At 54.0% G+C, this 57,671-nt stretch carries 53 protein-coding genes and 1 pseudogene (2 of these 54 running past the window's edge); 15 read left to right on the plus strand and 39 right to left on the minus strand.

What is annotated here, in order from left to right; genetic code table 11:
* From PEL01S_RS02380 to PEL01S_RS34330, 3 genes are all read right to left on the minus strand, one after another.
* Positions 1-1,130 carry the 5' portion of a transglutaminase domain-containing protein gene (locus tag PEL01S_RS02380; protein ID WP_127459109.1) on the minus strand. Its footprint begins 31 nt before the window's first position, so 1,130 of the gene's 1,161 nt are visible here — the first part of the coding sequence; it begins with the start codon at positions 1,128-1,130; the stop codon falls past the left edge of the window.
* A 41-nt stretch (positions 1,131-1,171) separates the two neighbouring features.
* Positions 1,172-1,606, minus strand: coding sequence for a hypothetical protein (locus PEL01S_RS02385; RefSeq protein WP_063178084.1), 435 nt, complete (start codon positions 1,604-1,606; stop codon positions 1,172-1,174).
* A gap of 86 nt (positions 1,607-1,692) precedes the next feature.
* Complete coding sequence (locus tag PEL01S_RS34330) at positions 1,693-1,848, minus strand: hypothetical protein (protein WP_163768538.1); 156 nt, start codon at positions 1,846-1,848, stop codon at positions 1,693-1,695.
* A 154-nt stretch (positions 1,849-2,002) separates the two neighbouring features.
* On the opposite strand from PEL01S_RS34330, the gene PEL01S_RS02390 reads away from it, so the two are divergent.
* The 4 genes from PEL01S_RS02390 (at position 2,003) to PEL01S_RS02405 (ending at position 6,352) form a co-directional block, all read left to right on the plus strand.
* Positions 2,003-3,166 carry an MFS transporter gene (locus tag PEL01S_RS02390; protein ID WP_063178082.1) on the plus strand — a complete coding sequence of 388 codons (1,164 nt, stop codon included), beginning with the start codon at positions 2,003-2,005 and terminating at the stop codon, positions 3,164-3,166.
* Positions 3,167-3,546: 380 nt separating this feature from the next.
* Complete coding sequence (locus tag PEL01S_RS02395) at positions 3,547-5,169, plus strand: S-layer homology domain-containing protein (RefSeq protein ID WP_127459110.1); 1,623 nt, start codon at positions 3,547-3,549, stop codon at positions 5,167-5,169.
* A 116-nt stretch (positions 5,170-5,285) separates the two neighbouring features.
* On the plus strand, positions 5,286-5,729 hold the full coding sequence (locus tag PEL01S_RS02400) for an SMI1/KNR4 family protein (protein WP_127459111.1): 444 nt from the start codon (positions 5,286-5,288) through the stop codon (positions 5,727-5,729).
* 263 nt (positions 5,730-5,992) lie between these two features.
* On the plus strand, positions 5,993-6,352 hold the full coding sequence (locus PEL01S_RS02405) for a ribonuclease M5 (RefSeq protein WP_010493757.1): 360 nt from the start codon (positions 5,993-5,995) through the stop codon (positions 6,350-6,352).
* Here PEL01S_RS02405 and PEL01S_RS02410 read toward each other — a convergent pair.
* The 6 genes from PEL01S_RS02410 to PEL01S_RS02435 form a co-directional block, all read right to left on the minus strand.
* Complete coding sequence (locus PEL01S_RS02410; RefSeq protein ID WP_127459112.1) at positions 6,349-7,275, minus strand: AEC family transporter; 927 nt, start codon at positions 7,273-7,275, stop codon at positions 6,349-6,351. The two genes, PEL01S_RS02405 and PEL01S_RS02410, sit on opposite strands and share 4 nt — an antisense overlap.
* Positions 7,276-7,301: 26 nt before the next feature.
* Positions 7,302-7,910, minus strand: a complete 609-nt coding sequence (locus PEL01S_RS02415; RefSeq protein WP_127459113.1) for an SCO family protein — start codon at positions 7,908-7,910, stop codon at positions 7,302-7,304.
* Between the two features lie 92 nt (positions 7,911-8,002).
* A complete protein-coding gene (gene cyoE, locus PEL01S_RS02420; protein WP_063178074.1) occupies positions 8,003-8,941 on the minus strand; it encodes a heme o synthase in 939 nt (312 codons plus the stop codon).
* 339 nt (positions 8,942-9,280) lie between these two features.
* On the minus strand, positions 9,281-10,495 hold the full coding sequence (locus tag PEL01S_RS02425) for a cytochrome P450 (RefSeq protein ID WP_127459114.1): 1,215 nt from the start codon (positions 10,493-10,495) through the stop codon (positions 9,281-9,283).
* Positions 10,496-10,657: 162 nt separating this feature from the next.
* Complete coding sequence (locus tag PEL01S_RS02430) at positions 10,658-11,488, minus strand: LytR/AlgR family response regulator transcription factor (RefSeq protein ID WP_127459115.1); 831 nt, start codon at positions 11,486-11,488, stop codon at positions 10,658-10,660.
* A gap of 39 nt (positions 11,489-11,527) precedes the next feature.
* On the minus strand, positions 11,528-13,231 hold the full coding sequence (locus PEL01S_RS02435) for a sensor histidine kinase (RefSeq protein ID WP_127459116.1): 1,704 nt from the start codon (positions 13,229-13,231) through the stop codon (positions 11,528-11,530).
* 238 nt (positions 13,232-13,469) lie between these two features.
* Here PEL01S_RS02435 and PEL01S_RS02440 point away from each other — a divergent pair, with 238 nt between their 5' ends.
* The 3 genes from PEL01S_RS02440 (at position 13,470) to gerQ (ending at position 15,851) form a co-directional block, all read left to right on the plus strand.
* Entirely contained in the window at positions 13,470-14,303 is an 834-nt protein-coding gene (locus PEL01S_RS02440; RefSeq protein ID WP_127459117.1) for an aldo/keto reductase, read from the plus strand.
* A gap of 67 nt (positions 14,304-14,370) precedes the next feature.
* Complete coding sequence (locus PEL01S_RS02445) at positions 14,371-15,240, plus strand: GNAT family N-acetyltransferase (RefSeq protein WP_127459118.1); 870 nt, start codon at positions 14,371-14,373, stop codon at positions 15,238-15,240.
* A 146-nt stretch (positions 15,241-15,386) separates the two neighbouring features.
* Positions 15,387-15,851 (plus strand): spore coat protein GerQ, encoded by a 465-nt coding sequence (gene gerQ / locus PEL01S_RS02450; RefSeq protein WP_127459119.1) that lies wholly within the window; start codon positions 15,387-15,389, stop codon positions 15,849-15,851.
* A 68-nt stretch (positions 15,852-15,919) separates the two neighbouring features.
* On the opposite strand, the gene lplT is transcribed toward gerQ, so the two are convergent.
* The 17 genes from lplT to PEL01S_RS02540 form a co-directional block, all read right to left on the minus strand.
* Complete coding sequence (gene lplT, locus PEL01S_RS02455; RefSeq protein WP_127459120.1) at positions 15,920-17,155, minus strand: lysophospholipid transporter LplT; 1,236 nt, start codon at positions 17,153-17,155, stop codon at positions 15,920-15,922.
* Positions 17,152-19,281: an AMP-binding protein gene (locus tag PEL01S_RS02460; RefSeq protein WP_127459121.1), complete on the minus strand. Its 2,130-nt coding sequence runs from the start codon at positions 19,279-19,281 to the stop codon at positions 17,152-17,154. Before PEL01S_RS02460 ends, lplT begins: the two co-directional genes overlap by 4 nt.
* 213 nt (positions 19,282-19,494) lie before the next feature.
* Positions 19,495-20,349: a metallophosphoesterase gene (locus PEL01S_RS02465; RefSeq protein WP_127459122.1), complete on the minus strand. Its 855-nt coding sequence runs from the start codon at positions 20,347-20,349 to the stop codon at positions 19,495-19,497.
* Between the two features lie 100 nt (positions 20,350-20,449).
* Positions 20,450-21,433 carry an ABC transporter ATP-binding protein gene (locus tag PEL01S_RS02470; protein WP_127459123.1) on the minus strand — a complete coding sequence of 328 codons (984 nt, stop codon included), beginning with the start codon at positions 21,431-21,433 and terminating at the stop codon, positions 20,450-20,452.
* Complete coding sequence (locus PEL01S_RS02475; protein WP_127459124.1) at positions 21,414-22,427, minus strand: ABC transporter ATP-binding protein; 1,014 nt, start codon at positions 22,425-22,427, stop codon at positions 21,414-21,416. The genes PEL01S_RS02470 and PEL01S_RS02475 overlap by 20 nt, the downstream gene beginning before the upstream one ends.
* 14 nt (positions 22,428-22,441) lie before the next feature.
* Positions 22,442-23,251: an ABC transporter permease gene (locus tag PEL01S_RS02480; protein ID WP_127459125.1), complete on the minus strand. Its 810-nt coding sequence runs from the start codon at positions 23,249-23,251 to the stop codon at positions 22,442-22,444.
* 12 nt (positions 23,252-23,263) lie between these two features.
* Complete coding sequence (locus tag PEL01S_RS02485) at positions 23,264-24,205, minus strand: ABC transporter permease (protein WP_082866813.1); 942 nt, start codon at positions 24,203-24,205, stop codon at positions 23,264-23,266.
* Between the two features lie 114 nt (positions 24,206-24,319).
* On the minus strand, positions 24,320-25,873 hold the full coding sequence (locus PEL01S_RS02490) for an ABC transporter substrate-binding protein (RefSeq protein ID WP_127459126.1): 1,554 nt from the start codon (positions 25,871-25,873) through the stop codon (positions 24,320-24,322).
* Positions 25,874-26,155: 282 nt separating this feature from the next.
* Positions 26,156-26,890 (minus strand): MBL fold metallo-hydrolase, encoded by a 735-nt coding sequence (locus tag PEL01S_RS02495; protein WP_127459127.1) that lies wholly within the window; start codon positions 26,888-26,890, stop codon positions 26,156-26,158.
* Positions 26,887-27,756, minus strand: a complete 870-nt coding sequence (locus tag PEL01S_RS02500; RefSeq protein ID WP_163768540.1) for a MurR/RpiR family transcriptional regulator — start codon at positions 27,754-27,756, stop codon at positions 26,887-26,889. The genes PEL01S_RS02495 and PEL01S_RS02500 overlap by 4 nt, the downstream gene beginning before the upstream one ends.
* Positions 27,753-28,466: an HAD family hydrolase gene (locus tag PEL01S_RS02505; protein ID WP_127459129.1), complete on the minus strand. Its 714-nt coding sequence runs from the start codon at positions 28,464-28,466 to the stop codon at positions 27,753-27,755. Before PEL01S_RS02505 ends, PEL01S_RS02500 begins: the two co-directional genes overlap by 4 nt.
* A 544-nt stretch (positions 28,467-29,010) precedes the next feature.
* Positions 29,011-30,126, minus strand: a complete 1,116-nt coding sequence (locus tag PEL01S_RS02515) for a Ger(x)C family spore germination protein (protein WP_163768543.1) — start codon at positions 30,124-30,126, stop codon at positions 29,011-29,013.
* Positions 30,123-31,226 carry a GerAB/ArcD/ProY family transporter gene (locus tag PEL01S_RS02520; protein WP_127459132.1) on the minus strand — a complete coding sequence of 368 codons (1,104 nt, stop codon included), beginning with the start codon at positions 31,224-31,226 and terminating at the stop codon, positions 30,123-30,125. Before PEL01S_RS02520 ends, PEL01S_RS02515 begins: the two co-directional genes overlap by 4 nt.
* A 42-nt stretch (positions 31,227-31,268) precedes the next feature.
* Complete coding sequence (locus PEL01S_RS02525; RefSeq protein ID WP_127459133.1) at positions 31,269-32,378, minus strand: Ger(x)C family spore germination protein; 1,110 nt, start codon at positions 32,376-32,378, stop codon at positions 31,269-31,271.
* Positions 32,375-33,478 (minus strand): GerAB/ArcD/ProY family transporter, encoded by a 1,104-nt coding sequence (locus tag PEL01S_RS02530; RefSeq protein ID WP_127459134.1) that lies wholly within the window; start codon positions 33,476-33,478, stop codon positions 32,375-32,377. The genes PEL01S_RS02525 and PEL01S_RS02530 overlap by 4 nt, the downstream gene beginning before the upstream one ends.
* On the minus strand, positions 33,479-35,017 hold the full coding sequence (locus PEL01S_RS02535; RefSeq protein WP_127459135.1) for a spore germination protein: 1,539 nt from the start codon (positions 35,015-35,017) through the stop codon (positions 33,479-33,481).
* A gap of 122 nt (positions 35,018-35,139) precedes the next feature.
* The gene (locus PEL01S_RS02540) at positions 35,140-35,697 is read right to left on the minus strand and encodes a Chromate resistance protein ChrB (RefSeq protein WP_127459136.1); all 558 of its coding nucleotides are present in this window, start codon (positions 35,695-35,697) and stop codon (positions 35,140-35,142) included.
* A 125-nt stretch (positions 35,698-35,822) separates the two neighbouring features.
* Here PEL01S_RS02540 and PEL01S_RS02545 point away from each other — a divergent pair, with 125 nt between their 5' ends.
* Positions 35,823-36,386, plus strand: a complete 564-nt coding sequence (locus tag PEL01S_RS02545) for a manganese efflux pump MntP (RefSeq protein ID WP_255320060.1) — start codon at positions 35,823-35,825, stop codon at positions 36,384-36,386.
* 196 nt (positions 36,387-36,582) lie between these two features.
* Positions 36,583-36,681: a dihydroorotate dehydrogenase gene (locus PEL01S_RS35065; RefSeq protein ID WP_082866810.1), complete on the plus strand. Its 99-nt coding sequence runs from the start codon at positions 36,583-36,585 to the stop codon at positions 36,679-36,681.
* 412 nt (positions 36,682-37,093) lie between these two features.
* On the opposite strand, the gene PEL01S_RS02555 is transcribed toward PEL01S_RS35065, so the two are convergent.
* The 7 genes from PEL01S_RS02555 to PEL01S_RS02585 form a co-directional block, all read right to left on the minus strand.
* On the minus strand, positions 37,094-37,636 hold the full coding sequence (locus tag PEL01S_RS02555) for a TetR/AcrR family transcriptional regulator (RefSeq protein ID WP_063178031.1): 543 nt from the start codon (positions 37,634-37,636) through the stop codon (positions 37,094-37,096).
* A gap of 94 nt (positions 37,637-37,730) precedes the next feature.
* Positions 37,731-38,480, minus strand: a complete 750-nt coding sequence (locus tag PEL01S_RS02560) for an alpha/beta hydrolase (protein WP_127459138.1) — start codon at positions 38,478-38,480, stop codon at positions 37,731-37,733.
* A gap of 32 nt (positions 38,481-38,512) precedes the next feature.
* Positions 38,513-39,508 (minus strand): FecCD family ABC transporter permease, encoded by a 996-nt coding sequence (locus PEL01S_RS02565; protein ID WP_164824233.1) that lies wholly within the window; start codon positions 39,506-39,508, stop codon positions 38,513-38,515.
* A 19-nt stretch (positions 39,509-39,527) separates the two neighbouring features.
* Positions 39,528-40,538, minus strand: a complete 1,011-nt coding sequence (locus tag PEL01S_RS02570; protein ID WP_127459140.1) for a FecCD family ABC transporter permease — start codon at positions 40,536-40,538, stop codon at positions 39,528-39,530.
* A 25-nt stretch (positions 40,539-40,563) separates the two neighbouring features.
* On the minus strand, positions 40,564-41,556 hold the full coding sequence (locus PEL01S_RS02575) for an iron-hydroxamate ABC transporter substrate-binding protein (RefSeq protein WP_127459193.1): 993 nt from the start codon (positions 41,554-41,556) through the stop codon (positions 40,564-40,566).
* A gap of 89 nt (positions 41,557-41,645) precedes the next feature.
* Entirely contained in the window at positions 41,646-43,298 is a 1,653-nt protein-coding gene (locus PEL01S_RS02580; protein WP_127459141.1) for an ABC transporter substrate-binding protein, read from the minus strand.
* Positions 43,299-43,478: 180 nt separating this feature from the next.
* Positions 43,479-44,756 carry a hypothetical protein gene (locus PEL01S_RS02585; RefSeq protein WP_127459142.1) on the minus strand — a complete coding sequence of 426 codons (1,278 nt, stop codon included), beginning with the start codon at positions 44,754-44,756 and terminating at the stop codon, positions 43,479-43,481.
* Positions 44,757-44,995: 239 nt separating this feature from the next.
* On the opposite strand from PEL01S_RS02585, the gene PEL01S_RS02590 reads away from it, so the two are divergent.
* The 5 genes from PEL01S_RS02590 to PEL01S_RS02610 are packed head-to-tail and all read left to right on the plus strand — an operon-like array spanning position 44,996 to position 48,863.
* Positions 44,996-45,379, plus strand: coding sequence for a hypothetical protein (locus PEL01S_RS02590; RefSeq protein ID WP_063178021.1), 384 nt, complete (start codon positions 44,996-44,998; stop codon positions 45,377-45,379).
* A complete protein-coding gene (locus PEL01S_RS02595; RefSeq protein ID WP_127459143.1) occupies positions 45,376-46,749 on the plus strand; it encodes a right-handed parallel beta-helix repeat-containing protein in 1,374 nt (457 codons plus the stop codon). Before PEL01S_RS02590 ends, PEL01S_RS02595 begins: the two co-directional genes overlap by 4 nt.
* The gene (locus PEL01S_RS02600) at positions 46,746-47,336 is read left to right on the plus strand and encodes a nitrous oxide reductase accessory protein NosL (RefSeq protein WP_127459144.1); all 591 of its coding nucleotides are present in this window, start codon (positions 46,746-46,748) and stop codon (positions 47,334-47,336) included. The genes PEL01S_RS02595 and PEL01S_RS02600 overlap by 4 nt, the downstream gene beginning before the upstream one ends.
* A complete protein-coding gene (locus PEL01S_RS02605; RefSeq protein WP_127459145.1) occupies positions 47,336-48,157 on the plus strand; it encodes an ABC transporter permease in 822 nt (273 codons plus the stop codon). Before PEL01S_RS02600 ends, PEL01S_RS02605 begins: the two co-directional genes overlap by 1 nt.
* Positions 48,150-48,863, plus strand: coding sequence for an ABC transporter ATP-binding protein (locus PEL01S_RS02610; protein WP_127459146.1), 714 nt, complete (start codon positions 48,150-48,152; stop codon positions 48,861-48,863). The genes PEL01S_RS02605 and PEL01S_RS02610 overlap by 8 nt, the downstream gene beginning before the upstream one ends.
* A 69-nt stretch (positions 48,864-48,932) precedes the next feature.
* Here the strand turns inward: PEL01S_RS02610 and PEL01S_RS02615 are convergent, their stop codons facing one another.
* Both PEL01S_RS02615 and PEL01S_RS02620 read right to left on the minus strand, forming a co-directional pair.
* A complete protein-coding gene (locus tag PEL01S_RS02615; RefSeq protein ID WP_127459147.1) occupies positions 48,933-49,835 on the minus strand; it encodes a TetR/AcrR family transcriptional regulator in 903 nt (300 codons plus the stop codon).
* 87 nt (positions 49,836-49,922) lie between these two features.
* A complete protein-coding gene (locus tag PEL01S_RS02620; RefSeq protein WP_127459148.1) occupies positions 49,923-51,155 on the minus strand; it encodes an MFS transporter in 1,233 nt (410 codons plus the stop codon).
* Positions 51,156-51,551: 396 nt separating this feature from the next.
* Here PEL01S_RS02620 and PEL01S_RS02625 point away from each other — a divergent pair, with 396 nt between their 5' ends.
* Positions 51,552-53,030 carry an Lsa family ABC-F type ribosomal protection protein gene (locus PEL01S_RS02625; RefSeq protein WP_127459149.1) on the plus strand — a complete coding sequence of 493 codons (1,479 nt, stop codon included), beginning with the start codon at positions 51,552-51,554 and terminating at the stop codon, positions 53,028-53,030.
* Positions 53,031-53,100: 70 nt separating this feature from the next.
* Here the strand turns inward: PEL01S_RS02625 and PEL01S_RS02630 are convergent, their stop codons facing one another.
* From PEL01S_RS02630 to PEL01S_RS02645, 4 genes and pseudogenes are all read right to left on the minus strand, one after another.
* On the minus strand, positions 53,101-54,486 hold the full coding sequence (locus tag PEL01S_RS02630; protein ID WP_127459150.1) for a HAMP domain-containing sensor histidine kinase: 1,386 nt from the start codon (positions 54,484-54,486) through the stop codon (positions 53,101-53,103).
* A complete protein-coding gene (locus PEL01S_RS02635) occupies positions 54,470-55,165 on the minus strand; it encodes a response regulator transcription factor (protein ID WP_127459151.1) in 696 nt (231 codons plus the stop codon). The genes PEL01S_RS02630 and PEL01S_RS02635 overlap by 17 nt, the downstream gene beginning before the upstream one ends.
* 57 nt (positions 55,166-55,222) lie before the next feature.
* Positions 55,223-57,214, minus strand: a complete 1,992-nt coding sequence (locus tag PEL01S_RS02640) for a serine hydrolase domain-containing protein (RefSeq protein WP_371860669.1) — start codon at positions 57,212-57,214, stop codon at positions 55,223-55,225.
* Between the two features lie 226 nt (positions 57,215-57,440).
* Positions 57,441-57,671, minus strand: a pseudogene (locus tag PEL01S_RS02645) (dihydrolipoamide acetyltransferase family protein); its annotated part runs 459 nt beyond the window's last position; the annotation flags it as partial.

Genomic DNA, 57,671 nt, shown 5'->3' on the forward strand with positions numbered 1-57,671 from the left:
CGTGGCGGATTGAACCAATTGCCTCCGCTGGCCACCCAGGTGGAATCGAGCGGCACCCATTCGCTTTTTTCCTTCAGGTACACTTCGTTCCAAGCGTGGGGGCCGTAACCGCCCCGCCCGTCGTAACCGAGCCCGGTCACAACCTTGACGTCCAGGCCCACCGACCTCGCCATGACTGCGTACAGCCTGGAAAAGTCGATGCACACGCCCTTCTTGGTGTTAAACGTATCCTCCGGCGTCTGCTCTCTCCAAATGCGCTGCTCCTCGTACGCCTTCACTTTGTCCCAGTCGTACTTGATACGCGTACCGACCCAGCGGTACAGCAGTTTGGCTTTCTCTTCGTCGGTCTGCCCTTTGGCCGTCACCTGCTTGGCAGCTTCCGCAACATCCTGAGGAATGCGGGCATCCACGACCTCGTATTTCCGCTGTAAAATGTTGCCGAACTCCTGTTCCACGGCCCGCGTGAAAACCGGGAGCTGGTTAGCGAAAAAGTCGCCCGTCATCGGTCGGATCACTTCCGTCGCCCCTTTTTGAAAAAGGGACGAATCTTGAATATAAGCGGCCACCGGCGTCTGCGGGAACAGCGTCGTAACGATAAACAGCACGGCAATCATAATCATCCCCCGGCCAAATCCGGTCACCGAGCCGATGATACCGCCAATCAGACTGCTGAGCAGGGAGGGAGAAGCGACTCGTCCCCCGTTGGCGGGGTCCGCATTCGTCCGTTCCGCCAGCCAATCGTCCACCAGCGGATCGATAATACGGTAAACCAGCTGCTTAATCAAGCCGTATCCCAGAACAAACAGGACGCTGAACCGAAGCAGGGAAAAATCGCGCAGAGCCGTTGCGGCGGTATAATACAGCTGCTTCCAAAAGCCGAGCTCCTCGGACGGTATCGTCAGCCCAAGCCCTACAAGCCATACCTGCAGCTTGGGCGACAGCCATGAAGTCAGCTCCCAAGCGAGAAACAGGCTAAGCAGCGTAACCGCCCCTTCCGTTACCATGAGCGCGAGATGCTTCGCGGAGGAGGACGCCCCGCGAAGCAACCCCTGTACAATTGATACTACAAACAATACCGCGATGAGTACGGTAATCAAATTGATTTGCGCCAGCTTTGGCAGCTCGTTCACCAGCGTCCCCCTCCTTTCCTATCGAGATGCGTTCCAATGGCTTATTGGCCCGCGTTTTTCTTCGCTTGTTCAATGAATCCTTTCAGGGCGTCGTCCAGCTTCATCGTGAATGTTTGGTTCATAAAGGTAACTTGCACATCGCTCGAACCGGGTTTGCCTTCCAGCTTCACACTTTTGGTGCTAACGGTATACGAGCCGTCGGCGTTCTGGCTGTATTTCGCTTCTTTCACTTCGTCGGTAATCGCTTTGACCGCTTGATTCTTGGCTTCGGCGGCGACTTTCGCTCCTACCGTCGTACCGAGCTCTAAGAGCTGATCCTTGTAGCTGGCGCCATACCAGATAAGACCTGCCAGTATCGCGAGCACGAAAACCCATTTAATGACCGTTTTCACCACTTTGATGACAAGAAACAGCACAATCAGCGCCCCGACGAGCACATACCACCGCTCGGATAAAAAAGCCGTTATGAAATCCACTTTCCATCGCTCCCTAAAAATCCGTCTTCCATCCTATGTAAATCCCTTACAGCGGTTCTCCGCCCTTATCATACACCAGTTCTGCGTCACTCTTCATCTCTTTTTTTGCGGAGCTCGGCGAGCTTACGCTGGATTTCCGCCCCTTTGTCCTCTCTTCGCTTTGTTCGGCGCAGTGATCCTAACAGCCTCCACAGCGCCAGCACCAGAACGGCCACCAGCACGATTCGAATAAACATGTCCATCCGGCATCCCTCCTTTTGTCCGCCGGAACCCACGTTTCTTATACGCTAAACGATCCGGCACGTTGCAAAAACTTGTACTATCCCTTTGCCGGCAGACGTAAACGTATAGAGTAGCGGTAGACGGACGAACCCCATTATGGAAAGAGGTGATTTCATGAAAACCGCCGTATGGCTCTATCTGTTCATGTTCGTCGCCATTTTCGACCTGCATGCCCAGTACCCGATTCTTACTCCGTTTGCCGTGTCGCTGGGTGCGACGCCTTCGTTCATCGGGCTTATTCTCGGGGTCTACTCGATCACCCATTTGCCCGGAAACCTGATCGCCGGCTACGGCGTCGACCGCTATGGAAGCAAGGGCTTCATTGTGTTCAGCCTGATTGTAGCAGGAATCGTGCTCTTAATTCAATCCCGCGTCAGCGATCCGTGGGGGTTGCTCGTCATCCGTTCGATCAGCGGCTTCGTCCTGGCATTTCTATCGCCGGCCTGCTTGTCCCTGCTCGCCAAAATCGCCAAAAACCAGATTCAACAAAGCAAGCTGATGGCCGGCAACGGCATGGTGCATACCATCGCTTCCGTGCTCAGTCCGGCGGCCGGCGCATATCTGGTCTCGCAGCTTGGCTTTGCCAAATCGTTTACGTTTCTCGGATGGGGCCTCATCCTTACCGGCTTGCTGGCTTGGATCGGGGTAAAGGAACAGCGAAGCGAAAGCCCCGCCAATGCGGCGATTGCCGGTGAACACGCCCTTCCTTCTGCTTCTCAGGAGAATTTACCGGTCCCCGGCCAGGAAAATGTTCCTTGGCTTTTCTTCGTTGTTCCACTCGCGCTTTCTTGCTCCCAAGGCATTTTGTTTTTCGAGCTTCCGTTGATGAAAGAGGCGAGCAGCTCCATCATGACCTCCGGCGTGTTCTTTTCCGTCATTTCCATGGGGTCGCTGGTGACGCTTAGTTTACTGTTTTTGAACCGGATTTTCCCTTTTTACCGGATGTTGTTCGGCTGTCTTGCGCTGGCGTTCATTTTTTTCGGGATGTCCGTTCATTGGCCGCTGCCGCTCTACGCTTCGCTGTTTCTGATCGGGATGACCAAAGGTGTCATTTTTCCAGCCATCGCATCGCTGCTTGCAGCCCTTACTCCCGCAGACCGTTACGGGCGCGTCTTCTCGATTCTGTCGGTTTCGTACTCGATCGGTGCCTTTATCGGCCCGATTGTGGCCGGGCATACACGGACACAAGTATCCCCGTATTTCCTTGCTTTTCTCTGCCTTATGCTTGCGCTATCCTTGCTGCCTTCCCGTTCGTTCGCCGCTCCCGTGCGAGTTTGAGGGCCGCGGTTTTTCCGCTTTTCCAGATGAAATGAGAATCGTCTCGATATTCCCAATTCGGTATTTTATAGGAATTTAGTCACGAATTAATAGTCCAAAAGTAGCGATAACCCATTCGGAACGCAACTTTACTTCGCTCTCTGCCGTTTAAGATGCCGAGATGTTTCACTGCGGGCAGATTTGGGTAATGTTCAAAGTGCTGCCGTAATGGATCATTCTGCCATTGGCGCGACGGACATAAATGGCTCTGTCCGATTCGAAAACATCTAAATGATATCAAGTTCCGAACGAAGGAGGTGAAAATGCATTTGTCCAGGAAACCTGTTCAACGCAATAGTAATAACTCATTATTCGTCAAGGAAGATAGGAGTGAACCCTGCATGAAACCTGCTGTTCTTAAAAAGACAGCACAAGTGACCGTACTGATGCTCATCATCTCTGTTTTGGTTCCTGTGCTGGCGTTTGCCGCTTCAGGATTCAAAAACTTGAATTTTGATAGCAACGGCACGGTAACCGGTACGGTGTATTCCGATGTGTACAGCGTGAATGCTACCGTATACGCGTTTGATCCGAACGGAAATCGCATTGCCGTTTCCGACGCCACTTATGTTGACTACGATGTTACAAACAATGTGTATAACTACAAATTTACGGTAGCGGGCAGCACTTATGATTATGTCCGTCTGCAAGGTCCTTTCGGTACGTCGGTTGACGGAAAAACAACGATTACCGACTCCGTTTACCAATCCGTATACCGTAACAACGGCAGTAACCCTGGCGGCGGTTCTACTTGCTGCTCCGGCGGCGGAGGCGGCGGTGGAATCTGGGGTTCGGAAACGATCAACGTGAACTCTGACGGTTCCGTCGATGCCGACCAACTGAAAAATTCGCTCAAGAACTACGACAAAGTGACGCTGAAGCTGAACGGCGACATCGCCCTGATTCCGGCTAAAGCGCTTGTCGATTATGTAACGGATTCCAAGAAAGTACTGGTTATCGTTAACGACAAAGGTTCGTACATCATTCCGCTCAACGCGCTGAAGCTGCAAGACTTAGCTAGCAAGCTGTCGGTAACGACGGATGAGCTGAAGCTGAAAGTAACGATCGCCAAAGCAAGCGATACAACGAAGGACGGCGTTGACAAGGCTGCTAAAGCGCTTGGCGGTACGGTAGCCAGCAATGCTGTCGATTTCGATATCGTCGGCCTTGGCAAAGATCAGCAAACTGCTGCTCTGGACCTCGGCAACAACTACATCAGCCGGATTCTTCCGCTGAGCAAAGCTGTCGATTCGTCCAAAGCAACGGGTGTTCTTTACAACCCGACAACGGGTAAACTGAGCTTTGTGCCTGCTGTCTTCTCTTCGACGGACAGTAAAAACGAAGCGACGTTGAAACGTAACGGCAGCAGCATTTATGCCGTAATCGAGTTGGATAAAACCTTCTCCGACATCAACGGCCACTGGGCTGAAAGCTACATCAAACTGCTGGCTAACAAGCTTGTCGTTGACGGGGTAACCGACACGACATTCCAGCCGGAGCGTAATATTACTCGTGCGGAATTCGCAGCACTGGTAGTTCGTGCGCTGGGTCTGGATACGAACAGTGGCAGCAGCACGTTCAAAGACGTTGCAGCTAGCGACTGGTACGCAAGCGTTGTAGCGGCAGCGGCCAATGCGAAGCTGGTTGACGGCTACGAAGACGGTACGTTCCGTCCGAACGCTACGATCAACCGCGAAGAGCTGGCGGCTATGGTCGTGCGCGCTCTGAACTATGCTGGTGCGAAACCGGACGTCTCGGCTGATAAACAAACTCAGCTGTTGGCGAAATTCAAAGACGCAAGCAAAATCGTATGGGCGAAGAACGAAATCGCCGCTGCGATTGATGCCGGCATCATCGACGGCATGACGGACGACACGTTGGGTGCCCGCGATACGGCGACTCGTGCACAATCCGCAACCATGCTGAAACGTCTGCTCTCTAAAGCAAGCTTTATCAACAACTAATTGTATAACGCATCATGAACCACTCTCCATGAAAAAGGGCCGTTTCTTTTGTCTCTCGCAGACAAGGGCAACGGCCCTTTGTTAACGAAGATATCTTCCTCAGCAAAGGGGACAATATGGATTTTAATGAATATATGGCATTTGTCAGAAAATGCAGTCAAGAGCCCATCCAAGAACTTACTGAATTAGACTTTTATGAATTAGAGAAAACTTTAGATACAAAATTGCCAGTGGAATTTAAGTCCTATTATTTGGAGCATAATGGTAATCACTCTGTTCCGGATGAATGTTATTTGTTTTTTCCGATAAAATACGGATTTTCTATCGAACGGCGATTAGAAGTTTATGCAAAACAAGGTATTCACTTTGAAAAAAAGATACCGTTTGCTGGGGATGGATACGGACATACGTATTTTTTGTCATTGGAAGATAACAGCTTTGGAAAAGTACTATTTTTTCAGCATGAAACCGAAGATCATCAGGAATATAAGGTCGTTGCAAATAGCTTTTCAGAATTTTTGATTTCTTTTGTATCCAAAGGAAAGACATTTGTGAGGTAAACTGATTGGCCTTGGTTCCCTAAGATTGCCCCGTCGTCCATTACAGACGGCGGGGTTTTCTGTATCCGTCTTACGCCTCGTCCTCAAGCTCATCAGCCTGCTTTTCCTCTACTATTCCGAACGACGCTCCTGTCGATTCTTCTGCCGTATCTCCGGCCAGCTTCCGACATTTCCTGGGAAATGTAAACACGAAGGGATTGGATCGGACAGCGAAAGGGGATATACTACAAGAAAGAAATTCATTGCAGGAACGGAGGCAATCGATGTCTATCGCGATTATAGTGGAAGGAAAAAATGACAAAAGCAGGCTTCGCCGCCTGCTGACAGAGGACATCATCATCGTTTGTACCTTCGGATCGCTGAATACGGATCGTTTGGAAGAGTTGAAGAAAAAAATCGGAACGTGCGATGTGTACCTGTTTACGGATAATGACCCTTCGGGCAAAAAGATACGCGCCATTCTCCGGGATACGTTTCCAGATGCCGAACAAATTTATACGCGGCGCGGCTATGCCGGCGTCGAAGGCACACCGGACGAGTATCTTATTCAACAATTGGAAAAGGCCGGGCTGGAGGAGTTTATTATCTATCCCCCGATGATCCCGACCTTTGAGAAGTTCTAATTTATAAATTTTATCAAATAAATAACCAGCGTCACCGTAAAAATGCTGAAGATCGTTGAAGAAAACACAGCTTGCGACGAAAATTCCGGCTCATTGTCATATTCGACGGCAATGAGCACGCTGCTCAGCGATGTCGGCACCGCGCAGGACAGCACAAGCGCCTGCGCCATGACCCCTTCGATCCCCATGAGCACGACGATCAGAAAACCGACGGCCGGGCCCACACAGAGCCTCAGCACATTCGACAGCATGACATCCGTCAGCTTGAACGTCCATTTCATGCTTCCCAATTGTACCCCGAGCGTCAAGAGAGCGGTTGCGATAAACGCGTCCGATACATAATTGATCGGCGCATACACCGGTCCCGGAATAGGAATGTGCAGCCCCTTCATCAAAAACGCAATCGGAATGATATAAATAACCGGCAGCGTTAGTATCGTGCGGAGCGTCTGCCTCGGGTCGTTGCGCTTCGAAGCATTAACGGCATAAATGCCATATGTATTCGGCAGCAGGCTCTGCATCATCATAATGATGATCTGAATCGACAAGGTGAATGCGTCTCCGACAAACACAAGCTGATTGAGCGGAATCGCATAGTTCGCGCTGTTGTAAAAAATAACGCTGTTGCGCATCGCCGGGATCATCCCGTCCTTATATCCCCGCAGACGGATGACGACTTCCATCAAAAGAAACATCGCGGCAAAGAACAGGACGAAAAACAGCAGCGTTTGTCCGAGAACAGCCAGCGACAGCGACGATTCGTATAACATTTTGAATACGAGCGCCGGGGAGAACAAGTAAAAATTTAATTTGGAAAGCGTCTTGATATCGAGCTTGAATGCCCGGTACAAAATGACGCCTATCGCAATCATGATGGTCAGCGGAATAACATTATTGAGCAGGATGTGCGTAAAATAAGCCATGTCAAATCGATGCCCCTGACGCTTGCTTAGGATTCCTTGCTAACCTGAATTAAATCGTTTGCGATTCCTTCGATATCGATGTTTTCGTCGTTGCCCGAATAATAGGTGCGCACGTCGCCTTTACCGTCGACCAGCAGAAACAAGTTCGTATGCGTAAAATTGCCGGTTTTCGGGTCTTTAGCTACAAGGACGTCAAACTTCTTGGCAAGGTCCGCCGTATAAGCCTCGTCGCCGCGCAGGAAATACCAGCCCTTATAATCCGGATGAAAGCGGCTGGAAAATTCCTTGAGCCGTTCAGGCGTATCTCTCGTCGGATCGAAGGTGATGGATAAAAGCGCCGTCTTTGTGCCGAACACACCTTTTTTCACCAATGCGTCCTGAATTTTGGACAGGTTGTAAGTCGTCGGCGGGCAGACGTCAGGACAATACGAAAAATAAAAATAAACCAGCTTCGCTTTTCCTGCCGTATCGGCTAACGTTACCGTCTTGCCGTCCAAGTTTTCCAGCGTGAAGTCCGGCGCCTTCTTAAGCACCCCGATTTTTTTCTCCGGACCTTTCACCAGCATATAAGCCAATGTTGCGATCAAACCAACCAGCAGTACCATGACAACGATTTTAAAACCGGTTTTCTGCATACCCTTGCCCACCTTCCCATTATTCAAAAAATAAATCCCAAGGCCGGGGCCAAGGGATTGTCATCCACCGTTTTGCACCGTCCGCAAATACCCTACGGTAATGGAGTGGTGCTGATAACCATGATGATATACAGCAAGGTCAAATAGTTAATGGAGTAAATAAACATTTTTTTGGCCCATTGCACTTCATCCTTTGCTTTGAACCCTTTAAGGCTCAAGAACGCCCAGTACAAGCCCATAAGCGTTGCCCCATAGAAGTAAAGCTCTCCTACGTAACCGAGCCAGTACAGCAAAAGCGAAACGGGTACGAGCAGCACGATATAGCGGATCATCGCCATTTTGGTAATGTACGTCCCTTTGACTACCGGCAGAAGCGGGAAGCCAGCTGCGCGGTACTCTTCCATCCGACGAATGCCAAGCGCCCAGAAGTGCGGTGGCTGCCACAGGAACATAATGCCGTACAGAATAAGCCCCGCGGCATCGATCTGCCCTTGGACGGCACAATAGCCAAGCAGCGTAGGCATCGCGCCGGAAAAGCTGCCGACGAATGTGCTCCATACGGATGACCGTTTAAACCATGCGGTATAAATCCACACGTAAATAAATAAACCGAGCAAACCAAGCAGAGCGGTAAGTGGATTCGTTAAGAACCACAGCACCGATAGGCCGAGAACGCCGAGCACGATGCCATACCATAATACGGTCTGCGGAGCAATGCTGCCTACTGCGGTAGCACGCTTTTGCGTCCGGGTCATCTTCTTGTCCATGTCCCGGTCCAAATAGTTGTTCAGCACGCAGCCGGACGCCATCACCAACACGGTACCGAGCAGCATATATATCAATTTATCCCACTGGATATGCCAGCCGGAAGCGACCCAAAAGCCGCCAAATGCCGTAATCGCGTTAGAAAATAAAATGCCGGGTTTGGCGAGATTCACAAAATCTCTCCACGTCACAGGCGAGTTGACAGCGGTATCCGCCTCAACATCTGTCGTCTCTACGCCCATCCCCAAGCTTGCCTGTTTTTCCACCTCTATGCAACCCCCTTGTGTGAGGAATTCGAAATTAATTGTGATTTCCTTCACTCTTAAAAAGATCCTCTTTATCATAACAACCTGCGGACCTTTTGACAACAACGGATGGCGTTGTTCAAAATATTGTCGAATCCCCCATCTAGAGACAATAGCTGCTGTGCGCTGGAGACACCGAACATTAAGCGTATATTTTTTTGCATATCATCGGAAAATACAAGGAGCGGTCACGGTCATCCGGAACTACCCGAAAAACACACAAAAAATGCCTCCGGGAAAGACCGGAGACATTGACCGGAATTACTTGGAACCCTCAACGTTTCTTACCAAACACGCACGCTACCGCTCGACGCGGACGGGAAACTTGGCAAGAAATCCTCTCTGCCCGAGGTTTTCACTCAAGCTCCATTGTTCGGGCAAAATCAGCCGGGAATACCGCTTCATAAATTCGGCCAAGCCGATGCTTGCTTCCATCCTCGCGAGAGGCGCGCCCAGACAGAAATGGGTCCCTTTGCCGAACGACAAATGCTGCTGATTATTCGCCCGGTTCAAATCGAACTGCTCCGCTTCAACAAAATGTTCCTCATCGCGGTTGGCCGAGCCGATCCACGCGATAATCGATTCCCCTTCCTTCATTTCCACACCGAACACATTCGTATCCTGCGCAACTCTGCGCATCATGAACTGGGCGGGCGAGCGGTAGCGCAGCACTTCTTCCACCGCCTTCGGAATGAGCGATAACTCCTTCCTGAGCAGCGGGTAAGCGGCAGGCTGGTCAATCAGGAAGCAATAGAACGCATTGGAGATCAGCCTCGTCGTCGTCTCGTTCCCGGCAAAAAGCAACCCAATACCAAAATGAATAATTTCTTCGTCGCTCAAACGCTCCCCTTCGAGCTCGGCGATCGTCAAATCCGAGATGATGTCATCCGTCGGACGGCTTCTTTTTTTCCCGATGATAGGCAGCAAGTAGTCTGCCATTTCCTTCAGCGCCCGCGACCTTTCCTTCACGCTTTCGGCATAGGTGTCGCGGCTGCCCGGTGAGATAATGGCATCCGACCACAGCTTGAATTGCTTCCAATCGCTCGCCGGAACGCCCAGCAGCTCCGCAATGACGGTCACTGGCAGAGGAATGGCCAGATCGTAGACAAGATCGATCGTATCCTGTTCCCGGATTTGATCCAGCCAGTATTGCGCCACCGTAACAATTCGCGGTTCCCATGTCTTAAGCGACTTTGGGGTGAACGCTTTGGCAACCAGCCCCCGTCTTTTGGAATGCAGGGGAGGGTCCATTGAGGTCAGGCTTCTCTCTTCCTTTCCTATAACCGGGAACGACGACAGCTTCCGGTCGTTTTTGCTGGAAAACAATTGATAATCGGATAATACCCGCTCCACGTCCCGGTATAAAAAGACATTCCAGACTTTCTGCTTCGGATCGAAATAAACCGGATGGCTCGTTCTCATCTCCCGATACCACGAATACGGCTCAAACCGATGCTCCTCCGTGCTGAACCCGGTAATCTCATCGGGGTAAACGATCTTTTCCACGACCTCCACACTTACCACTCCCTTCGTTTTTTACAAACAAAAACAACGACGGACGAATGACGGGCCTGCCATGATGAAAGATGGTTTAAAACAAAATTATTAAGTAATGAAAGTTTATTCATGACTAATTATATTAAATTAGGTTATATTTGTAAATATCAGAACTTCTTACTACCTTAACACCGCGTCGTGTATGCCTTTTTCTTCCGCCATCAACTTACGGGCCTGCTCAAAATGGCCAAAGCAACTGCGGCTTAGCGTCAAGGATTCAGGTACGCCATGCAGCAGGATTTCGTAATTGCCCGGCGTAATCAGATCGGCGCAAATTTTTTGAATATATCTTACGTTGACCAGCTGGCTTTTGTTGCACTGGAAGAGAAGCGGCGAAGTCGCCGCATTCAGCTCTTTCAGGGTGGAGGAGGTATGAATCGTCTGCACCGAATTCGAATCCGTCCATTTGATCGAAATCTGCTTGTAGTCCTTGGAGATGTAAACAATTTTCTCCTCCTTGACGTAAAGCTCCCGCTGGATGTTTCGCCCATCCAAATCGCATATTTTTTGCTTGCAGCGGATCAAGCGTTCGTCGTTCGATCCGGCAGCGGGCGACTGCTTTCTTTTCTGCATCAGATGCTTCTTGGCCTTCTCCAAGCTTTTCTTAAACCGTTCGGAGGTTACGGGCTTCAGCATCAGGGAGAGCGAGTCGATTTCAAAGCTTTCCTCCGCATACTTCATGTCCGTGAGCGCCGTGACCACAATAATGCAAGGATCGTACCCCTTCGCCTTAATCAGTCGGCAAGCCATCAGACCGGAAATATCGTCCAGGTTAATATCCGTAAGGATGAGGTCCGGCTGCAGCTCGACATACTTGTCCACCAGCTTGCTGCCCGATGACACCGTATCGAGGACGATGAGATGATGTTCTTCGGCGAATCGAATTAAAAGCTGCTTTTGTGCAAAATCGTCTTCCGCAATTAAAGCGGTCAGTTGTTCCCCTTGATTCAACGTCCGGCTCACCACCTTATGGATCGTTCATTGGATTGTCTAAATGTGGATTTTGAACATAAACGTAGCGCCTGCGCTTTCAAAATCTTCTACCCACAGCTGCCCCTTATATTTTTGCACCAGCTCCTTGACCACTTGCAAGCCTAGGCCCTCGTGCTTAAGCTTTGTGGAATAGCCCGCGCTTAGAAGCTGGGGCAGCTCCTCATCGCCGATCTGCCTCCCGCGATTGGATACTTTGAAGTACAGCAAACGGCCCGCAGTCCAAGCGGCAACTTGCACCAGACGTTCCTCCACCGGCAGCTTCATAGTCTCGTCAAACGCATTGGATATTAAATTGGTTGCGATGCGGATCAAATCGAGCGATTTCTCTCCGTTCAGCTTCAGATCGTCCGTGACGGCGATGTCATGCTCCAGCTTCACCTTTTGCTTGATCGCGCCGCTGACTGCGAATTGTACGATGGCCGATAGCGTCGGATGCCGGATCACAACGACATCTTGAATTTCAACGACTTCCTTCACCCACGCTTGCGTTACTTTTTCCAGCTCGTCGTATTCCTTCTTTTGCACATGTGCGTGAATGGCATTAACAATATTGCCGACATCGTGATTTAACCCGCGGATGGCGGTAAACAAGCTGTTCATATTTTCAAGATAAATTTTCTCGGCGGAAATGACAGCCGCTGCAAGCTTGCTTCTCCGGATCAAGACCAGCACGAACGCCCCAAGCATCAGGAAGGAGACGGCACTGATCGTAAGTAGCCGCTCCGATTGCCGGTCAAGCTCGCTCTGAATATAGCTGTAATCCGAGACAAGGCCGATCACCAGCGGTAGCCCGGTTTCGATAGGCACAAAGCTTTTGATCACGTCCCTTCCTTGAACGTTTGCCTGATAGCTGATCGTCTTTTTATCCTGGTATGCCTGTCCGATCAGCTCCACATCATCGTCTGAGTGCATGGTATACTGACCAAAAAAGATCTGACGTTTCGGATAAGGAATAATCAACCGGTTATTTTGCTTGACTTCATAAATTCCTTTTCCGACACGCTCGGCATTGAAGCCTGTGATTTCGATCAGGAATGGTTTTTCTTTCTGCAGACGTTCGATCATGTCCATGTAAGAAGCCAACGACACATATTCCTCCATATCCTCCTGCCTGTAGTACGGGTTGATCATATAGTCAGTCTGGCCGTCATGATAGTAACCGAATTTATGGAGCGCGGTCGGGTCCGAGGATGAAAAGTCCACAGGCCCCGACCAATAATGGGGAAGCGCGTAGCCTTCGGAAACTGAGACGTTTTTCTCGTCCAACAGTTGGTTGAAGGCGAGAAACCAAAAATCGGCAAATTGTTTGGAAGATATGTTCCGTTGAGCGGGATTGGAGGAGCGCAGAGCTACGATATCGTCTCCCCTGCGCTGAAATAGCGTAATATCCGACACACCCAGTTCCTTGCTTAGTTCCGACAGCTCCTTATTGCTCACCTGATCCAAACGCGGAGGCAGCTTGCTTTGTGCAAGTATGGCCGCCAGACGCAAATTTTGCGCCAGCAGCTTTTCGGCGTAGTCGACGGACCGCAGGGAATGCTCGAAATAAACTTTGATATTGCTCGAGAAGCTTTCCACTTCATTATAGTGATTATTCATTAGCATTTGTTTCGTCGTATAATAGTAAATGACGTTGCTCAAAGCGAGCAGACACGTTACAGGTACGACAAACCACAAGATAAAGGACGTCCGAAGCTTCATGTTTATTTCTCTCCCTGCCGATGCAGTGCGGCCAACGTTCTAACAGAAACAAGAAGGCAATACACATGATTACCGTATCATTCTAATATTTTCCTTAACTTACATAATAAACTCTTTATTACCGCCGTTCAATAACGAAGTTTTTCAATCGGCGGACGGCTCGGGCGAATTTTTCGTTCCGCATTTGATTGTGTTATCATGAAATAGATTGAAAGTTGTCCAAGGAGGGAATTTGAATATGACCGCGATTCAGCGAAACAGCGACACTACGGTGTTGAACAACGGCGTCCGCATGCCATGGCTCGGACTGGGAGTCTGGAAAACCAAGGAAGGCGACGAGGTCGTCCATGCCGTACAGCATGCGCTGGAAGCCGGTTACCGCTCCATCGATACGGCTGCCGTCTACGGCAACGAAGCCGGGGTAGGCCAAGCAATTCAAGCCAGCAGCATTCCGCGCGACCAACTGTTCGTCACGACGAAAGTATGGAACGCGGATCAAGGCTATGACAGCACGCTTCGGGCTTTCGAGGAAAGCCGGCGGAAGCTGCAGCTCGAGGTCATCGACCTGTACCTCATCCACTGGCCGGGGAAGGACAAATATAAGGAAACTTGGAAGGCGCTCGAAAAGCTGTATAAGGACGGACTCGTTCGGGCGATCGGCGTCAGCAATTTCAAAGTGCATCATCTGGAGGATTTGCTGCAGGATAGCGAAATCGTTCCTGCGGTGAACCAAGTGGAGTTCCATCCGCTTCTGATTCAGCAGGAGCTGCGGACGTTCTGCAAGGAGCACAAGATCCAGCTCGAAGCTTGGAGTCCGCTGATGCAGGGCAATCTCGATCTGCCGCTGCTGAGCGAGCTTGCGGGCAACTACGGCAAAACGCCGGCGCAGATCATTCTCCGCTGGGATTTGCAGCACGGGGTGGTCACCATTCCGAAATCCATTCGCGAAAGCCGCATCCGCGAGAATATCGATGTCTTCGACTTCACTTTGTCCGACGAGGATATGGCTCGTCTGGACGGCCTGAACCAAGACCATCGCTTCGGTCCGGACCCGGATCATATTGATTTTTAGTTCGGGAAGAGCCCTTGTGAATCGAGGGCTCTTTTTGCATCTGCGTAGGAAAGGAAGATGTTTGGTAATGACGTCGATTTCCCCGACACGGGACATACTCAAGCTATCCGAAACGGATATTTCCGGTCTTATTGCGCTATCCGAATCGGTCGGGTGGGATTATGCCGAGCCCGAGCTGCGAACAGTGCTGGCTTCGGGCACAATCTACGGGATCAAAAATAATCGCGGGCAAATCGTCGCGAGTGCGGCCATTATCCCTTACGGACGGCAGCTTGCTTCTATCGGCCTAGTTATCGTACATCCGGAATATAGACGGCTCGGCTTGGGGCAAGCGTTGATTCAAACGTGCATAACTACCGTAAGTCCGGATACGATCATCCAACTGATCGCGACAAAAGAGGGCGAGCCTCTGTATGAAAAGCTCGGCTTTCAAAAAGCAGCCCGCGTCTGCAAGCTGCTATGCGAGCGGTATCGGCCGCCCTCTTGGAGCTCGGTGCGCGAGGCTGTCCGCTTTATCCCCATGACACATGAACATATTCCGGAGGTGATCGAGCTGGACCGCCGCTCCATCGGGGCCGACCGTTCCCGATTCCTGCAAACCCGGATTAAGCAAGCAGAGCATTCTTTCGTCGCCCAAGCCCCGGACGGCACGATCGCAGGATTCGGTTTAAGCATCCAAGGGCCGGTCCATCTAACGTTAGGTCCGATAACGGCACCGAACGACTATACCGCTCTTGCTCTCGTCGATTCTTTGGCAAACGGGCATCCGGGTAAATTAAGGATCGACGTTGCTGCGGAACATCCTACTTTTCCCCCGCTATTGGAAGTGTGCGGCTTCATCAACGTTGCCGAACCGCCTGTCATGGTCCTGCACTCACCGTGTTTGCCGCCCCGGAACGGAAACCTTTACAGCATTGCGGCGCAGATTTTCGGTTAGCCCGCTTTCTTTCGGGCTGCATATCATCGCTCTCCAATTCCAAAAAAAATCCGTCACCAAACATTCGCCCACACCATAGTATGAATGGTGTGCTCCAGCCCAGTCGAGACCCAAATCAAGCGAAGTTTGAAGGAGGATTATGAGCGATGTATAACAATCCGAACAAAGCAGTACCGACTCCATACGGCGCCGGTTACCCAAGCCCCGGCTTTGCCCCCGCCCCGATAGGGGGGCAGCCTACGGCGCAAGCGGTGCCGCCGATGATTCCGGCAGGCTCTTCGATTACCGCAGCAGGACAGCCGATACCGTTGGCAGCCGCGCCGACCACCCCCGGGCAACTGCCGATGGAGCAGTCCTTCATCGAAAATATTTTGCGCCTCAATCTGGGTAAGGTCGCTACGCTGTATATGACGTACGAGAACAACACCCAGTGGAACGCCAAAATTTTCAAAGGACGTCTGGAAGCCGCCGGCCGCGACCATATCATCATCAGCGACCCTAAAACCGGCATGCGCTATTTGCTGCTGATGGTCAATCTCGACTACATCACGTTTGACGAACCGCTTCAGTATACTTACCCGTACGGCGCACATCCGCTGCCGGGACGTTAAGCGCAAGAAAGACCGGGTCCTGCCAGGCAGCGGGGTCCGATCTTTTTTTTCGCGTACGAATGCGGGGATTATGCGCGGGAATCCGCGACTCCGGCGCTTCTCCGCTTCAGCATCACGGCCTGGAACACCAGGTACAGCACGAACAGCGCAAGCACCAGCCCGACGCCGTAGATCGACGTCTCCACACTTGTTCCGGCAGCGGTCGCCTGCGTATACGCCCGCACGCCTGCGAACATCAGGACGTTCTCGAACAAGTTTTGCACGGCAATCGTTTTGCCTGCGCCGATCTTCGGGTTGCCCACCTTCTGCAGCACCGAGTTCAGCGGTACGACGTAGACGCCCCCGGCGAAACCGACCGCCAGCAAAATGAACACCGTCACGTACAAATTGCCCAGCATCGGGAAAACGAGAATGAGCACGACCATCACGACGCCGTACAGATAAGCGTTCAAGTACTTGTGCGCCGGGATCAGCTTGGGAGCGGTCAAGGCTCCGACCATGATGCCGATCGCCGTGACCGCAATCAGCATCGAAATCTGATCGACCCCGTGAATGCCCAGATGCAGCGGAATCCAGGAGATGACCGCCACGCGAATGACCGACGACGTCATCCAGAACGAGCTGGTGCCGATCAGGCAATAGCGGGCCGTCCGGTCCCGGAATAGCCGGGCGATGTCTTTAAAGAACAAGATCGAATCTTTAACGTAATGAATGCTCGGGTTCCCTGCGACCCGCGGAATCGAAAGCGACAAAAGCAGCGCGGTCACGTACAGCAGCAGACAGGCGACGATGCACACTGTCAGCGACTGCTTCGCCAGAATGCCTCCGCCCACCGTACCGGCCAGAATGGCGATGATCGTATAGCCCTCGATCTTGGCATTTGCCTTGAGCAGCTCGGAATCGAGCTGCTTCGCGTCCGTGGCGGAGCGGCTCAAAATTTCGCCGAGGATGCCGTACTTCGCCGGACTGTACACGGCTGCGCCGATTCCGATTACGGCGTAGCTTAAGGCAGGCTCGAGACCGAGCAGCAGCCCGACGATCCCGAGCGCTTTCAGCGCGTTGCCGATCAGCAGCACGACCGACTTCGGATGCTTATCGGCGAAGCTGCCGACGAACGGCGCCAGAACGACGTAAGCGAACAAAAAGGCTTGCTGCACGTTGCCGATATACGATTCGGGATACGCCTTGGCCCGCAGCATCTCAATGATCGCGAACAAAATGGCGTTATCGGCGAACGCGCTCCAAAATTGTGAGACGAGCAGCGCATTGATCGGCTTGAGTCTGAATTTGTTCCACAGGTTCATACGGCGTTCGCTCCTTCGTCTGCCGCCGGCTCTTCAGCCAGCTTCTTGAGTGCCACATAATCCGGCTTGCCGCTGCCCAGAATCGGCAGCTTCTCGACCCGCACCAGCTTGGACGGGGTCATGAGTTGAGAATGCCCGTGATCTTTTACGAATTGCTTGATCGTTTGAATCTGATGCTCTTCCTGGGTCACGAACAGAATGATGCGTTCGCCCTTACGGCTGTCCGGCACGCTGACTGCGGCAACGTTCGCGTCCCGGTAGCAGCTTGCCGCAATCTCTTCCACTTGGTTCAAGGACACCATCTCGCCGCCGATCTTCGCGAACCGCTTCACCCGGCTCACGATCGTCACAAAGCCGTCTTCGTCGAGCTTCACCACGTCTCCGGTATCGTACCATTCAGGGCATGCCTTAAAGCCCTCTTCATGAAGCAGGTAGCCCTTCATTAAGTTCGGGCCCTGAATCAGCAGCTTGCCGCCTTCCAGCCCCGGCACCGGCTCCAGCTTATATGCGATGCCCGGGAGCAGTTGGCCGACCGTGCCTTTGCGGTGCCACATCCGGGTGTTCATCGCCACGACCGGCGACGCTTCCGTCGTGCCGTAGCCTTCCACCGGGCACACATGGAACTTGTCGACCCACAGCTGCCGGACTTCGTCCTTCAGCTTCTCGGCTCCGGCGATCACGCAGCGAAGAGATTGAAAATCGTACGGATGCGCCGCTTTGCCGTACGCCGCCAGAAACGTCGAGGTGCCGAACAGAAACGTCGCATTTCGATCGTAGGCCAGCTCCGGAATGACTTTGTAGTGGAGCGGGCTCGGATACAGGAACACCTTCACGCCGTTCAGCACCGGAAGCACTGTCACCAGCAGCCCAAGGCTGTGGAACATCGGCATTGCGTTGAAAAAAACGTCCCGAGCGTTAATATCCATCACTGTGCGGGTCTGCTGCATGTTCGCGTACAGGTTCGCATGGTCCAGCACGACCCCTTTGGGGACGCTTTCGCTGCCGGAGGTGAAGAGCACGATCTCGGTATTGTTCACCTCCGCCTTCCGCTTGAGCAGATAATCCCCGAAGCCGGACAGCTTATCGCTCATACGGAGCGTATCCTTCATGTCTTCCAAATACAGCACGCGATACCGTTGACCGAGACTTTCGATCACCGGCGTCAGCTTTCCCTTATCGACGAACTGTCTGGAGGTCAGAATCGTGCGGACGGAAGCGGTTTCGCAGGCGATGCGCATGTTCTTTTCCCCGGCCGAAAAGTTGAGGATCGCCGGCCGTTTATCCAGCTTGAACAGCGCGAACAATACAAGCAGATGGGCGGCGGAATTCGGCAGCAGGACGGCGACGCCCGGCTCGTCTTTCAGCTCGGCCTCAAGCTTTCTGGCAAAGACGTAGGAAGCGGTCAGCAGCTTTTTATACGTAAACGTCTGGCTTATATCCTCGCACACCGGGAAATTGTACCCGTGATGCTTGCCGGCGGTCAGCAGTTCGTTGAACAGGTTGATCCCGGTCTTCACCCGGCTGCTCACCAGCTCGGCCTCCAGCTTCTTCTGGATTTGCGCCGCAGCGCGTTCCTTTTGCGATTTCATCGACTGGGTGCGGTCGTAATCCAAGGTAAACGGATCACCGATCTGCACGGTCACCTTGGGGAACCACACCTGCCGGATTTTGTGCTTCAGGTAAGAAAATTTCGACCGTTCCGGGCCGTTCAAGGCAATCGGGTACAGCGTCGCGCCCGTGCGGAGTGCAATGTAGCCGACGCCGCTGTATATTTTCATGAGCGAGCCGCCGCTCGCGGTATTGACGCGCCCTTCCGGGAATACGAGGAGCGGAGCCCCTTTTTGCACCGTCTTGACCATCTGCTTCACGGAGTACGGATTCATCGGATCGACGGCAATATGCTTGCGCAACCGGATCAACGGGGCGAACCTTTTGGCAATGCGCGTATTCACGACGAACGTCACTTCCTCCGGCAGCCGCGTAGCAAGCAGCGCCGCATCGATCAGCGACAGATGATTCGGGATCAGAATGGTCGGTTTGCGGAAATCTAGCTTTTCCAAACCGCTGAATCTCGCTTGAAATAACAGGTTGAGTACGATTCGGGCCAACCATTTTACCAATACCATAGCCATTCCCTCCGTCGGTGCTTTATGTTTTTTGCGATTAGTTCCTAGCACCTGGTCTTAAATCTTATTGTACGCGAATTTGACAAAGCGGGTAGTACTAACTTTGCGTAGTACCTGAAGCGTACTGCATCCTATTCCGGACGAATGAAAAAAGAAGCGCCTCTAACCGCTTTCGCCGCAAGAGGTGCTTCCTCTGTACAATGGACCGATCAATTATGCATTCAACGGACTGCGCTCCTCCAGCGAGGCCAGCTCGATCACGGTCAACGCCTTTGCAACCTCGGCCCGCGCGTCTCCCGGATTCGACCATTCCCGGGTATAGCCGAGACAGCTGCATACGTACAGCGTGCTGCCGAAGGTTTGGCTTTTCCGGTAATGCACATGGCCGCAGACGGCCAGCTTCACGGAGGAAGCGTACGATTCGATCAGCTTCCCGTACTGCTCGCTTCCGAGAAAGGCGTTAAAGTAGCCCCACACCTCGGGCGCGTACGGAACGGTAAAATAACGGTGCGGCAGCACGTGGATCATCACGATGACCTTCTTGTCCCGAAGCGCACTTAGCTGCTTGTCCAGCTTCTGCACGAAATAATCGCAGACCTCCGTCGTCGGCCGGTCCCACAGGGCAAACAGGCTGTCCTGCCACGTCCGCTCGCCGAGCGACATCCGGTCAAATTCCTCCTTCGTGTAGCGGTCTGCGCCGAACGAGTAATCGTACCAGCCGATATCTCCGACGACGGCCCATTCTTCGTTGATCATGTAAGCGCCGTTCGCGAGGTTCCCCTCGAACGCCTGCAGCTCGCGGTACGAATCCCACGCCGTACGTTCCGGGTCGTGGATGTTCCACAGATCATGATTGCCCGGGACGAACAAGCATGGGATGGATAACCGCTCCCGGATGTACCTGAGCGTCTTCAACGTCGTGGCGCTGTTGTTGGAAATGTCTCCGCCGATCAGCAGCAGATCCACCTTCTGCGCAAGCGCCGCTTCACAGAGCGCCTCCTCGACCGGAACGGAGCAGCCGGGGTTGTTGGTATCGATATGCAAATCCGACAAAATGCCGATGTTCAAAAGGGTTCCCTCCTTGTTCACCTGTAGGCTTGGGCGGATCGGATGGTGATGGCGGCTTAGGCAAGCTGCGCCCCTCTGCTCCGCCGCCAACCAATGCTGCTTAAGTCAGCAGGCAGCGAGCGTAATGATCCGGGCCGACGGACTTCCACTCCGGCGGCACGAGGGCGCATTCCGCCACCGCCTGCGGACAACGCGTGTGAAACGGGCAGCCCGCAGGCGGATGAAGCGGGCTCGGCACCTCGCCGCGGAGCACGATGCGCTCGCGCCGCTCCCCGTCACGGACGGACGGAATCGCCGAGATCAGCGCCCGCGTGTACGGATGTACCGCGCTGCGAAACAAGGTTTCGGCCGGCGCAAGCTCGACAAGCGTGCCCAGATACATAACGGCGACCCGGTCGCTCATGTACTGCACGACGTTCAGATCGTGCGAGACGAACAGCGTGGTCAGCGCGAAGCGCCGCTGCAGCTCCTTGAGCAAATTCAAAATTTGCGACTGCACCGACACGTCAAGTGCGGACACCGGCTCGTCCGCCACGACGAAGGATGGGCGCAGCATGAGCGCCCGGGCGATGCCGATGCGCTGCCGCTGGCCGCCGCTCAATTCGTGGGGATACCGGGCGGCATAGCTGCGGTCCAGCCCTACGGTCTCCAGCATGTCGCGGGCTTGCTGCCTGCGCTCGGCGCTTGATCCGGTCCGGTGGACGCGAAGCGGCTCCTCCAGAATCGAGCCGATCGTATGCCGCGGATTGAGCGACGCGTACGGGTCTTGAAAGATGAGCTGAATGTGCTTGCGCATATCACGTATTTCGCGGCCTCGCAGCGTGGCCAGCTCCCGTCCGCGAAAGCGGATGGACCCGGAGGTCGGCTCCAGCAGCCGCGCAAGCAGCTGGCCGGTCGTCGACTTGCCGCAGCCGCTTTCGCCGACGAGGCCGAGCGTCTCGCCGCTGCGGATCTCGAAGGAGACGCCGTTCACGGCGTTCACCCAGGCTTTGGGCTTGCCGAAGCCGGCGGCGGCGGCGGGGTAACGCTTCGTCAGCCGGTCGATCGCCACCAGCGGTTCACGTTCAAGCGAGCTGATACTCACGGACGGACGGCCTCCCTTCCTCGGCAAGCAAGCAGCGGACCTCGTGCTGGTCCGCGATCAAGCGGCTCGCCGGCTTTACGCCGGAGCAGGCCGCAACGGCGCGGTCGCACCGGGCGGCGAACGGGCAGCCTCCGGAGCGCTCCTCCGGCGGAGGCACGCGCCCGGGGATCGCATACAGCGCCTCGCCCCGCTTGTCCGGCGAAGGGATCGATCGCAGCAAGCCGGCGGTGTACGGATGGGCGGGCGAGCGGAACAGCTCCGCTGCCGGAGCCGTCTCCGCCACCTGTCCGGCGTACATGACGGACACACGGCTGCACATTTCCGAGATGACTCCGAGGTCGTGGGAGATCAGCAGCACCGACGTGCCTTCCGTCCGGTTCAAGTCCCGCAGCAGCTCCAAAATTTGCGCCTGCACCGTCACGTCGAGCGCCGTCGTCGGCTCGTCGGCGATCAGCAGCTTCGGTCGGCACGCCAGCGCCATCGCAATCATGACCCGCTGCCGCATCCCGCCGGACAGCCGGTGGGGATATTCGCGCATCAACTGCTCCGCGCGGGGCAGCCCAACTTTTTCCAGCATCCCTACGCTATGATTATACGCGTCTTTGCGGGACATCGCCAAGTGCAATCGCGGCCCTTCCATCAGCTGCTCTCCGACCGTAAATACCGGATTGAGCGAGGTCATCGGGTCTTGGAACACCATGGCGATCTCCCTGCCCCGCAGTCTGCGCATCGCCTCCGGCGACAGCTGTGTCAGCTCGGCGCCGTCATAGTCGATCGTACCGCTCGCGATTCGGGCGCCGGCAGGCAGCAGTCCCATGACGGCTTGGGCCGTCATGCTTTTGCCGCAGCCCGATTCCCCTACGATGCCGACGATTTCGCCACGCCCGACCGACAGCGATACCCCTTCGAGCACGGCGCGCATGCCCTGACGGGTTGGAAGCTCGATATGCAGCTCGTCCAGCCTCAAAAGAGGCGTCTCTTTTCCTCTGGCCATGGTTCGTTCCCCCTTCATCGTTTCGGGTCGTTCCAATCGCGCAGCCCGTCGCCGAGCAGATTGAAGCCGAGCACGGTCATCGTGATCATGAGGCCCGGCGCCAGCGTGTACCACGGCGCTTTCGCAATATAGCTCTGGGCCTCGTTCAGCATGCGTCCCCAGCTCGGGTCGGGAGGCTGAATGCCGAGCCCGAGATAGCTCAGCCCGGCTTCCGCAAGAATCGCCCCCGAGAAGCTCATCGTGGCCGCCACGATGAACGGCGACAGGATGTTCGGGAAAATGTGGCGGAATACGATGGCGAGCGGTCCCGCCCCGATGCCTCGCGCCGCCTTCACAAAATCCATCTCCTTGTACTGCACGAACCCGCTGCGGACGATGCGGGCGAACCCGGGTACGGCCATCAGGCCAATCGCCAGAATGGTGTTGGTCAGGTTCGGCTGAAACACCGCGACCAGCATGAGCGCCAGCAGCAGCCCGGGGAATGCCATCATCGCGTCCATCAGCCGCATCAGCGCTTCGTCCAGCCAGCCGCCGGCATAGCCGGCAGCGGCTCCGACGAGCAGCCCCCCGGCCCCGCCGATCAGAACGGTCAGGAAGCCGACCTGAAAGGCCGTGCGGGAAGCCGTCATCACCCGGCTTAAGATGTCCCGCCCGAAATTGTCCGTTCCGAGCAGGTGCTTCGCCCCGGGAGCGAGAAACCGTTCGGCCGGATTCATGCTATTGACGTCGTAAGGAACATACAACCAGCTAGTCAACATAACGGCCAGCATCGCGCCGACCAACGCGCCGCCTACGATCAAATGAACGTTCCGATTTCGTGTCATGCCGCTCTTCTCCTACTTCAACCGAATTCTCGGGTCCAGCACCCGGTACAGCATATCGACGGCAAAATTGATCGCAATCACCGTTACAGCCGTAAATAAAATCATCCCCTGCACAAGCGGAAAATCGCGGGCGCCGATCGAGGAAACGAGCAGCCTTCCGAGCCCTGGCAACGCGAATACCTGCTCGACCACCAGGCTCCCGCCCAGCACGTCGGCAAAAATCATCCCCATCACCGTAACGACGGGAATGAGCGCGTTTTTCAGCACGTGCTTGTACAGCACCGCCCGTTCTCTCAGTCCCTTGCTGTAGCCGGTCCGGACGTAGTCCTGCTTCAGCTGCTCCAGCATCGTGGTGCGCAGGTAGCGCACCACAACGGCGACCTGCGGAATCGCGACGGCCAGCGCAGGCAGGAACAGGGAGCGCAGCGCCGCCAGCGGCGACTCCGACCAGCGGACGTAGCCTCCGGCCGGAAACCAGCGGAAGGTCAAGGCGAACAGCAGCACGAGCAAAATGCCGAGCCAAAACGACGGAACGGCTAGTCCGAGCTGGCTTAGCAGCGAAATCCACCAGCCGGATGCCCGGCGCTGGGACTTGGCCGCCGCAATGCCTAGCGGCACGGCGATGACGATCGTTATCGCCATGGACAGCACCGCGAGCGACGCTGTCACCGGCAGACGGTCCAGAATGAGCTCCCCGACCGGCCTGGAAAACTTGAGCGATTCACCAAGATCGCCCGAAACGACACCTCCGAGCCAGCTCGCAAATTGCTCCCCGAGCGGACGGTCGGTGCCCAGCTTCGCTTCAAGCGCCGCCACCTGCGCCTCGTCCGCTTCCATCCCGAGAATGGTCAGAGCCGGGTTCCCGGGTATGATCCGAAAGACGGCAAAGGTCATCATCAGGACCAGCAGCACCGTCAGCACGAACGTGAAGGCTCTCCGCCATGCGTACGTCACGTCGTTTTCTCTCCTTCCTAAAAAGTAGGCGGTTCATTTGATTTACCGTGGTGCGAGCGGATCGTTTTTCCCGATTTCTCCGCCCATTTAACTCAACATTAGTCCAGCTTCTTGTTACTTCACACGGTGAATCGTGGACATATCCTGCACGTAAATCGGATAGAGCTTGTAGCCGTCCAGCTCTTTTTTCATCGCTACGGTGAAGTTCGGGTCCATGATATAGACGGCGACGGCGTCTTTGGTCAATAGTTTTTGCGCGTCTTTATAAAGCTGCGCCCGTTTGGCTTCGTCCAGCTCGACCTGAGCCGCCTTGATCAGCTTGTCGTATTCCGGGTTATGGTAGTTGTAGAAATTCGACTTGTAGTCGGACGCGTAGCGTACCAGCACCTCGTGCGGATCAAGCTTGCCCGTCAGCCCGATGATCGTCATATCGTAGTCGCGGCCTTTGTAGATCCGGTCCAGCCAGACGGCCCATTCGACCATTTCGATTTTGGCGGTGATGCCGACCTTTGCGAGCTGCTGCGCAATGACCTGCGCGGTATCGACATGGAACTTGTAGTTGGATGGCACCGAAATCGTCGTGCTGAAGCCATCCTTCAGCCCCGCCTCGGCCAGCAGGCTTTTCGCCTTGTCCACGTTCATGTTGTAGGTCGATTCCAGACCTTCCTGAAAATATTTCTGCATGACCGGGCTCATGTTGGAGCCGAGCTTCGTTCCTTTGCCGTCGGCCACGACTTTAATGATTTCATCCGTGTCCACCGCGTAATTGACCGCCTGACGCACGCGCGGGTCGTCGAACGGCTTGCGGGCGATATTCATTGTCATGAGCTGGACCATGTTTTGCATGCCTTCCACGTAGCGGAACTGATCTCCCAGCTCGGCGATGCGCTCGTTGCCGATTCGCGGATACATGTCGATGTCCCCGGATTTCAAAGCGAGCAACGAAGCTTCGGCATCCGGCATGATGCGGAACTCGACCTTGTCGAGGTAAGGCACGCCTTTGACGTAATAGTCTTTGTTCTTCTCGATGACGAGCTTCTGGTTCGGCTGGAACTCGACGAACTTGAATGGCCCGGTGCCGATCGGCGCTTTATTCTGGTTGTCGTATCCCTTCGGCAAAATAGCGGCCGTGAAGTTGCTCATAAATGAGACGTCGTTCTTTTTCAGCTTGACGGTAACCGTCTTGGCGTCCGGCGTATCGACGGCTTCAACGTTCGCGAAGGCGCTGGAGAGCGGCTTGCCCGTTTCCTTGCCCATCAGCCGTTCGTACGAAAACTTCACGTCCTCCGGCGCCACCGTCTTACCATTGTGGAACTTGACGCCGTCGCGCAGCGTGAACGTATACGTCAGCCCGTCGGGAGAAACCTTGTATTCCTGTGCGACCGCGGGCTGCAGCTCCCCTTTTTCGTTGGGCTTCAGCAGGCCTTCGAACACGTTGAACATCATCTCCTGCGTCCCCGAGGCGACGGCCAGGTGCGGGTCGAGATAGTCCGGGTCCTGCGGAACGGCGACGACGACGCTGCCGCCCTGCATGGGCTCCTTGGAGGCTTCGGCTCCGGTCGCCGGCGTCTTGGCCGGGTCGCCCGAGCCGCAGGCGGACAGGACGGTGACGGACAGCAGCAGAGCAGCAAGCAGCAGGGGGGTCCTTCGCAATCTTTCGGTTAGCATGGTTTCTCCTCTTTTCTATTTTTAATTTCTTCCGGCTGTAGTACAGCCCGGACAAAGTGTTGAGTAAGAGGTTACTGGAGTAGAGAAACATACGGAGGTGGGGTATCTACTGGAGGAGCGGTAGCGTTCGCCTTTGTCTGCGGGAAATACCCGCCGCTAAGCGGCATCCAATAAAAATTTCCTGCAGACAAGAGCGACCGGAAGTAGATACCCCACCCCCTCGTAACCTCTATCACCTCTTTCACCTCTTTCACCTCTTTCTCAACACTCACTCCGGCCGTACTACAGCCGGTATTGATCGCCCGTGCGAGCGAGATCAATCGGTCCTTCATACGTCTCCTGCGCCTCCCGGACAAGCTGGGCGAGATCGCCATACTGGGGAAGGTGCGTCAGCACGAGCCGCTTCGCTCCGCACTGCGAGGCGAGCTTTCCCGCTTCGCCGGCGGTCAGATGTCCGCCAATTTTGCCGAAGTACTCGTTGTACAGATTGCTTTCGCAAAGCAGCAGGTCCGCGTTCCGGCCGATCCGCACCAAATCGTCGTTCCAAGCGGTATCCGCCGTAAACACAAGCACCTGCTCCCCGTGCTCGATGCGCATGGAGAGGCACGGAACGGGATGGGTCGTATGCCCGAAGGTCCACGTCAGATCGCCCAGCGTAAGCGTATCTCCTACCGCAATGACATGCGAGTGCATATACTCTCCGTAAGCGAGCGTTGCGAAGGCTGCAGGGTCCGCGTCGTGGGCGTAGATCTCGATCGGTTTCGTCCTGCGGCCGAGCTGCATCAGAATCATCGCCGCATGCTGAAGGCAATATACGTCGGCGATATGGTCGGTATGGTAATGCGTCAGCACGACCGCATCCAGCTCCTCCAGCGGCAGGTGCCGCTGGAGCTGGGCGAGTGCGCCGGAGCCGCAGTCCAGCAGCACGTTGACCGACTCCGTCTGAATCAAATACGACGCCGATGCGGAATCCGCAGCCGGGTAAGCGCCCCATGGGCCCAAAATCGTCAATTTCATTTCGTTGTCCCCTTTCCGTTCGGTCCGGTCCACCCGGACGATTCCGTCTCAAACATGCGGAACTTCCGTTCCATCTCCACCATATTGCGCTTGACCCGCTCCAAGTCGAGCTGGGCCATCTTCTTGATCAAAGCGTTCGCCAGCGCAAGCGGCGCCACGTACGAATCGAGAAAGCCCCGCGAGCGGGTCGCGGCAAGCAAATACACGTCGGCCAGCTTGGCAAATGGCGATACTGGCGAGTCCGTCAAGGCGACGATGCGCGCGCCCTTCTCTTTGGCCGCTTCCGTCAAGTGCCTCGTCGTCTGGCAGTAGCGGGGAAATCCGGAGACGAGCAGCACGTCCCCCGGCCGGAAATGCGCCGCATATTCTGCCGCCTCGCCTTGCGGCACCAGCCGGGCCTGGCCGAGCATGTAATGCATGATGTAGGCGAGCGGCGCCGTCACCGCAAGGCCCGCACGCCAGCCTGCCGTATACGTGCGCTCCGCGCCCAGCAGCAGCCGGACCGCCTCCTCCACCTTCGCCTCCTGCTTGAGCGCAGCCGTCTCCCGGAGGTTGTCGATGTCCTGCGCGAACAGCTCGTCAAGCCACGTCGCCTGCTCCTCCTGCGCCGTCTCCAGCAGCCGCTGCACGGGACGCGCCTGCAGAAACTGCGATTGCAGCTCGCTCTGCAGCGCGGCGTAGCCCTCGAAGCCGAGCGTCTGCGCGAGCCGGTGCACCGTAGCCTCGCTGACGCCGGCCAGCTCGCCCATCTTTTTGGCCGGCAGCACGGCCGCCTGACGGATGTCCTTGGTCAGAAAGTAGGCGGCTTTCTTTTGACTCGGACTTAGCGAATCGAATACTTGCTCGATCTTGCGCTCCACGCTCATACGCCGTGCTTCCATTCCTTTCTGTGCAAATATGCGGGCAGCTCCTGCACCGACGCAAGGACGGGCTCATGCTGCACCTCTTCGATGCCGACCCGGCCGAACCGGTTGATCAGACAGCAATCCATCCCCACCTCGCGACAGCCGACGACATCGTCGTAATAATTATCTCCGACATAGCAGCATTCCTCCGCCCGTACGCCCGCCTGCCGCAGCGCCAGCTCGAAGATGGCCCGGTCCGGCTTCTCGACGCCGACTTCCGAAGAAACGATCACATGGTCGAAATACGGCAGCAGCCCGGTATCCGCCAGCACCTGCCTGGCGCTGGCATCCCAGTTGGAGATCAGACCGATGCCGTAGGACGCCCGCTTCAGCTCCTCCAGCACTTTGGCCGCATAAGGATAGGCTACCCAAGGCGAACGGCGTTCCGTCCGCAGCTCGTTCAACCGCCCCCACTGCTCGTGCAGATCGAGGCACAGCCCCAGCCGGTAATTCAGCACGCCGAGGTACCACGGGAAGAACGTCGCCGCTTCCCTTCCGAGAACGCCGGGGTATTCTCGCATGAACAGCTTGTCCGCATAATGGTAGGCCAGCTCGATCTCTCGCAGCTTCTTGGCGATCCCCTGCTCGGCCAAATAGGCCGCAAACCATGTTTCCCTTTCCAAATAAACCAACGTATATCCCAAATCGAACCACACAAACGTCGTTTCCATGCCTTGCCTCCGCTCCGTTAACCCGCCAAGAAGGAAATCCTACATCTTCCTTCACTTTGTTGTATTCTCTACATCTTCACTTTATCCTCCGATTGTTTGCGCAATGTTAAATGAATCCAAAGATGGTGTGAAGACAGCGCGTAAATAAAGCAGCAGGCCCATGCCTAAGGACATGGACCTGCCGAATATTCCGATTCTGCACCTATCTTCCTTTTTGCTGCAGCCTGTGGATACGCCTCCGAGATTTCTGAAAACAGAGGAACTGACGTTCGTTATTCAGAGGTTTTGGTCGTCGTTCCATGCAATAGAGGAACCTGTTTCCTCTATTAAGACGGGTGGTGCCTGATAGCCGTGATTTATGCCGTCATGGTGGGGAAATAGATCATCGGAGTTCCTCTATATTTCGGAACGGGGCTGCTGGAGGCGCCATGGCGCATCTGGGTTCCTTTATTGGCTTGGGATATTCGCTGTTCGATCCCTTCCCTCGGGTCTGCCGGTCCGGCAGCTCGGGGGCGCATCTCCTCCTCGCAGAAAGCCGCATGAATCACTTGGTTGCCCCGCTGCTCTTGAGCGTCAGCTTGACCTTGACGTTCACGTCCGCTTTCGCGAACACGTCTCCCCATTGCTCCTGAACCTGCTTATATTCCTTATACTGATGCGCCCGCGCATAGATGCCGAAGCCGACCGGATCGACCTTCAGGCTCTGGAATTTTTTCACCAGCTCCGAGAATTGCTTGTCCAACTGCTTTGCAATCGCGACTTCCAGTTCCCCTCCTTTTTTGGCAAAATCAAAAGGGAACAGTCTCTGCGTCAAAGCTCCCGACAAGTGGATGCCGACATCAAAACGAAACTTCCCTTGATTGTAAGCCGTTTTGATCTTGACTTTCTCCACACCCGCGTTGAAGCTCACAACATCCGAGGCGAAAACGCCGCTTTTCTGTTCGTGCGGGACATGGATATTGAACGGAACCTCGCCTGCCGTGCGCCGCTGCAAAATGAGCAGCGACGAGCTTTCCTGTTGATTCAGGGAGCCCTTGTACTTGCCCTTGTTATCCAGCAGCGCCGTGCCCGTCACCTCGAATTCCTCGCTCAATTTTAGCTCGGATATCGAGATGGTCATGCCTTTCTCATACTTCTGATCGATCAGCTTTTGAATCGTCGTCCGGACAGTGAAGTTTCGCCGGTTATTTTTATCGAGCAGCCTGGTCAGATGAAGGGAAAGCCGAGGCTTGTCCTTGGGATAATGGTGGATCACATCGGATACCGGGCCGTTCACGAGCACGACCTTCGAATTGACGGTTTGCTTCCCGTCCCGGAAAAAGACATCCGTCAAAGGAAACCAATCCGCCTGCTCTACCAAACGCTTGCCGAGAAGCAGCATTTGCGACTTCCCTCCGACGGTAAGGGCTGTCACGACGGAATCGAATTTGTTTCTGGCTACGCGGATCGTCTTGGAGCGGAATTCGTAGACTTCATTTTTTCGCTTCGCTTCTTTACTGAACACGGGAGCAGCCATATAGACCATCAAGTTATCTTTCTCGTCCAAGTCGATGCCTATCGATAACCCGAGCGTCAAATCCTCGATATTCGCCTGATCCCAGCATCCGGTCAACATCGCTACGCATACGGCCAATACTACCGCCCTTACCCATCGCTTCATGTTCCCCTTCGCCTCCGCAGCAGACGATCGTGAAGCCATACGTACAGCCACAAAAGATACGGAAATAAATAGCCGAAGAATACTCCGTTCCAGTTCATGATTTCAATCCATTGATCGGTTTTGTTGAATGTCGGTTTAACAAAGAGCACGCTGCCGACAAGAAGCAGCATGAACCACTGAAGCAGCTTACGGTGATCCGCTTTGCCGAATATCCAGTTTATTGAGAAAACAGACAGGTAAATTCCCGGCAGCCATGTCGTTGAAATGATCATAATAAAGAAAGAGAGAAAAACGATTTCCAGCCGTTCGATAAACCGGAATTCCATCGTTTTGAGCACATTGACCGACGGCTCGTTAAAGTGGGTAATCGTATCCGGGCTGTAAAAGACGTTGCAGGTCACGGTAACATGCAGGTAAACGAGCAGCGTCAGCGCATTGGCGACAATAATGCCCTGGGAGGCGTATTGTTTGGATTTGAGAAACGGATACAGGAGAAACGCCGCTTCAAACCCTAAAAAGGCGAACAGCGTAGGCTTCACCGCCAGCAGAATCGGCTGCAGGCCCTCTTTAAACAAAGGAAGCATGTACAGCCAATTGCTTTCTCTCAGAGAAAGGAGATAGAAAAAAGGCATCCACAAAGTAATATAAAAAACGAGCTCCGCATAGCGGCCCAAAATTCGAATGCCTCCGCGGGCAAGCAAATACGACGGGATGGCCAGCAGAACCAGCATGACGAAATTCGGCGTTTTCGGTAAAATCCACGATCTGACGAACAGCACTGCCCTCAGGATAATGGTATAGGAAAAGAAAGCGAAATACATCGCCGTCAGGACCGCTGCGGCACGTCCCGCCCACTTCCCCGCGTAGCGCTTCAGCAGATCAAAAAGCGTCCCGTCCGGATGCCGTTTCATCACCGCGACAATCGTTAGACTGGAGCAGGTGGCAAGGGCAAAACCGATAAAGAGGGCGATCCAGCCGTCGGTTCCCGCAAGCTCGGCCAGCTCCCGCGGCAGCTGCAGCAAGCCGACGCCCAATTGAATACCGGCGATCAGAAAAATATATTGCATCAATGTGATGTCATTAAACGCATACTTTTTCATTCGTCATCACTCGCTTCACGGATTGAACGGCTCGGGCATCGCTTATTTGACCGGCCCCATATCGGTAATTTCCGTTTTCACGGATAGCTTCACATCAGCCTTGGCGAACGCTTCGCCCCAATGCTCCTGCACCTTCTTGTACGCTTGATACTCATAAGCACGGGCGTGCAGCCCGAAACCGACCGGATCGGTTCCATGCTTTTGAAAACTGTGGATTAGTTGTTCGAATTGCCGCTTCAACTGCTCTCCAATGGCTTTCTGCAGCTTGTCTCCCCCTTTTCTTACGTCATACGGGAATAATTTCTCCGACAAAGCAATAGGCATTTTGATATCGATATCGAATTGAAACCTGTCTTGGACGTACTTGGTTTTAATTTTCGTCTTGACACTTTTGACCCGAAAGGTGATCGCGCTTCGGCGGATCGGTCCCTGCTTGTCCTCTCCCGGAATTTGAACGGAAAGGTTCATTTCCTTCGCGCTCTCCTGCAAAATAAGCAGCAGCGTGCTCTCCTGCAAGTTAAGCAGTTCCGCATACTTCCCGCGTTCGTTCAGCACGGCCGTTCCCGTCACCTCAACGGCTTTGCTCTTTTTTACTTCAGTAATGGAAGGCGTCACCCCTTTCTCATACATTTGCCGGTGCAGCTCCTGCAGCGTCGTTTTCACGGTGATGCTCCTCCGGTTGGCCGTATCGATCAATCTGGTCATATGCAGGGGCAGCCGCGGCTTATCCAACGGGTAGAAGTTAATGATCTCCGAAACCGGACCGTCCACAGCGATGACTCTGGCGTTCACGGAATACTTGGCGTCCCGGTATGCGACATCGAGCAATCGGAACCAATCCGGATGCTGCAGCACGCGCTTCCCTATCAGCATAACCTGCACCTTCCCCCGAATGGTCAGCCCCGTCGTCATGGCGTCGAACCCCGTCATCGATTGGCGAAGCGTTTCCGTCTTGCGGCCGAACTCTTCGTTCTTCTTCTTCGCTTCCTTGTTAAATACAGGGCTGGACAAGTAATACACCATATGGTTATCTTGGTCGAGATCCATGCCAAGCATTAAGCCGAGCGTTAACTCCTCGACATTGATCTTATCGCTGCTGCAGCCGGATACGAACAGAAGAACCAGCAGTCCGAGCGAAAGCCATCGTTTCATGTAAGCTTCCTCCGAGCAGAACGAGTTTTCATCCACAGCAGAAACCATAGAACGAAGGGCAGGGCAAAGCAAAGAAACAGCGCGATGTTGCCGAAAATTTTCTGAGACTTATCGCTCTGGGGAAATGTTGGCACAAAGAAAACGGCATAAGCGACAACAACCGCCGCCACGACCAGAAAGTGTCCCCGAAAAGCCTTCGTGCCGAACAGCCAGTTCGAGCAAAAAATGGTAAAGTACATCATCGGCATCGCAGTGGTCGACAGAATAAACAGGTAAAAAGCCAGGAAAACAATTTCCATCCGCTCGACAAACCGGAGCTCCGTCACCTTCAGTACGCTAAGCGTCGGTTCGTTGTACCGCGTAATTTCGTCCGGACTAAAGAACACGAAGCAGACGAGCGTAACCCCCAGATAAATGATCATAGTGAGGATATTGGCGACGATTATTCCTTTGGAAGCGGACTGTTTCTTTTGCAAGAAGGGATAGAGGAAAAAAGCCGTTTCAAACCCCAGGAAAGACACGATGGTCGTCAGGGACGTCTCAAATATGGTACTCCAGCTTTCCTTCAGTACGGGAAGGAGATGAAGCCAGTGATGGCTGGCCGACAAAGGAATCAGGTAAAAGAACGGAACCCATAATGCCATATAAAAAACCAGCTCCGCATACCTGCCCAAAATGCGCACGCCTCCCGGAACAATGAGGTATTTCGGGATCATAAACAAAAACATGATCATCGCATCCGGGGTCTGCGGCAAAATCCACAGCTTCAAAAAAAGCACGGACCGGACAATGACAATAAAGAAAAAGAAAAAGAAGTATGCACAAAAAACGAGCGCTCCAAGCTTTCCCGCCCAACGACCGAAATAATGGGACAGGAGCTCCAAAATCGTTCCCTCCGGGTAATATTTCATGATCCGGATGATTACCAGACTGACAGCAAGGGCGACCAGCCAGCCGATGACCAAGGATATCCAGCCGTCGGTTCCCGCCTTCTCCGCCAGCAGACGGGGGAGCTGGAGCACACCGATGCCGACCTGCATCCCGTGAATCGCCAAAATATATTGCATCAGCGTGATCTCGTTAAACGCATACTTCTTCATTCAGCCGTCACCTTTCGGATGGTTGTCACCCATTCTTTGCGAATTAACGGCCCGTGAGCTCTTAGGACGCGCCTTCATGCGCCATAAGGGCAGACGAACGAACGTGTCTTTCATATCCGCGAACCGCATCGGGGCAATCGGATTGCCGTAAGGCGTGCCCAGCGATTCCAGTGAAATCAAATGCCCGATCAAGGTCATCATGCCGATCACGATGCCTACAATGCCGAACATCGAGGCGATAATCATCATCGGAAATCGAAGCAGCCGGACGCCCGAAGCCATATCATAATTCGGGATAATAAACGAAGCGATCGCCGTGGAAGCGACCACGATAACCATGATGTTGCTGACGATTCCTGCGGAGACGGCCGCTTGCCCGATCACGATGCCCCCGACGATCCCGACCGTTTGTCCGATCGGCGCCGGGAGCCGTACCCCCGCTTCGCGCATCATTTCCAGCGTAATTTCCATGAGCAACGCTTCGACAAGCGGTGGAAACGGAACGCGAGCCCGGGATTCTCCGATCGACAACAGCAACTGCAGCGGAATGATCTCGTAATTAAAGGAAATGACGGCGATATACAACGCCGGTAAAAAAACGGCTAAGGTAAATCCGCCAAACCTCATCAGACGTATAAAAGACGCGACCATCCAGCGTGTACTGTAATCGTCCACACTTTGAAAAAACGAGGAAAACGTCGCTGGGCCGATCAGTACGCTGGGCGAACGATCGACGACGACGACGATTCTCCCTTGCAGCAATTGGGCGGCAGCCGAATCCGGACGTTCGGTGGCGATAAACTGCGGGAAAGGCGAGTACGGGTTGTCTTCGATCAGCTCGGCCAATTCCCCCGTGTTAATAATGGCATCGATGTCCACCTGGCGAATGCGGTCTTCGATTTCCTTCAACACTTCGGGATGAACGATATCGGCCATATATAAGATGGATACGAGGGCGTTCCCCCGACGGCCAATCGTCAGCTCCTTCATTTTCAGTTCTCGATTCGGGATGTAACGGCGGATCAGTGCGATATTCTGGCTGCCGGTTTCGACAAAGCCTTGATGCGCCCCCTTAAGCGATGCCTCGAGCTGTGGATCTTCGATCGCCCGTTGCGGCCATCCCTGCGTATTGAAAACGGCGGCTTCGCTGCGGCCATCCTCGAATAAGATGCTGACGCCCCGCAGCATCGCCATTTCGAGCTCGGACCACAGACTTAAGGTCCGGACATTCCCGACGTTCACCCGGGGCAAATTGTCCGGCGCGCCCGCATCCGCTTCGAATTGAAGCGGGCGCAGCACGTCGTGGTTGAGGGCGTTTTTGTCCGTGAGCCCGTCCAAATAAGCGATGGCCGCCTGGTTGCCCGTCTGTTTGATCACGAAATGACGAACGACCAAATCGGGCGTCTGACTGAACAGCTCGTGCAAATCGGCTATATTTTGCGCTAATACGGAGCTGATCGGGGTATTCAGCTTATGGTTCGCCTGCGCTTGCGCCGCAAAGCTCTTCTTTCCTCGAATCCAATTATGCAAAAAAGCCATGGCGATCATCCTGTGTGTTAGAGAGAATAAGTTACACGTTAGGATGTGGTTTCCATGGCAAAGTTATACGTCATCATTTCACGATTTCGGCGTAATCATTTTGCGACAAAATCTCATACACTTTACATCAATTCGCCTTCTTTGTTCCCCTCTTCTTCGTATACTTGCTGCGTAAAACGCTTGAGTGAAGCTGCGCACTCATCCAATTTTTTTTGGCTGTCCGCAGTATATTTCGTTTGGAAAAAATCGCGGTTCAATATTTTTCGATGCCATCTTTTGAGTCGAACCAGTTCTGCCTCATTTTCTTCTACTTCATGATAAGAGAAATTCCCTATGCTTGTTTCCTTTTTAATTTCTTCAAGAAAGACATTACAACTCTCGATAAATTCCTTATACTCGACTTCACGTTGTTGATTAAACGAAGCGACCATCTGCTCTTCCGTAATGCCTGAAAACTGCTCAACCTCTAACAAGTTCACCTCGCCATGATTGTCGGCAATGAGGTTTTGAAGTTGAGTGGCTTTCCCTTGAATATCTGACGTAAGAGGGAGCACGCATACGGATTGCTGTAAATAAAAAGCCCCCATGGATTTGAGCGTCCGCCAAACCCGGACACGCAATGTAGATGGCTCTGCAGGTACACGGTACGATAATATAAGCCACTTCCGCTTTTCTCTCAAAATAATTGCCCTCCCAAGCAGTGATTTGAGATTAAAAATGAAACACTTGTTTCATTTTTCGAATTAATATACTATAGAATTAAATGTAACACCTGTTTCATTATTTTACAACGTTGGAGGGAATCGTGTTGGTTGCTTTGAAGATGATTGCTTTGATTTTATCACTTGGATTGGATACGCTTCTGATTTCCATTTCTTTAGGGTTTGTTAAAACAAAAGGAAAAATGAAAATTGCCCTTGCTTTTGCGTGCGCGGAAGCATTAATGCCTTTAATTGGGCTATTTATCGGACAAGGCGTGGGTCAACTCATTGGCCATTGGGCTTCGTTAATTGGCGGAATTGCTCTGTTAGCGGTAGCCGTCTGGTTGATCTTTTTTGAAGACGAGGATGAGGCGGAAGAGAAGCTGGAACGGAATTTGGTTGGATGGACATTGATTGTAACAGCGCTCAGCATCAGTTTGGATGAATTGGCAGTTGGTTTCTCCATCGGTCTTGTTGGAGTCCCTATTGCGTTAACCATTAGTTTAGTTGCGCTTCAAGCATTCGTTTTTACGTTTTTGGGACTTACGTTTAGTTCAAAGTTGAAACGATACCTTGGCGAATGGTCAGAGAAATTAGCCGGCATCGTTCTTGGATTGCTTGGGCTATGGTTACTTATTGATGCCATAATACGTTTATTCCATGACTAGACTTCTTCAAGGAATGAACAGAGCTTTGGCAGCAAGCGGACGAGCCGTTGATCTTCAGCCGATGGGTATGTATAATTTCATGTCACTTGCCGCGTGTCACCTGTCCATACCTTTGCTTTGTATTTGAATATTCTATGATTAAGAGTTACCGGGGAGGTAATAACGGTACTCAATCCAATAAGAGGAGTGTTGACTAATGAGTTGTACTAGAGGTTTCGGCGGCTTTACTTCCACAGGTGTTATTCTGGTTCTTTTCATTTTGCTGGTCATTGTTAGCTGCAGTTTGTGGTTCTGATATTAAAACGAGTTTTTTTGAGAAAGCCGCCGCGTGCGGCTTTTTTTTCTACAGTGGAGTAACCGTACAACGAAAAGAACCCTTGTCCGTCGAAGTAATGAAGTACGATTACTTTAATGAACAAGGGCCTCCTTAATATCCGTTCTCATTTCGCGGCTGTTTCCCCATTCATATCTTCATCCGTTATCGAATATCTAATCAGAAATTCATACCAATATTGATCAAAAGAAATGTTGTTCCGGTCCTTTAAGCTTAAGTATCGATCCCATAATCTCATCCGGAGTTTTTCCAAGTCAGTCGTTGGCTCCATGCAGCATTCTCCTCCCAGAGTGCATGATCAGCTTGATGAGATCAGTCTATGGGGATACATCCAGAGGAAGCACGGTATTTACCTAATAAGAAGAAATAATGATTAGCGATCCGGGTGCTTCGGCTTAAGCTCGGGCATCTCCAGAACGGCTGAAATGTTACACAGCATGCCGTTCGCCATGAATATGCTGACCGCCACCTCCGGCTGTGCGATGCCCGCTTCGCGAAAGCGCGCCTCCACAGAAGCCGTCACCTGATGCATGCCTTCCCGCATCACTTGGCGGATCGGCTCTTCCTTGATGACCATCGCTTGCATTTGCAAAACGATCTCATGATGATGCGTGCGCATCAGCTCTTCGTAAGCTTGAATCATCGCCTGCTCCAGCCGGTCCGAAGACGCATCCACCCCCGAGAACGCACGGACGATGCGCTCGAAGGCCAGCTTGAGCGCGGCGGCGAACAGCTCCGCTTTGCTTTTGAAAAATTTGAACACGTAAGGCTGCGAAATGCCTACCCGCTCCGCAACTTGCGCCGTAGTGGCGCTGTAGTAGCCATGCTCCGCGAACACCGCTACGGCGGCTTCCAATATTTCTTCTCTGCGGTTCGCTGCGGCAGGCTCGCCGGTCTTCGACTTCATCTTGCCCATCGTTCCTCCTGCGAAACCGGAGTGCTCCGGCCGATCTCTTCGATCAGTTAGTTATTAATTACTAACTGTACTATACGCGGACCGGCCGGAAATTTCAAGAACCGGTTTCCGCCGGAAACAGCCAAGTCATCGCTTCCGGAAAACGTTTGACGAAATACTTCGCTTCGTGACCCGCACCGTCTTCGATTTCGAGCCGCAACCAATCCCCGCCGAGCCCGCGCTCCGTCAATATCGCATGCGCTTCGCGGGTGTACGGTACCATCATTTTCTGGGCGCCCGGTTTATGGATGCCTTCGATGCTTCCTACATACATGTAGATTTTGCGTCCCGCTGCGTCCATCGGCTTCGTTCTCACATACTCCATGAAGTCCGGGTACCAGAAGGAAGCGGACAGCAGCCCGAACCGGCCGAACACGTCGGGATGCAAATAAGCGGCATAAAGCGAAACCAAGCCACCGAACGACCCGCCGGCGATGCCCGTCTCCTCCGGCAGGCGGGATGTCCGGTACTTCTCATCGACCCATGGCTTCAACCGGCCGGTAACGAAGGCGAGATAGTCGGCGCTCTTTCCGCCGAAATTCCGGGTCGTGTCCGCCAGCGAGGGGGCAAGCCACGGTGTGTATTCGTCATTCCGCTCGAACGGCGTAATGCCGATGAAGATAAGCTCACGAAGTTCCCCGCTCTCAAACCTGCGTTCCAGCTCCTCCATGGAGGAATCGAACAAATAGCTTCCATCCTGTACATAAACGACCGGGTATGCCGCCCCGCTAGTAAAATACGAGGGCGGGAGATAAACGGCTATCTCCCTGCCATCGAACGATTCGACTATGATTTTTCCCTGCATAACGCCCTCCCGGGTTGGGGCCAGCCCTTGCATCAGGCTCTGGCCTTAAATAACAAATACACAAAATACGGCACGCCGATGATCGATATGACAATACCGACAGGCAGCTCGGCGGGCGAGAATACCGTCTTCGCAATAAAGTCCGATACGACGACCAGCGCCATGCCGATCAGGCCGCAGACAGGGACCATGCGGACGTGCCGGATGCCTACGAGACGTCTGGCGATATGAGGGGCCATCAGGCCGACGAAGCCGATCCCTCCCGACACGCTGACGCAAGCGCTCACCAGCCCGATGCTGCCGAGCAGCAGGATCATCCGTTCCTTTTCCACAGCGACGCCCAAGCTTCTGACGCTGTTCTCCTCCAACTGGAGCAAGTCCAGAGTATACGACCTGCTCACAATGACGGGAATTAGAATGACCAGCCACGGGAGCATGGAGACAATAAACTTCCAGTTGGCGTTGTAGATGCTGCCGGTCATCCAGACCGTGGCCATCTCGAAATCGGACGGGTTCATTTTCAGGCTGATGTACATGGCAACTGCGCCGAGGCCGGAAGCGGTCGCGATGCCCACCAGAAGGACGCGCTGCGGGTCCAGCTTGCCATCCTTCCAGGCGAACAGGTACAGAAACGCGGCCGTGGTTAGACCGCCGGCCCAACCGAACAACGGCATCGCCATCGTAGAGAACCAGCCTGCTCCCTTGATCTGCCCGCTGAAAAAAAACATAAAGATGACGACCGCCGCACCCGCGCCGGCGTTGATGCCCAAAATTCCCGGATCGGCCAGCCCATTGCGCGTGACGCCTTGGATCGCCGCTCCAGCCACGCCCAGCCCTAAGCCGACCAAAGCAGCAATAACGATCCGGGGCAGCCGGAAATCGAAGATGACCAGGTCCTGCTCGGGCTGCGGATCGATCCGAAGCAGCGTTCGAACGATATCGCCCACCGTCATGTCGAAAGACCCGTTCGTCAGAGACAGGTAGGCGGCGGTGACGATCAGCGCGACCGCTCCGAGCAGTACCGCCATGTACTTGCCGGTTGATTGATTATGCACGCTGTTCCCCTCCCTTCTTCCGGATCAGATACAGAAAGAAAGGAACCCCGACCAAGGACGTCACGACGCCGATCGGCATCTCGAACGGGTAGTTCATGAAGCGGCTTGCGACATCGCACAAGGCAAGAAATACCCCGCCCAGCACACCGGCGCACGGCACGATCCACCGGTAATCGAGGCCGATGAGAAAACGGGTAATATGCGGGACGATCAAGCCGACGAAGGCGATCTTGCCGGCCAGCGCCACGGAAATGCCCGTAAGTAGAATGACGGCAAGCATCGCGACCACTTTAACGAGCAGCGTGCGCTGTCCGAGGCTGACCGCCACTTCCTCGCCCAAGGAAAGAATCGACACGGATTTCGAGATGAGCAGCGCAAGCACAACCCCGACCACGGCAAAAGGAATCGCCAGCTTGATCAGATTCGGGTCCATCTGATGCAGACGGGCGTTATACCAAAAGCCGATTTTTTGCGAAACCTGAAAATACGTCGAGAACGCGGTCGCCATGCTGCCGAGAAACGTGCCGATCACGGTGCCCGTCACCGCCAGCCGGACCGGAGACATCCCGCCCGGCAGCAGTGACGCCAGTCCGAAGACAAGCCCTACGCCGAACGCCGAGCCGATGAACGAATACACGATCATTTCGATCGAAGAAGAGCCGGGCAGCGCGATCATGCAGACCGTAATGGCGAATACCGAGCCGTCGGTCACCCCCATGATCGAAGGGGATGCAAGGTAGTTCCTTGTCATCCCCTGCATGAGCGCTCCCGACATCGCCAGGAAAGCGCCGATGAGCAGCGCGCCGACCGCGCGCGGGACGCGGGAGTGCATCACGATTTGATGATTGACGTTGCCCGGGTCGAAATTGGCGAACGCCTGCCAGAGCGTGCCTGCATCGATCGTTTTGGAGCCGAAACGGACGGATAAAATGATCGAGAGGACGATCGCAACCGGCGAAAGCCATAAGATCCACGCCGGGTGAAGCTTGTATGCTTGTCTCATGTTTTGTCGGCTCGCCTGCCTGGAATCAGGAGGCCAGCTTTTCCACAGCTGCTTTCAGGAATTGAATTTTGCTCCACGAGGTGCCGCCCTGCCCCAACGGATCGACGACATTGACGAATACTTTGCCGTTTTTCACCGCATGGATGCTCTGCCAGATCGGATTTTTTTGCAGATCCTCCAGCGCCTTCGGCGTGTCTTTGTTTTCGTCCTCGGAAAATTGCAGGAAAATGTAATCCGGGTTCATTTCGCTGAATTTCTCGATCGAGATGAGCTCCTGCGCCTTAGCGGCCTTCACTTCCGGAGGAGCCGTAAAGCCGAGATCGGCATACAGCGACGCGTTGAAGAACACGCCTTCGGGATAAATGTACAAGTTGCCGGTCCGGACTCTCAGGGAGACGATCTTCTTGTCTTTCAAACGATCGCCGAGCTTCGCTTTGGCTGCCGTCACGTCTTCCTTATACTTTTGCAGCACCTGCTTGGCCTGCTCCTGCTTGCCGGTCAGCTCGCCCAGCAGCAGCAGGTTGGCTTCCCAGTTCGTCGAAATATGCGACACCGGGAACGTCGGCGCGACTTTCGCCAGCTTCTCCGCCATTTCGGGCGGGAACTTCGAAGAGCCCAGAATGACGTCCGGCTTCATCTTCAAAATGCCTTCGATATTCGGCTGCATTTTTTCGCCGGTGCTTTCCACGCCTTGCGTGATGCTTTCGAACATCTTCGGAAATTTGCCCCCTACGGTAATCGCGCCGACCGGCTTCACGCCCAGCACCAGCGCATCCTCCATCGCTTCCATCGCGCCGCTGATGACGATTCGGTCCGTTTTGCCGGGCACCGTGTAATCCTTGCCGAGATATTTGATCGTTTTGGTCGCCGGAGCCGCGGCGTCTTTGGTCGCTGCCGCCGGTTTCTCGGTTCCTGTCGAAGCCGCCGGCTGCTCTTTCCCCTGACCTGCCGTGCCGCAAGCGGACAAGGCAAGCGCCAGCAGCGCCGCAGCTCCTATTCCTGACCATCTACGTTTCATCATCTTGCAAAATCCCCTCTCATTGATAACGATTCTCATTTGCGATTATAAACTACCCTCCCCCCTTAAACCATGGACGATTTCCGGAGTCACTTTGGATAATTGTCGGAAAACAGATGCAGCGCCGCATCGACGATCCGATCGTGGGCGGTGGCGGAATATTCGTGCCACGGGTCGGAAGGAATGCGGTGCACCCGATGCTTCCGGACCGCTTTCAAATCCTGCCATGTGGAAGCGCTGCTTAGCCGTTTGGCATGAGCCAGCGATTCCGGCTCTTGGCGGACGAGCAGCAGCAGGCGGTCCGCGTCGATCTCCGCCAGGCGATCCAGCGTAATCGGCTCATTGAGAACGATACAGCCGACCGGACAAGCCGGCTTCACTTGCAGATCGCCATACAGCACTTCCCGCATGCTCCGGTTGCTGAACACGTGGCATTCGTCCTTATAAATACGCAGGATCAGAACCGTATCGTCCCCCGCCTCGCGGGCAATCTGTTCCCGAACGGACTCCACCTTGCGGTCGTACTCTCTCAACCACAGCTCCGCTTCCTTCGACGCCCCGAAAAACTCCGCCGTAAATTGAAGCTGCTCCCGCCAGTTCTTTTCGGCCCAAGGCACCTGCACGAGCGGAGCGATCTGCTTCAGCTTATCCTGCTCTTCCTCGTCCAGCCCGGTGCGGCTCAGAATAACGTCCGGCCGCGCTTTGCGAAGCGTGTCAATATTCGTTTCCCAATCCATATTGTTGCGGTAAGCGCTGAGATGAACGGGAATATCGTTGCGGTACGTTTCGTAGTAGTAAGCCGTCCACTTCGGATGAAGCGGGGCGGCATATGGCAGCATCCGCAGCGCCACAAGCTGGCCGATGATGGCCGGGCTGTAGGCGGCGACCTTGCGGCTGCGGTTCTTCATATACACTGTCGGCGATACGCCGACTTCCTGCTTGAACTTTCGGCTTAAATAAAACTCGTCGCTGTAGCCGACCTGCTGGGCAATATCCCGCAGCCTGACGTTCGAACCGGCCATCAACTGCTTGGCCCGCGTCATACGCAGTTCCGTCAAGTAATCGATGGCGCTGCTGCCGTACGTTTTTTTGAACAACTCCACGTAGTATTTGGGACTGACCCCGGCCATCCGGGCGAGCTGCTCGATCGACAAGCTTTCATTGAAATGACGCTCCATATAGTCTTTCGTCCGCCGGATGGCGGCTTCCGAATCTTTTCTCGCGGAGAGCCCGACATTTTTCATGACGCCATAGATCAGCTCACGAAAGGCAAGGCGGGCGCGCGGGCGTCCGGTTTCCTCGCCGCTCTGCCAATGGCGGCTCACGACGTCGCATAGCGTAATCATCTGCGCGGCGGGAACCATCGGAATTTCGTCCTGCACCCAGAACAAGCCTCGTTCCTTCTCGAACCGGAGCTGCTCTTCGTCCTGCTCCGTCTCCCGGTACAAGTCAAACCGGAACAAAAACAGGCTCAACCCTTCGGCCGAATCTGAAGCGGCGCCGAACGTCTGGCCCGGAGAGCACACATAAGCAGAATCCTGGCGGAGTCGCCCTTCCTTCCGGTCCACGATCAATCGCCCGTGTCCCTTCGTCACCGCAAGCAGCACGTACGAATTCGCGAGCTGCTGCTCCATGCGCCATTCGCCGTCTCCTTTGACCGCTTCAACGTCCCGAAGCTTCCAATGCGTACCGTCCAGCCAAGTGACCACCCGATCTCCCGGTTCCGTGATGCCTGAATTCATAAGCTGTGCACCGCCCTATATGATAATGATTCTCAATACGTTTTTTGAAGTATATCAAAAAAAACACCTCTTTGTCGATGAGAGCGGCGTCCGGCAAAAGAAAAATAGACCTCCGAGCCACCGTAAAAGTGGCATTCGAAGGTCTAATTTTTCAGTTCAATCGTCAAATCGTCTAGGGCTTTACGGCCTCACCCACTTGGCGCCCTGCCAGGTGTGGATGTAATACCAGGACTCCCCGTTGGGAGATTTCCAAACCCGCGATGCCGTAACGGTTTGCGGGGTAAACGTGAGCCATTTTTCCGCAGGCTGATTTTCCACATAAGGGATATCGAACCCGATCGAGGTCCCGGTAAGCTCAAGCCGTTCGCTGCTTAGCTGCACCCCGAGCTTGGTATCCTGCTCGAAATCGCCGGTCAATCGCGAGGCGATTTCCATGGACGGATTGATCCATTTCCCGACGCCCTCGCTTACCGTAAAATACCAGTTGCCTATTTTCCCAATGACCTGAACGGTTTGGGCCGGTTGTTCTGCCCCTATTTTCTCGGTATAGGTAGAGTAGATCGCAGGAGTTTTAAAGTAATGGAACGGAACGGGAATGTCCAGCTTCCAATCGACCTGCTCCAATCCTTCAATGCCAAGCCCATAGTCGTCGCTGCAGCGTATCCATCGCAACCCGTTCGGCGTCTCGATCTGGTACCAGACAATCGGAGGAACCATGCGGGCCTGGCGGGTATACTTTCCCACAGGCTTCAATACTTGAGGAGGCAGCTTCGGCTCGTCGGCCAACGGCTTTTCAAAGGGCAGGCTGTACACCTCGCTCTCCCGCGCAATGGGAATCATGCCATCAACCGGTTGGCCTACGCCCTCGTAATACTCCGCATAATGCTCCGAAAGAATCCATTGCTCTCCCAGCCAAGAGGTTCGGATCAAATGCCACTTCGCCGACGTGCGGCAGGGCGTGTACGGATCGCATGCATCGATGGAGGCGACCGCCTGAACCTGCTGCGGAGAGAGGCTGTTTCCGGTTATTTTCATCCGGGAGTCATAAAGCGGGGTCTGGGGGTCCAGCAGAGTCAAGGTCTGTTCCTGCTTCTGCAGCTGGCCGTACTTGTACGCCCCTTCCTTCAGGTTAATCCACGCTTTGCCAAGCCACGTCTCGACCGGCACTTTGTCCATATTCGTAATATAGAGCAGCCTGTCGCTATCAATCGGGGCGAGCTTCACAGACTGGTAAGCGCTGATGGAGCCCAGGACTTCATCCGGTTTCGTTTTATTGCTGGCGTACAGTTTAAAATCGTCAAGCAAAGTAATATAAGGCATCGCGCTCGGTTCGGCAAGCTTCTGATCCGCAGGCTTTTGGTCTGCAGACTTCTGGTCGGCAAGGGCGATCTGCGATCCCGACGGGAGGGTTACCGCTGCGGCCAAAAGTAAAATGAGCCATTTGCTTATGTCGTCCATCTCCTTTTCAAAAAAACCAAAAGTTTTCCATTTCTGATCCTACCATAAAAATGGTATAAAAAACAGAACCTTCCCCTGCGCTCCTCCGGACCGCTCCCTTCAACCTGTTGGCGGCTTTTGCCAAAAAGTTCATTTTATCTTCACAGGAAACCGCCTCCGATAGCCCGACCGGGCTATGGGCAACCTGCATTCCGTTCTATACAATGAGGGTGCTTGCCTGTTTTGTAAGGAGTGATGAGATGAATCGTAAACGAATGCTAACGGTCCTGCTTGGCCTGCTGCTGGTGGCTATGATAACCGCCTGCTCCACCTCCGAGCGTCCGGTCGACCCGTCGGAGGTGGAGGTTACGCTGACGACCGAGCCTTCGCCGCCCAAGGCGAACGTCGTCACCAAGTATACCGCCACGATAGGCGGTGTACCGGAATCGACCAAAGCCACCCTGGCCTTCGACATTCGCAAGTCCGAAAACGATACGCTGTCGTATTTGAATGCGAAGCCGGAAGGAAACGCGTACTCCGCGGAAAAAGAATTGAAGGAGCCGGGAACGTACACCGTCTACGTGCATCTGTACATCGGCGACCTGCACATCATCAAGAAAAAGAAGATTGAGGTCGCTTCATGAGCCGCAACCGCATCCGCAGCCTGATGCCGCACGGGTCCGCCCTGCGCGTCGCGCTGCTGGCGTTCGCACTTGCGGTGCTGCCGTCCACGGCGGTCTGCGCCGAAAGCAGCAGCAACAGTGGAAGCAGCGGGAAGGAAATCCCGCTCCAGCAGCTCATTGACGAAGCGCCGCCCGGCGGCACGCTGAAGCTGGCGGCGGGGACCTACCTGGGGCCCGCCATCGTCGCGAAGCCGCTGCGGATCGAAGGCGCGGACGGAACACAGATCGTCAACGAGTCGGATCAGCCGGCGGTAGAGCTCCGTGCCGACCGTTCCGCGATAGCGGGTCTGGCGATCCGGGATACGGGAGCCAAGACTACGGCCGCCGTGCTGCTTTCCGGCGCCGACAGCACACTGGAGAATCTGCGGATCGAGACGGTGTCCTCCGGCATTCATCTGCGGGACGCAAGCCGCAACACGATCCGCAGCACGACCGTCGGTTGGGCGGGGCCGGACGTCAAGATGACGGAGAAGGGCAACGGCATCGATCTGTACGCCTCCCATGACAACGTGATCGCAGGCAACACCGTCACCGGTATGCACGACGCCATCTACATCGAGAACAGCAACGGCATCCGAGTAGAACAGAACGAGGTGAACGAGTCCCGGTACGGCGTGCATTTCATGTACGTCAACGACTCGTCGATCCGGGGCAACACCGGGGCGCGCAACATCACGGGAGCGATGGTGATGGCCGTCAAAAGCGTGGAGGTCACGGGCAACACGTTCGTTAAACAAAGCGAGAACGTCAACTCCCAAGGCCTGCTGCTGTTCGACGCGAGCGATTCCGTCTTCGCGGACAATCGTCTGGAGGGTAACCGCGTCGGCATCTACGTCGAGCAAGCGCAGAAGAACGTGCTGGAGCGCAACCGGGTGACCGTAAACTACGTGGGCCTGCAGCTCAAAGAATCCGAGAACAACCGGTTTCAGGGCAACGATTTTCAAGGCAACGTGATCCCGGCCGAAGCGACGGACAGCCAGAATAACGACGTGAAAGGCAACTATTGGGACAGCTTCCAAGGCGTCGATCTGGACGGAGACGGGTTCAGCGATATGCCGTATGCGATCAATCCTTTTTTTCAGAAGATGACCAAAACGACTCCGCCGTTCCAGTTGTTCTTCCAGTCGCCCGGCATGGCGTTTCTGGAAGGCATGCTGACCTCGTCCAAGCGAGCTTGGACAACCGACCGGGCGCCGGCGATGAAGCCTTACGCAGCGGACGCCTACCGTCTGCCGGCCGGATCTGAAACGGCGGGAACGCTAATCGTCAGCCTCCTCCTGCTGGGGAGCGCCGTAACAACCATATTCGTAACGGGGGTTCGAAGAAAATGAAAAAAATTACTTTAAGTCTGGCCATCGTCATGATCATTCTGGTGCTGTCCGCATGCGGAGCCAAAAAATACGAGCCGCAGGCCATCAACGAAGCGACGGACAAATGCGCCGTGTGCAACATGCAGGTGAAAGACGACCAGTTCGCAACGCAAGCGGTTCTGAAGGATGGCAAATCGCTGAAATTCGACGATATCGGCTGCTACAACGAATGGAAGAGCAAAAACGGCACCGAGCAGGTCGGAGCGACATTCGTCCGGGATTACCATTCCAAGGAATGGATCGAGCTGGAGAAGGCTTACTACGTGTACGACAAATCGTTCAAATCGCCGATGGCTTACGGCATCTATTCGTTTAAGGATAAAGCGACGGCGGAGAAATTCATCGCCGAGAACGGAAAAGGCAAGCTGATGACGGGCTCCGAGCTGGGCTCTCATACGTGGGAACGCAATTCGGACAAGATGAAGCATATGAAAGACAGCCACAAGCCTGGCGATGAAGGCAAACAAGACATGAAAGATATGAAAGACATGAAGGACGGTCATGGCGGCAGCGAAGCGAAGAAAGAAGAGCCGAAGGTCGCACACTAATGAAACCGATGCTGACTGTGGCGATTCGCGAGATGCGAATCGGCTTCCGCAACCCGTGGGCATACTCGTTCCTTGCGCTCTTTTCCTTGTTCAGCCTAGCCCTGCTGCTGATTCACTCCAGCCGGGTCGTTGAAGGATACTCCAGCGTCACGGGAACGATGCTGAACCTGATCTTGTACCTGCTGCCGCTCATGACACTGCTGCTCGGCTCCTTCTCGCTGACCGCGGAAAAGGAAGAAGGCGGCTGGCAGCTGCTCTCCGCTTATCCGCTCGGCACGCCCGCGTTCGTGCTTGGCAAATATGCAGGCATCGCCGCCGTGCTGCTCGTTATCGTCGCCTTCGGCTACGGCTTGACCGGCGTCGTCGGACAGCTTACCGGAAAGCCGTTTGATGTGAAAACCTTCACGTTGTTCCTGGCTTTCTCGGCCGGCATCGTGCTGCTGTTTCTGGCTGTGGCCGCCATCGTCGGCACGCTCGCCAAAAACCGCTGGCAGGCGCTGACGTACGGCGTGGCGATCTGGTTCTTCACCGTGATCGGCTGGCCGACGCTGCTTGTCGCCGTGCTCGGCTTGCTGCCGTACCTGTGGATCAAACCGGCGCTGGCCGTGCTCACCCTGTTCAATCCGGCGGAGCTGGTCCGGCTGTTCATCGTCGTCAAGCTGAGCGGAGGGTCTGTGCTCGGGCCCGAATACTACGAATGGATCGGGTGGATTCGCGGGACGAGCGGCACTCTTCTGTTCCTGCTCGTCTCAGCCGTCTGGATCGCCGGTTGTCTGGGCGCCGCCGTCGTGCTCTGGGAAAGGGGGCGGTCGCGTGGCTAAACCGGTGCTAAAGCTGACGAATGTCCGCAAAACAATCAACAAGCAGCCGATCGTCAAGGGAGTCGATCTGGAGCTGTATCCGGGGCAGGTGATGGCGCTGTGCGGCGGCAACGGAGCGGGCAAAAGCACGCTGCTGCGCATGATCGTCGGCAGCTCGCAGCCGACCGAAGGCTCCATCGAGGCGTGCGGCCTCCAATGGCGCGCCGACCGGATGCGCTACGCTGCTTCCGTCGGCTACATGCCCGACGACTACGTGTTCGGGCAGGCGCTATCCGCGCGGGAGACGCTCACGTTCTGGGCGAAGCTCCGCAGCGTGCCGCCGTCCCGCGTCCAGGAGCTGCTGCACAAGGTCGGCCTGGCCGAGGTGCAGCAGAAGCCCGTCACCTCCTTCTCCAAAGGGATGCGGCAACGGCTCCTGTTCGCGCAAGCGCTACTCGGGGACCCGCCCCTGCTCGTGCTGGACGAGCCGACGAACGGCCTCGATCCGTACTGGCTGCAATCGTTCGTGCATCTCATTGAAGAAGTAAAACGCGAAGGCCGCGCCGTCATTTTCTCGACGCACCACCTGCAGGTGGCCGAATCCGTCGCCGACCGGGCCATGTTCCTGCGGAACGGGGAATTGGTGAGGCAGGGCTCCATCGACGAGTTCCGGGAGCACTACGGTCCGAAGGGACTGGACGGAGCGTTTACGGAATTTATGGCTTAAGCGCATTTCGTCTGGAATCAACAAAGAAGCCTTGTCCTCTTTCCAAGGGAAGAGAACAAGGCTTTTTCACTATCCGCGAACAAGTCCCGCCTGTTTACACGCCGCCTCCAGCTCCGCCAGCAAATCGGCCAGCTCCGAGGAGCGCTTCAGATTCGCCAGCATGCCGAGCACGATGACCCTGCGCGGACGGATCTCGACCAGCTCCTGCTCCAGCACCGTCAGAGACTCAAGCGCCTCATTGCGTTCCTCCCCTTCGGAGAGCCGTTCCAGCCGTTCCCGGCATCGCTTCACAAGCAGGAGCGGATGAGCCGACTTCGCATTTCTCGCGCATACCTCTTTCAGCCTCGGCCAATTGCTTTCGTTCAAAAGAGGGCGCGGCTTCTCCCGCAGCACGCGTTCCGCTACCGCGTCGACGATATGCAGGATATGGCTGCATACTTCATCCGGTACCAACGTGATCTTCTCGACCAACTGCAAGCCCATGTAGGTCGACAGCAAGCTGCTTAATAGCAATACGCCTTCCGGTGCATAGGGCGCGTAGCCGTCCCCGTAAATGCCAACGAGGCTGTCCATAAAAAACATACTGATCTCGGTATCCATCCACTTCAAGTAATCCCGAATTTCCTGATTTACGAAGCCTCCGTTTTCCCGCATCTGCATCGTGAAAAATTCGGGATATTCGATCCACAGACGAAGGCAGACGAGTATTTTCCGCTCCAGGCGCTCCCTCGGGCCCAGCTGCCGTTCGCGTTCCACGAGCTGCATCCCGTCGTTCAAACGCTTAAAAAAGAATTTAAAAATATCCAGCAGCAGCGCTTCCTTGGAGGAAAACTGCTGATACACGCTACCTTTGGACATTTTGCAAGCTTCGGCGATTTCCTGCATCGTCGTCTGCACATACCCGTTCGCAGCGAACAGCTTCATCGCAGCAAACAGGATATGCCGCTTCTTCTCGTTCCACTTCTCTTCCACCGTTACACCGCCCCGAAACTTGTATGGTCTGCTTCGTTTCCGTCATAGCGACTATAGCGGATACGCAAGTAACTTGCAAGCTCCGTCCTAGTCCCGAACGGCTGCGGCGCCTTCTTGTAACGGTATTGTACTTCCTACCCGATTTCGATCCTTCCAGCCGATCAGCATGGCCGTGCTTGCCACCATGAAAGCCGCTCCGAGCACATAAGGATAATTGACGTTCACGTCGAACAGTACGCCGGCAATGGATGGTCCCGCAATCGTACCCAAGCTCATATAGGCATTGTTCATCCCTGCTACGAACCCCTGCTCGTTTCCGGCCATTTTGGACAACAGCGTATTGACGGCCGGCCGGATAATCGTCGTGGCGACGAAAAACAGAATGGTCACGGCAAAAACGGAAACGTACGTCTTCGTCACGAGGACCGCCAGCATCATAACGGCGGAAAGCAAAAACATAGCAATAAGAATTTGACGCTCGCTAAACCTCCGCAGCAGCCTTTCGAATAGAACAGCCTGAGTGAAAACTCCCGCCAACGCGCCGAGCGTAATCATCAGCGAGATGTCCTTCGGCGTAAATCCGTGCTTCACGTCTACATATAAACTAATCACAGCTTCAAAATTCATCAAACCGAACGTCAGCATGAAAACAAGCAGAAGCAGCACGAAGTACGGCGCGCGAAACGAGCTAAGCAATTGCTTGAACAGATTTTCCCGCTTTCTCTCCGCCGTCCGGGCCAATTGCCTCGCTTCCCGGCTTTGCGTCTCCGGCAGGAACAGCATGGACAGCAGCACCGACACGCCGGCGATCGCCGTCGCCACATAGAACGGAACCCGCAGCCCGTAGTCGGCCAGAAATCCGCCGATGCCGGGCCCGATCACGACGCCCAGCGACATGGAGGCGCTGAACAGGCCCAATCCTTTTCCGCGATCCTTCTCCTGCGTAATGTCGGCCACGTAGGCCATCATCGCCGGTGTCAGGAGCGCCGCCCCGATTCCGCTGAGCAGCCTGGACACGTAAAGCAGCCACATCTGACCAGCCAGCCCGAACAGCAGCTGGGACAAGGCAAATACCCCAATCCCCCCGACAATCATGATTTTACGTCCGTATTTATCGGACATCTCGCCCGCAATAGGCGAAAATAGGAGCTGCGTCACTCCCATAGCAGCGACAAGATATCCCATGTCCTGGCCGCTTGCCCCGAATTCCGTAATGAATTTAGGCAAAATGGGGATGATCAGTCCCATTCCCACCATCGTAATGAACATGTTCACCATCAAAATGACGAGCGGTCCCCAATTTGATCCGGTTTTCGTCATAACATTCACCTCACTTGCAAATTTCAATCTCATTTTGACCAATAAGTTCTATAAATGACCATCAGGTCATTTGAAATTATATCCTCCCCTTTCCGTGAAGTCAAATAGTTGAAATTAACAAATAGTTATGATAAGATGGCTCTAAATTAATGACGGGAGCTGAAAAGATATAATGTAAAATAACTTTCTTGCTAAGAAATATAAAATAGTAAAACAAAACAGCGACATGAGCGCATGTTTTATTATTTGTATGCAAGAAAGTTACGATATCTTTTCACTCAAACAATATATCCTTATCTAACTCTATGTCAGGGTTGGATTTGCTGTATTTATTTGAGCTGTGGGAAAGGTAACTTTCTTGCAGCTCTTCTATTTTTGTACAGGAGGATCTATTCCATGTCATTAATCAATGTAACCAACCTGACGTTTGCCTATGACGGCAGTTACGATAACTTATTTGAGGACGTAAGCTTTCAAATCGATACCGACTGGAAACTTGGATTTACGGGGAGGAACGGAAGAGGCAAGACCACCTTCCTCAACCTATTGCTTGGGAAGTATGAATACAGCGGAACGATTTCCGCCAAGGTCAGCTTCGAGTATTTTCCATTCCATGTAGAGAACAAGGAGCAGAACACAATCGATGTCATCGGCGACATCTACCCGGATTACCTTCACTGGGAATTGATGCGCGAGCTTTCGCTGCTCAAGGTGTCGGAGGATGTTCTATATCGGCCCTTTGCTTCCTTGTCCAATGGCGAGCAAACGAAAGTATTGCTGGCCGCTTTATTTCTGAAGGAAAACAGCTTTCTGTTGATTGACGAGCCGACCAATCACCTGGACATGAACGCCCGAAAACTGGTCAGTCAATATCTCAATACGAAAAACGGCTTTATTCTCGTCTCTCACGACAGGTCGTTCCTGGATCGCTGCGTAGACCATATTCTGTCCATCAATAAAACCGACATCGAAATTCAAAAAGGAAATTTTTCCGATTGGTGGGAAAATAAGCAAAGACAAGACCAATTTGAGCTTGGCGAGAACGAAAAGCTGAAAAAAGACATTAAACGCTTGTCGGAAGCGTCCAAACGAACGAGCAATTGGTCGCATGAAGTGGAAAAAACGAAGAACGGAACAAGGAATTCCGGCTCCAAGGTGGACAAAGGGTACATCGGGCACAAGGCTGCCAAAATGATGAAACGCTCCAAATCCATGGAACACCGGCAGCAAAACGCGATCGAGGAAAAGTCGCAGCTCTTGAAAAATATCGAAAGCTCGGAGAGCTTAAAGATTACCCAACTTCCCTTTCATAAAAATCAGCTCGCCGAACTGGACCACGTTTCCATTTATTACGGGGAGAAGACGGTCTGCACCGATATCAGCTTTACGATTGAGCAAGGTGAGCGAATCGCGCTTTCGGGTGCGAACGGCTCTGGAAAATCAAGCATTATCAAGCTGATTTGCGGCGAGGATATCGCATATACCGGCACGTTCCGAAAGGGAAGCCAGCTGAAAATATCGTATGTTTCGCAGGATACTTCGCATTTGCAGGGAAATTTAACGGATTACGCCAGAAGCAGCGGGATTGACGAAAGCTTGTTTAAATCGATCCTAAGAAAGCTGGATTTCTCCAGAGTTCAGTTTGACAAGGATATATCAGCCTTCAGCGGCGGCCAAAAGAAGAAAGTGCTGCTGGCAAAAAGTCTTTGCGAAAAGGTTCATTTGCATATTTGGGATGAGCCGCTGAACTTTATCGATGTGATTTCGCGCATGCAAATCGAGGAACTGCTGCTTGAGCATTCGCCGACCATTCTTTTTGTGGAGCATGACAGCGAATTTTGCAAAAATATCGCTACCAAGGTTATTAAACTTTAAATGGGCGCAAGCCGAATAGAGGCAACGGCAGTCCGGAAGTTATTTTCGCGTCCGAAGCTGCCGCTGCCTTTTATGCATCCGCACATGGCAAGCTGATCCGAAACATCGTGGAATACCGACGGTCCGCTTCCAGTTCAATCGTGCCTTGGTGCAGCGTAACGATTTTTTTGCAGATGGCGAGGCCTAATCCGGTGCTGTCTTTCACCGCCCCGGCCCCACGTGTAAATTCCTCGAAGATGTGTTCCCTGATCGGCTCCTGTACGCCAATTCCGTCATCTCCAAGCCACAGCACAGCCCGGCCGTCCTTACTTTCGCAAGACGCGAACAGCACCGTTCCCGCTGCATTGAACTTGAGCGCATTTCCGATCAGATTCATGATGACGCGTTTCATATGCACATGGTCCAGCATCACCGGCAGCGGCTCTTCCGGAATCTGTACATCCAGTCCGAACCCTTTGTCCTCGATTTCGGAATAACATTCCGCCACAATCTGTTGAAACCATTTGGTGACGTTTACTTTTTCTCTTTTCAATATTTGGTTGGAATCTTCCAGCTTTGCTAATTCGAACAAGTCCTTAATCAAATTGGATGTATAGGAAGATTTGTCGTGAATGTATTGGATATATTTGCGCCTCCTGCTTTCCTCCAGCGACGGATCGTCCAGCAACAACTGGGAATAGCCGTAAATTGAAGTCATAGGCGTCTTCAAATCATGCGATAAATGCAAGAGCATGTTTTTGCGGCTGGTCTCGGCCGCTTCCTTCTCGGCAGAGGTTCGCTGGAGCCGCTCGGCCAACCCGTTGAAAGCCTCACGGATTTCGTCGAACTCCTGCTCGGCCGTAAACGTCAGCCGCTTCGTATAATTCAGCCGCTCCATTTCTTTGATGCCTTCTACAATTTGCCGGATTGGCTTCTCTACTTGCTTAACCGAGTATTTGGCGTACAAATACACGGCGATAAGCAAGCCAAGCGCAAAACATGCCGCAAAAATGGCTATGGCCGCAGAGACTTTATCCAGCCGCATAGGTATTTTCCAAAGCAGGATATACGGCTCTTGATTCGGCCCCTTTACCGAATAAGCGTGATAATAGATCGAATCATCGTTCCGCTGCATATCCATTTTGGCATAGAGCAGTCCATCCCGGTAACGGACGATATCGTCTTCCTTATTTCCCCGGACATAGATCACCTCTCCCGCCTCGTCGATCACCTCAAACCAGCCGCCGTACCGATCCAGCAGCTTCCCGTCGATATTTTGGAAGGGATACCGATAAATATCTTCCCCCGAAATCCGAGGCAAATCGCCCGTCCTGTCTACCACCCGGTTCATCAGAATATCGGTGCTCACAAGCGCTACGGCAATCGCGCCCAACAAAAGGCCGCTAATGACGATATAGTTGCGGACAAACAACTTCTTCAGCGGCCTTCGGCCGCGAATGCTATTGTTTCTTCTCAAAACGGTAGCCTAACCCCCTAATCGTAACCAGGTAGTCAGGCTTTCTTGGGTTATGCTCGATCTTCTCGCGGAGTTTGCTGATATAGACCATAATCAAATTTTCGTCCCCCATATACTCTTCGCCCCATACCTGCTCGTAAATCTGCGCTTTCGTGAATACCCTGCCGGCTTGGCTCATCAACAAAGCGATAATTTTGAACTCGTAGGATGTGACTTCCTTGTTCATACCGGTCTTATATAGCTTGCAGCTCTCCAAATCCAGTTTGACGTCACCGATCTCGATGATGGCGGGAGCGGGCTTGTCCGGCTTGGTAAAGGCATCCAGGCGTCTGAACAGCGCCTGCACCCGGCTTACGACTTCTAGCGGGTTAAAGGGCTTGCCCACGTAATCGTCCGCCCCTAGCTGCAATCCGAATATTTTGTCCGTATCGTCCGACTTGGCCGAGAGAAAAAGAAATGGAATCGGGGAGCTCTGCCGCACTTTCTTAAGCAGCTCCCATCCATCCATCCGAGGCATCATAATATCCGCGATGATCAAGTCAACCTGCTCGCGCTGCAGCATCGTCAACGCTTCATCGCCGTTGCCCGCCGTCATTGTGCCGTAACCGGCATGGTTTAAATAAACGGCGAGCAACTCGACAATTTCCGCTTCATCGTCGATGATCAATATCGTTTTGATTGGCTCTTCACCTCGATTGCCTTATACCCGTATCCTTATCCATCAGCTATCCGCTGGCTAGAATAAATGATCGGCGAACCGGGACAACAATACGGCGGCTTCTTGTCTCAGCATCGGCTGTGTCGATCTATAGTCGACCGCTCCGTTTTGGTCCTGGCTAACTTCGGGTCCATATAATACTTTCGCCACAGCGAAGCGGACACCTTCCACCGCCCATGAATCCGTGTTGCCTGCAAGCTTGGCTTCTTTAGGAGTACCATGCAGATGATTGAAGGCCATGCGCCATACAATGGTCGCCGCTTCCTGTCGTGTCAATGGCTGCTGCGGGAAGAACCGGTCGCCGACTGATCCCTGGATCAAGCCAAGCTCTTGCTCGGCCTGGATATGCTGGGCATACGGACTGTCGGCGACATCGGCGAACACCGGCTTTTGCTTCGACGGGGCAAAGCCCGACCACCGGATGATCCAGCCGATAAACTGTTCCCGCGTAATGGGCTGCTCAGGCCGGAAAAGGTTGTCGCCGCTTTCCTCCCCGATGACATCAAGCTGGCGCAAATGGCCGATGTAGGCTGCATATGGATGCTGGGGACCGACATCGTCATAGGGGCGCGGCTGCGGCAATTTTTCGGACCAGCTGTCGAGCTTCAGATCGTAATAAAACGCCTGTACCTCGCCTTTTTCATTCCGTTTGAACGCCGCTTTGACACCCTGATCGTCCTGAAACAGAAGCGGCTCGATTTCATGCAGCACATGCTCGCCAAGTGGGTCTTGCACGATAAGCTTGCCGTCTTCCGCGCGAATGCGCGATGTCCACATCCGGTTTCGCAAATCGCTGTATGTGCCTGCAAACTCGGCTAGCGACGAGGAGAGCGGCCCATGAGCATCGTCTTGCTTGCCCGCAGCCGGGTAATAATGATTCATGAAGGCCCTGAAAAAAGGCTGCCGGAGCTCAAAATCCTTATTGACGGTAACGAAAACGCCGACCTTCTGATCGGGAATCAACCACATCCCCGTATGGTACCCGTCTACATCTCCGGACTTTTCTACCACATACTGCCCATTGGCATCTTGCCGATTGGAATATTCGAAGCCGTAGGCCATATTCGGCAGCTTCGGATGGATGGCAAGCTGAGGCTTGTGCATGTCGCGAATCGTTGCTTCACCTAGAATCGCCGTGCCCCCGATCTTCCCCCCGTTCAGATGTGCCATCATAAACCGGGCCATGTCCGAGCCGGTTGAGAGCATCCCGCCACCCGGTAACTCTGTCGGGACCGTCCCAAATGTAGGGAGGATATCGCCGAGCTGGTTATAGGGCACGGCGAGCCGCTTTAAATTTTCCGAAGTTAGCCGAAAATCGCTGTTTGTCATGCCCAGCGGCTGAAAAATATGTTTCTGAACGTAATCGCCGAACGGCTGGCCCGCAACCTGCTCGATCACATACCCTTGAATCGTAAATCCCAGGTTGTCATAGCGATAAAATTGTCCCGGCTGGCGTATAATCGTGGGCGAATTATCGAGAATATATTGTTTTAAGGAAACTTCCGTGGACAAGTCGGTCGTTCTGGAATCGGACATGTCCCCATACTCAAATCCGGTCGCATTCATCAATAAATGCCGCATGGTCAACGGTACATCCGTCCGATTCCCGATGCGAACCTCCCCCAAATATTTCGACACATCGGCGTTCAAATCGAGCTTCCCCTGCTCGGCCAATTGCATAACGCCTGTAGCTGTAATCACCTTGGAAACCGAGGCGACGCGAAATAGGGTTCGGTCCGGGTCGACCGGCAGTTTCTGCTCTACATTGGCGTAGCCGTAGCCTTTGTTTAACAGCACCCGATCGTCCTTCACCACGGCCACCGCGGCACCGGCCATCTGTTTCTGAATATCCGGCTGGTTAAAAAACGCATCGACAAATCGCTCGACTTCCTCCGGTGCCTGAGGTCCTGCCGGACCGGATTCCGCCGATACGCCAGGCACCGGGCCTCCCCCGGCCAATACTGCGACGGCCAGGGCAGCGACAGCCAATCGACTTCCATATTTACCCATTCGGTTCATAAGAATCACTTCCCTTTTGTTGTCCTTTTCCCTACAAACAACAGTATAAATGGGTAAACTTAACCTGGATTCTATACAATCTTAATGTAAAGTGAAATTTGCCGCAGCGTTCTCGTAATGCCCCTCGCTATTCCAACCATTTGATCCGTTTCAAAAAAGCGCCCCCAAGCCAATACTTCATTAGCTTAGGAGCGCGGTTTATCATCGTTCTTTAGGTTCAATCCAAGGAGCCTTCCGGGCCGTACGCCTCCAGATTTTCCTTGACCCGCTGCAAAAAGCGTCCGCAAATCACCCCGTCCAAGATGCGATGGTCCAGCGCCAGGCACAGTCGAACCATCGAACGCACGGCGATTCGGTCGTCGACGACAACCGGCTTTTTGACGATGGATTCGAACGTTAAAATCGCGGCTTGCGGATAGTTGACGTTCGGAAAAGAAGAGATCGAGCC

The sequence above is a fragment of the Paenibacillus elgii NBRC 100335 genome (genome assembly GCF_004000865.1).
GTDB lineage: Bacteria > Bacillota > Bacilli > Paenibacillales > NBRC-103111 > Paenibacillus_G > Paenibacillus_G elgii.

Coding starts and splice junctions, on each gene's coding strand:
- PEL01S_RS02585 (WP_127459142.1), bottom strand. CDS start 44,756: ATGGACGACATAAGCAAATGGCTCATTTTACTTTTGGCCGCAGCGGTA.
- PEL01S_RS02600 (WP_127459144.1), top strand. CDS start 46,746: ATGAAAAAAATTACTTTAAGTCTGGCCATCGTCATGATCATTCTGGTG.
- PEL01S_RS02405 (WP_010493757.1), top strand. CDS start 5,993: ATGTCTATCGCGATTATAGTGGAAGGAAAAAATGACAAAAGCAGGCTT.
- PEL01S_RS02445 (WP_127459118.1), top strand. CDS start 14,371: ATGACGTCGATTTCCCCGACACGGGACATACTCAAGCTATCCGAAACG.
- gerQ (WP_127459119.1), top strand. CDS start 15,387: ATGTATAACAATCCGAACAAAGCAGTACCGACTCCATACGGCGCCGGT.
- PEL01S_RS02490 (WP_127459126.1), bottom strand. CDS start 25,873: ATGCTAACCGAAAGATTGCGAAGGACCCCCCTGCTGCTTGCTGCTCTG.
- PEL01S_RS02515 (WP_163768543.1), bottom strand. CDS start 30,126: ATGAAGCGATGGGTAAGGGCGGTAGTATTGGCCGTATGCGTAGCGATG.
- PEL01S_RS02580 (WP_127459141.1), bottom strand. CDS start 43,298: ATGAATTCAGGCATCACGGAACCGGGAGATCGGGTGGTCACTTGGCTG.
- PEL01S_RS34330 (WP_163768538.1), bottom strand. CDS start 1,848: ATGGACATGTTTATTCGAATCGTGCTGGTGGCCGTTCTGGTGCTGGCG.
- PEL01S_RS02520 (WP_127459132.1), bottom strand. CDS start 31,226: ATGAAAAAGTATGCGTTTAATGACATCACATTGATGCAATATATTTTT.
- PEL01S_RS02575 (WP_127459193.1), bottom strand. CDS start 41,556: ATGAAACGTAGATGGTCAGGAATAGGAGCTGCGGCGCTGCTGGCGCTT.
- PEL01S_RS02400 (WP_127459111.1), top strand. CDS start 5,286: ATGGATTTTAATGAATATATGGCATTTGTCAGAAAATGCAGTCAAGAG.
- PEL01S_RS02480 (WP_127459125.1), bottom strand. CDS start 23,251: ATGACACGAAATCGGAACGTTCATTTGATCGTAGGCGGCGCGTTGGTC.
- PEL01S_RS35065 (WP_082866810.1), top strand. CDS start 36,583: ATGAGTTGTACTAGAGGTTTCGGCGGCTTTACTTCCACAGGTGTTATT.
- PEL01S_RS02560 (WP_127459138.1), bottom strand. CDS start 38,480: ATGCAGGGAAAAATCATAGTCGAATCGTTCGATGGCAGGGAGATAGCC.
- PEL01S_RS02460 (WP_127459121.1), bottom strand. CDS start 19,281: ATGGTATTGGTAAAATGGTTGGCCCGAATCGTACTCAACCTGTTATTT.
- PEL01S_RS02605 (WP_127459145.1), top strand. CDS start 47,336: ATGAAACCGATGCTGACTGTGGCGATTCGCGAGATGCGAATCGGCTTC.
- PEL01S_RS02525 (WP_127459133.1), bottom strand. CDS start 32,378: ATGAAACGATGGCTTTCGCTCGGACTGCTGGTTCTTCTGTTCGTATCC.
- PEL01S_RS02495 (WP_127459127.1), bottom strand. CDS start 26,890: ATGAAATTGACGATTTTGGGCCCATGGGGCGCTTACCCGGCTGCGGAT.
- PEL01S_RS02505 (WP_127459129.1), bottom strand. CDS start 28,466: ATGGAAACGACGTTTGTGTGGTTCGATTTGGGATATACGTTGGTTTAT.
- PEL01S_RS02390 (WP_063178082.1), top strand. CDS start 2,003: ATGAAAACCGCCGTATGGCTCTATCTGTTCATGTTCGTCGCCATTTTC.
- PEL01S_RS02435 (WP_127459116.1), bottom strand. CDS start 13,231: ATGAAGCTTCGGACGTCCTTTATCTTGTGGTTTGTCGTACCTGTAACG.
- PEL01S_RS02590 (WP_063178021.1), top strand. CDS start 44,996: ATGAATCGTAAACGAATGCTAACGGTCCTGCTTGGCCTGCTGCTGGTG.
- PEL01S_RS02570 (WP_127459140.1), bottom strand. CDS start 40,538: ATGAGACAAGCATACAAGCTTCACCCGGCGTGGATCTTATGGCTTTCG.
- PEL01S_RS02565 (WP_164824233.1), bottom strand. CDS start 39,508: ATGGCGGTACTGCTCGGAGCGGTCGCGCTGATCGTCACCGCCGCCTAC.
- PEL01S_RS02595 (WP_127459143.1), top strand. CDS start 45,376: ATGAGCCGCAACCGCATCCGCAGCCTGATGCCGCACGGGTCCGCCCTG.
- PEL01S_RS02535 (WP_127459135.1), bottom strand. CDS start 35,017: ATGGCTTTTTTGCATAATTGGATTCGAGGAAAGAAGAGCTTTGCGGCG.
- PEL01S_RS02475 (WP_127459124.1), bottom strand. CDS start 22,427: ATGGCCAGAGGAAAAGAGACGCCTCTTTTGAGGCTGGACGAGCTGCAT.
- PEL01S_RS02640 (WP_371860669.1), bottom strand. CDS start 57,214: ATGGGTAAATATGGAAGTCGATTGGCTGTCGCTGCCCTGGCCGTCGCA.
- PEL01S_RS02440 (WP_127459117.1), top strand. CDS start 13,470: ATGACCGCGATTCAGCGAAACAGCGACACTACGGTGTTGAACAACGGC.
- PEL01S_RS02625 (WP_127459149.1), top strand. CDS start 51,552: ATGTCATTAATCAATGTAACCAACCTGACGTTTGCCTATGACGGCAGT.
- PEL01S_RS02415 (WP_127459113.1), bottom strand. CDS start 7,910: ATGCAGAAAACCGGTTTTAAAATCGTTGTCATGGTACTGCTGGTTGGT.
- PEL01S_RS02620 (WP_127459148.1), bottom strand. CDS start 51,155: ATGACGAAAACCGGATCAAATTGGGGACCGCTCGTCATTTTGATGGTG.
- PEL01S_RS02410 (WP_127459112.1), bottom strand. CDS start 7,275: ATGGCTTATTTTACGCACATCCTGCTCAATAATGTTATTCCGCTGACC.
- PEL01S_RS02555 (WP_063178031.1), bottom strand. CDS start 37,636: ATGGGCAAGATGAAGTCGAAGACCGGCGAGCCTGCCGCAGCGAACCGC.
- PEL01S_RS02500 (WP_163768540.1), bottom strand. CDS start 27,756: ATGAGCGTGGAGCGCAAGATCGAGCAAGTATTCGATTCGCTAAGTCCG.
- PEL01S_RS02395 (WP_127459110.1), top strand. CDS start 3,547: ATGAAACCTGCTGTTCTTAAAAAGACAGCACAAGTGACCGTACTGATG.
- PEL01S_RS02530 (WP_127459134.1), bottom strand. CDS start 33,478: ATGAAGAAGTATGCGTTTAACGAGATCACGCTGATGCAATATATTTTG.
- lplT (WP_127459120.1), bottom strand. CDS start 17,155: ATGAACCTGTGGAACAAATTCAGACTCAAGCCGATCAATGCGCTGCTC.